Consider the following 57215-nt stretch of genomic DNA (forward strand, 5'->3'; position numbering starts at 1 on the left):
TGGGGATGAGCACCGGCCACTCCACCAGCTTAAAAGCATCCCATTCATTACCTCCGAGAGTATACACAGCATCTTTGCGTCCCGTATTCAGCTGCAGATAGACAGGAAGAAGGATGAGAAGAACGAACGGAATCTCTTTCCATACATATGTGAGAATAATGCCGGTCCCTTCTGAATCTTTCATCAGATCAGGAAAAGCGCCTGATGAGGAGATCAGTCCCAGTTCAACTGAAATGGACGAAATCCAGCCGTTTTGTGATAACAGCAAAAACAGCATGTACCCCCACACAAAATGGGGGAAAAGCATTGGAATCCATGCAGCAAGCTTAAGATATCTATTTTTCAAAAGCGGATAGACAGACCTGATAATCAATAAACCTGCAAAAATAGAAATGACTGCCGACAGCAGGGTGATTTTCAAACTGTAAACTAATGAATCCCTGAAAGGCTCATTAGTAAAAAGATCGTGATACGCTGACAGGCTTTTCGCTCCATCAGGCGCCGTTAAGCTCTCAGCCGCAGCAAGCCACAGTCCTGCAAAAACCATTACTAAGGTAAACAGGACTGAGGGGACGGCAGGCTTCAGCCTATTTCTTTCCTGCCACTTCATTCAGCCAATTCTCCTTTAACCAGTTCACGTATTGTGCATCCACTTCAGGAACAAGCGCTTTTTGGAGGACATCCTGAGGGAGCACTGACTGTCCCCTCTCAATTTCTTTAAGCTGCTTCTTTTGCTCCTCATTAAATGTTTCCGGATCAACTGCCATTCCCTCTCCCCAATATGTGCTGTCATGCTTCGCAAGCTGAGCTTCAGGAGACATGAAGAAGTTGATGGCCGTCATAGCGCCTTCCGGGTTCTGAGTGTTGAAAGGGATACCCAGAAAATGAGTGTTTCCGAGTGATCCGGAATCAAGCACGAACGATTTGGTCGTTTCAGGGAAAATTCCTTTTTCGATTAAACTTTCCGCTCTTGCTTCGTTATAGCCCATTGTCATCCACACTTCCCCGCTGCTGTACAGTCTGTCAAGCTCTGTCAGCGAATTCGGGTAGGCAGATCCTTTTTTCCAGAGAGATGGTTTTAGATCATTCAGATAGGTCCACATATCAGAGCTTGATGAGGCTGCAAGTTCTTCATCAAAACCTTCTTTCAGAAAGCGGTCTGCTCCTCCTCCCGACTCATAGAAAACATGCCTTAAAAAAGCATTTCCCGTGAAGTCATTAGCATCGGGGTAGGTGAATTTTCCGGGATTTTCCTCTGCCCATTGTTTAAGTTCCTCAAGCGATGCCGGGGGATTCTTCACCTTCGCCCCGTCATAGTGAAAAACAAACTGCACCTTGCCCCACGGTGCTTCAAGACCTTCTGTTTTTTCTCCGAAATCATACTGAATATCAAGGGCATCCCCGTTGATATGTTTTTTGAAATTCGGAAGCTTTTCTGTAAATGGCCCGTAAAGAAGTTCACTGTTTTTGGCGTTTTTAAAGTTTTCTCCGTTAATCCAGATAATATCTGTTGAACCTTTGGTTTCTCCGGCCTTTTTCTCGTTCAGGAGCTTTTGAAGAAATTCAGGGGCGTCCATCGGAACCCGTTCAAGGTTCAGTCCATATTGCTCTTTAAGTATTGGCGCAGCCCAGTCGTCAATGTACTGATTAATTCCCTCGTCACCGCCCCACATAAACATTCGGACTGTCGTTCCATCTGCCTCTTTTTCAATCTCTTCCCACGATAGATCCAGTGCCTCCCGATTTTTATTTGGAGCAGACGATTGGGAGCAACCGGCTGCCGCTGTCAACAAAATTAAAAACAGTATAAATGGCTTCATATAATCCTCCTTTTAAGGTAATCCTCTCTTCATGATGCTATTAACCTGACGCGGATTCAAGCAGGAATATGTTTTCCCTGAAAAGTTAACGGATAAGGTTCCGGTTTGGATGAAGGGAAATTTTTTCCTGATACGCTCTTAAGCATAAAAAAACCTGACCAATTATGATCAGGTTTTGTGCTCATACTTGAAATTCTCCAACGAGCTGGGAGAGTTCGTCAGACAGAGCTTTCAGACGGTCGGAGGAGGCTGCCACCTCTCTTATGTTTTCAGAAGACTGGTGCACAGAAGCGGAAACTTCTTCAATCCCTGCCGCTGACTCCTCAGACACAGCAGCAACTTCTTCTGCCGCCCTGTTGACCAGCACCATCCCGCTTGCAATTGTTTTCATGTAATCGTCTACATTGGCTATCTTTTCATCAAGCTTTCGGATCGATTTGGTGATCATCTCAAATGATTCACCTGTTTGCTTAATAGAGGAAGCAGAATCTTTCACACGGAGCTGTCCGCTGTTTAACGTGGCTGCCACATTTTTAGAAACGTTTTTGAAGTCTTCAACAATCCTTGTAATATCGGATACAGAAGCCGATACCCCAACAGCGAGTTTCCTTACTTCATCCGCAACAACGGCAAATCCCTTGCCGTGCTCTCCTACTCTCGCAGCTTCAATTGCAGCATTGAGAGATAAAAGATTTGTCTGTTCGGCAATTTGTTCAATGACCGTAACAAGCGCAGCAATTTCTTTTGTTTTATCATCCAGATTCATGACTTCTGCTGCAGATGTATTCATCACACCCATGATGTCATTCATTCTGGCAGAAGATGAATTCATCTGTACAGATCCCTGTGAAACTAAATGCATCACTTCATGTGATGACTTTCTCATAAAGGCGCCTTCTTCATTCGCTTTTTCGAGCTGCCTTGAGAAGTCATCCATTTGAGATGCGATGTCTGATGAAGCATGGGACTGCGCAGATGAACCTGCAGCAAGCTCCTGCATCGTTGCAGATACATGACTGCTTCCTTCATTGACTTCGACGGAAGCTCTGTTTAATTGGCCGCTTCGCACTTGCAGCTCTTCAGATGCTTTTTTAATTTGGCGTACCATGTTGTTCATCTTTGTTTTCAGCTCATTTTGGGAAGCGGTCAGCTGCCCGATTTCATCCCGCCCACCATATTCAAGGTCTGGAGCAGCAAGATTCCCGGCTGAAATCTCATGTGAGAAGCGGATGACACGGTTAAAATGCCTGATAATCATTCTTTGAACGACGAACGTAATCGCTCCTGATAGAACAATAGAAACAACAAGGGCTCCAAGCAAAGTGAAAGCAATCTGTTCCATGCTGCTGCGGGAATCCTCAGCCGCATCTGTTCTTTCTTTGTTTTTCAAGTCCCGGAGCTCATAAAGGGCTGCAATGGTCTCATCTCTGAGTACATTCGCTCTTTCTCTAGCCTGGCTTAATGTCTGCGCATTGTTCTGTTCGACTGCAGGCATAACCGTTATGTAAAAGAGATCATTCAACATTTTGTCATTTTGAATCATCTTCAAGTATAACGCTGTTTCTTCAGGATCATTGAATTCTTTCTTGCTTTTGTCTCCTGCATCCAGCAATTTCTTTCTCTTATCAAGATAGTTTTCTTTGTTTTCGTCTGTGGGATTAATGATGTAATCAGCAATGGCAATATCCATCGACCGGAAAATCGAACCCATCTCAGTGATTGTGCTTGCACTTGTGCTCAATTTGTCCATTTCTGATATATGTTCGTCCACTCTGCTCAGCTGTGCAAACGTTACCATCATTGAGATCGCAAAGAGAAGAATGCACATCATAACAGAAAAGCTGAACTTCCAGCCGATTTTGATATTTCTCCAGAACATAACCGCTTTTTTCATATGTTTAACCCCTTTATTCTTTATCTACGTTTACTATCGGAGGCAGAAAGGAAATGTTTAATCTTCAAATAAGTCTATTTTCATAGGTCTTATTATTCATATCATTCTAGTATTTTGGTATAATGGATTTATTATGAAAAAAGGGGATTTGTTCATGCATGCGTGTTCGTTTTGTTATCAGTCTTTTCCAATCAGCCCGGCTGGTTTCTTAACTATCAAAAATACAGACTCAGTCTATACGAGCTTCCTGGAATCCTCCGGTTTTACGATCAAAGGTGACGGAAGATTCGAGCTTGCCTATTCAACGAAAGATGAACTCAAAGAGAAAATCCTGCCTTTAGCTTCTTTTTTTGCAGACAAACCATGGGTTGCAGCCATTCATACAGGCATGGCTGAAGAAAAGACATCCTTCCATGATCTCCAGTTAGTCTGTGCCCACATTATGAACGAGGAGACTGTCCATCTTATACAAAACGGAACATTTGTCAGCCATCTCCAGCCTATCATCCATGCACAAAGCGGCAGCCTTTACGGATATGAATCATTGCTCCGTGCAATGAATCAGGAAATCTCTCCATACAGGCTCTTTCAAACAGCCGTCGAAACGAATATGCAGTCAGTCCTTGATAAAAAGGCAAGGGAAGCGGCGATTAAAGCGAAGGCAACTCATATTCCTGCAGGCATTAAAAGCTTTATTAACTTTCTGCCTTCCACCATCTATAATCCGGAGTATTGTCTGAAGCATACCTTTGATATCGTAAAGAAATACGGGGTTTCACCGCAGGATCTAGTCTTTGAAGTCGTTGAAACGGAAAAAATAGAGGATGTTGTTCATTTAAAAAAAGTGCTTAACGTTTACAGGGAGAATGGAATGAAGGTGGCTCTCGATGATTTAGGGGCAGGATACGCCACCCTTGATATGCTTCATGAGCTGCAGCCTGACTATGTGAAAATTGACAGACATTATATTACGAACTGCCACAGCGATACAGAAAAACAGGCTTTCGTTTCAAACGTCATAGCCATCGGCAAGAAGCTCGGCATTCAGGTGCTTGGCGAAGGTGTTGAAACGGAAGAAGAGTTTGCTTTTCTTAGAGAGAAAGGGATTGATTTTATACAGGGCTACCTTATAGGAAAGCCAAGTGCAAAACCGGTAATTCCAATGATATTAGCGGGATGAGAGGACTGAAAAAAGCAGCGGAATCACCTCCCGCTGCTTACCTTTTTGACGCTCTGTATCCTGCCTGAACGGCTTCTTTTTCAGAACAGAACAGCTCCTCTTCATCCGTTACGTCATAATACTGCCCGTCCGGCAGATGATAGATTTTTTCTCTCCTGAGGAAGAAACGTTCCCTTTAATATCGCATGACTCGTTCTTGCTTTCTGCAGGAACTTCCTCTTTTTCTTGGATTTCCCTGAACCCCTCGTCTTCAGCTGCATAGTTTTCAATGCTCCATATTCCGATTTCGCTTTGCTGAGCCTGCTTTTGCAGCTCATAAAACCGGTCTACATGTTTTGTGTTCGGAGCATACACATATCCGACTCTTGCCAGGCCTTTTTCAATCAGCATTTCATTAAACATCTTTCCGTCTACATGGAGATAAACAAGGAGACGGCCGTACTTGTCTCTCTCGCCAACATCGAGTTCAAGCTCAACTTTTTTTCCTGAGAGCGTGTCTTTGGCAAAGCGGCTGGCTTCAGGGCCAAACGGCTGAACCGGTTTGTTCGGATGAACGGTCTCAGGTGTGTCGACCAGCAGGAGACGAAGCGTTTCTTCTCTTCCTTCTGCCGTTACTTTTACCGTGTCTCCGTCAATCACTTTTACAACTTCGGCTTCAATAAACCCTTCAGAACTGCTTTCTTGTGTATCCTGCCGTTTTTCTTCCTGTACTGCAGGTGCAGCGGCGTCTTCTGTTACTTCTTCTTTTTCATCCTGCATAACAGCAGGCTGCCCGGTTTTGGGCTGCTCTGCCGCCTCATCCGAGCAGCCTGCTGAGAGCATGGCTCCGAGCAGGAGTGCAATCCATTTTTTCATTTCGTTCTTCCCCTTTAATAAAATTCAAATCGTTCCTTCAAAAGGCAAAAATAAACCGCACATGCAGTGCGGTTTACGGCTCTTACGAAATAATTTGCAGGTCTTTTGGGAATTTTGTGAGCGTTTCATGGCCGTCTTTTGTAATGCAGACATCATCTTCTATACGGACTCCGCCGATTTCAGGAACATAGATGCCCGGTTCGATCGTATAGACCATCCCCTCTTTAAGCACGCCGTTATTTGTATGGCTAATAGACGGGTACTCATGAACGCTGATGCCAAGCCCATGGCCCAGTCGGTGAGGGAAATATTCGCCGTAGCCGGCATTTGTAATCACATCACGTGCAATCTGGTCGAGATCTCCGATTCTGGTGCCGGGTCTGCTTGCATCAAGCGCCTGCAGCTGGGCGTCAAGAACGGTCTGATAAATGTTTCTCTGCTCGCTGCTGACAGATTTGTAAGCTAGTGTCCTTGTAATATCCGAGCAATACCCATCAAGAACAACCCCCATATCAAACAGTACAAAATCTCCGTCTTTTAAAGGGGCAAGTCCAGGATTTCCATGAGGCTGGCCTGATTTTTGCCCGAAGAGAACCATCGTTGAAAAGGACATTTCGCGGATTCCTTTCCGCTTTAGTTCATATTCGATTTTAGCAAGTACGTCCATTTCAGAAACGCCTTCTTTTAAGGACTGAACACCGACTTCAACACCGTAGTCGGCAAGTTCTGCTGCCTGCTTCAAAATGGCAAGCTCCGTTTCATCCTTTACAAGACGAAGCTCATTCATAATCTCTTCAGCTGATACTAAGGCTGCATCCGGAAGAATCTTCTGAATTTCTTCTGCTCTGGAAAAAGGAAGCAGCTCTTTTTCAACGGCTGCCTGCTTCATGTTCTGACGGCCTCTTTTATGTATGGCCGTTTTCACTTTTTCCCATGGATCTTCATGATCGGCATATCCGATGATTTCACCTTCAAAACCTGCGTCTCTCGCCTGGGAGACTTCCATGCCGGGACAAATGAAAAACGGTTCGGCCTCTTTAAATACAAATAACCCCATTAACCGCTCATGAGGATCAGTGTAAAAATTTGTCAAGTAAAAAACATTTTCTGTTGACGATATAAACGCAGCATCTGTATTCTGCTCGTTAAGCCAATCGCCGAGTTTTTGGAGTCTTTCTTTCTTCATCCGCACTCTCTCCTTCATCTAAACATCTCTTCTCTATCATACGCCAATTTTATCAGAACTTAAAGAAGGCGGTTTGACTTTCGCTTCCGGAGTATGAACTTTTTTTGTCTTTCTTTTAGATAAAGCCCGGTTTAGACGGATCCTGTTGTACCGCTGAATCATGATAAACGGCAAATTGAAGCAGGCAGCATACAGTCCATTGATAAGACCTGCAGCAGGAGTGTTCCAAATAAAAAACAGTACAAAGGCAATCAGCTGCATCCAGTGGGACAGCTCTCCCCTTTTTGTTTCTAGGACGAAGCGTTCCATGTCATTTGCCGCATGCAGGTGTTTTTTTGAAAAACCGCCCGGAAACAAACCTCCAGCTTCAGGCATTCTGTCTTTCCATTTTTTAATCATCAGCCGTTCATAAAGTCTGCCGCTTTTCTCAACGGTTTTTTCATTCCACATCCAGTTAAACCGGCAAACCTGGCAGCTGTCCATTTTGCTTGTCAGCAAAGAAACAGAAAGGTGGATGCCCACCCATGCTGCTATATTCACGAATAGTGACTCTGCACCTGTAAGCAAGCTCACTTAGCATCCTCCTTTACAATAATTTTTCTCCCTTTCCAGGATGCTGATTTGCTGATGAAGGTCCGCCAAAATGACGTGATGAAAACAAGCATGAAAAAACCTGCATGAAAAGGAAAGAACAGAGCGGTGATAATGCCGAAAGAGCCAATTTTTCTTACCGTTATCCAAATATGCAGAACAGCGGCAGCATAAAGAAGAGCATACACCTCCCGCCACTCACCCATAGGGAACTCAGTCAAAAAGGATAAACATCCGGCCACCCAGAGCACAAATGGAAGCAGAACCTTCCAATCCGTTGCCTTCGCTCCGCTTGCAAATGTTTTTGAAAAGCCCGCAATAAGAGATGCGGCCCCGTCTGGATACATTCTCATTGAAAGAGCGCCTTTTCCGCTCAGGCAGCGGACAGGTTCTCCTGTCCGGCTTACACGGACGGCAAATTCCATATTTTCAGCGACCTTGTCTTTAATGGTGCCGTGACCGCCCCATTTAAAATAATCTTGTTTTGTACAGATCATGCACTGTCCAAACGCACCGTATGAAACACCTTTTCTCTGAAGGAAACGAAAAGCACCCATAGCAGAAAAAGCTGCCAAGTGGAAAAAAGCAGAAAGTGATTCGTATGGCTTTTGAATGTTGTGATACGGGTGAACGGACAGAATTCCGGAAGCTCCCTGATCAAGAAATGCAGCGGCCGTTTTTCCCGCGCCGAACTCCTCAAAAAAAGTATCTGCATCAAGGAACATGAGCCACTCTCCTTTAGCTTTCTTTGCCCCCGAAAAGCATGCCCATGATTTTCCGAGCCATCCTTCTGGAGGTTCCTCCGCGTGCATGACTTCTGCTCCGCAAGCAGACGCAATTTCTGCTGTTTTGTCTTCTGAACCATCATCCACAACAAGGATTTCGGCTGGATATTGGCCTTTCAGCGAATGCAGCAGTCTGCCGATATTCTGTTCTTCATTTCTTGCAGGAATAATAATAGAAAGCCTGCTTAGAGAATCTTTATCTCCTTTTTGCTTCTCAAGAGTCTGAATTCTGTATAGAAGGTAAAGGCCGGCAGCTATACCGGCTGTCATCGTAAACATACACATCACACTTTCATAATGGAATGATCCGTCCCGCCTCCATGCGGACAGCTGCCCATTCTCCTGGCAAACTGGTTTAAAACGAGCTTTTCAGGGCAGAATGGATGTCTGTAAAGACTGGTCATTAGTTTAGTCAAATTAGAAGAATTTCATAAGGAGGGTTTTCGATGAATAAGAAAGCAGTCATTATCGGCGGCGGGCTTGGCGGGCTGTCAGCGGCAATCAGGCTCCGTTCAGACGGCTATCATGTCACAGTGGTGGAGAAAGGAGAGCGTGTCGGCGGCAAACTGAACATGCGCGGCGGACTCGGCTATACCTTTGATACAGGCCCGTCTATTTTGACAATGCCCTGGGTGCTTGAAAAATTATTTAAAAGCGCCGGGCGGAATCTATCAGATTACCTGACAATTAAAAGGATTGAGCCGGGCTGGAGAACATTCTATGAAGACGGGACAACGATTGATTTAACAAGCGATTTGCCGGTGATGCTTGAGGAACTGAAAAAAGTTTCCGAAGAAGATGCAAACGAATTCTTTGATTACCTGCAGTATTGCAGTAAAATGTATGAATACAGCATGAAGAGCTTTTACAGCAAAAGCTTATCCGGCCTGAATGACCTCCGCTCTCTTCACAGCGTAAAAGAACTGCTGCTGATGGAACCGCTGAAATCAATGGACGGCGTCACACGCAAGCATTTTAAAAACAAGAAAATCAGACAGCTGTTTAATTTTCTGATTATGTACATAGGCTCTTCGCCTTACCATGCCCCTGCCGTTCTTTCGCAGCTGACTCATGTCCAGCTCGGGCTTGGCGTCTATTACGTCGAAGGCGGCATGTACAACATTGCACTGGCCATGAACAAGCTGCTGCATGAACTCGGTGCTGACATTCTCCTGAATACTAAGGCAGAGCGGATTGTCACTGAAGGCTCAAGAGCAGCCGGCGTCGAACTTTCAGATGGCAGAATCCTTCATGCCGACATTGTCGTATCCAATCTTGAAGCCATTCCTGCCTACAATACGCTTCTTAAAGATAAAGCCGGCAGCAGCCAGAAGGCGTCAGATCTCCAAAAATATGAGCCTACCGTATCAGGCCTTGTCATGCTTCTTGGAGTAGACCGGACGTACGAAAATCTGGCCCATCATAATTTCTTTTTCTCGGAAGATCCGGAAAAAGAATTTCATCAGATTTTTAATGAAGGCAAGCTTGCAGATGACCCGACGGTTTATGTCGGCATCTCGTCAAAATCTGATCCGACTCAGGCTCCAGCCGGAAAAGAAAACTTGTTTGTCCTTACTCATGTGCCTCCTTTGAAGGAAGGAGAAAACTTTGAATTCAGAAAAGAAACGTACCGGGCACAAATCCTTGATAAGCTGGAACGCATGGGGATGACAGGGTTAAGAGAGCACATTGAATTTGAATATACGTTTACGCCGAACGATCTTCAAAGTTTATACGGCGCAAACGGCGGCTCGATTTACGGAGTTGCTACAGACCGGAAGAAAAACGGAGGGTTTAAAATCCCGAGCAAAAGCACGCTGCTTGAAAATCTGTATTTTGTCGGAGGTTCCACCCATCCGGGCGGCGGAGTGCCGATGGTCACCCTTTCCGGACAGCTGACCGCAGACCTGATAGCAGAACACGAAAGCAAAAAGCCTCAAATCAATCAAGACAAAGAAATTTCCTGAAGATGCAAAGAAGGATAAGCACTGAGCTTCATCCTTCTTTTGCCTTTTGCCCTTATTGTATATATGTATAAAAGGATGTGTTTACATGCTTCTTATGTTTGAGATTTTCCTTGCCTGTCTTCTCGCCTGGACCATACTTAATTCTCTTTTCATGCCGTCTTTAAAAAAAGGGTCGACCGGCGCCACACCTTTAGTCTCAATCTTAATTCCCCTCCGGAATGAGGAAAAAAATGCAGGAGATCTCGCCGCATCCCTTAAGGGCCTGTCCTATCCAAACCTTGAAATCATCATGCTCGATGATCAGTCGACTGACCGGACAAAAGAAATGTTGACGGATGCAACCGAAAATGACAGCCGGTTCAGGATTGTGACAGGTTCAGACCTGCCTGATGGATGGGCAGGCAAAGTATTTGCCTGTCACCAGCTGAGCAAAATGGCATCAGGCGACTATTATTTATTTCTTGATGCAGATGTACGCGTTCATAAACATACGATCGAAAGTTCACTCGCCTTAATGAAACAAAAAAAAGCATCCATGCTTTCCGGTTTTCCCCGCTTTCCGGTCAAAACGATTCTCGAAAAATGGCTTGTGCCCATGCAGCATCTCTTAATCTATTTTCAACTTCCGCTTTACCTTGCCAATCACACGTCTATGGCAGCTGCATCCGCTGCACACGGTGCCTTTATCATGTTTGAAAAAAACGCATACCTCAAGTTTGGAGGACATCAGGCGGTTAAAGACGCCATAGTAGATGATGTGGCTCTTGCAAAAATCACGAAACAAAACGGATATCGCGCAGTCCTTGCGAATGTCACGGAATATGTCACCTGTTATATGTATGACAGCAATAAAGCTGTTTGGGAAGGATTCAAAAAAAACATTTTTCCGGGGTTTGGGCGATCGATTGTGATTGTCATACTCTTTTCGCTGTTTTACGGAGCAGTCTACCTGTTTCCTTTTTTTCTAGCACTCTATGGAATTACAGAACTGATTCAGGGGAAAATGAACCTGCATCTTTTTGTCCCCTACCTGCTTATCGTACTCCAAAAAGCATACATCGACTTGCGCAGCAGGCAGAGACTGGCTTTGTCCCCTTCCATTCCGTTTTCGGCAGCAGCCTTCCTGCTGCTCCTTTATGCGTCCATGTTTGCTTCTATTAAAAAAACCGGCTATACCTGGAAAGGAAGAACCTATGATTAATCCTATAAAAAAAGAATTCTTCCGCACTTTTGCACATTCCCAAGGTTTACCTCTCTGAGATCAGGGAATGTAACAAGTAACTTTACCAGGAGGTGCAAGAAACATGTCAAATCATCAAGTAAAAGACGAGTCAATTCAAACTGAAAAGATTGAGAATAAGCTGGATTCTATGAACAATGAAAAAATGGACGCGATCCTGAGAGACTTTGAAGAGTTTAAATCGTACTTAGGGGATAAAGTTGAAGCCGGGAAACGCCTCGGACTGAGTGATGAGATGCTGGCCAAAGGCGCTGAAAAAGTAGCCGGTTACCTTGCCAATAACGTAGAACCTAAAAACAGCGAAGAATATCTTCTCCATCAGCTTTGGAAAGTCGGAAATGATGAAGAAAGACATTACCTTGCACACATGCTTGTGAAACTGGCCAACGAAACGAATTAACATCTCTAAAGCGGAAGCGCCTTGGTCAGATCCGATAGGCAGATAAGAATCTGTCAGAAAAGTCCGGGCTTGACTTTTTTGACAGATTTGTTCTGACAGAGGATCTAGGCGCTTCCGCTTGCCGAGGATAACTTTGTACTATTATCCTCAACCTTTTACTCTTTATAATTTCCTTAATGAGAAACAGAAAACATCCATCCAGGCAGCCTGGATGGATGTTTCTATTTTAATGAAGAAAGATCCTTTTTAACATCCGTCAATAAAGCATTTCCTGCGCGGGATACAATGACTTTTGCATACTTCGCCGAGCGTTCAAGCTCAAGCCCGGTACCTTCTTCCACAAAAAACGATTCAATGCCGAAATGCACACTGTCATAGCCATTGTATTTCCCGGTGAGATAGACGGTGTCATGTTCAGGCTCTCCCATGTCGGCCGCCCTTCCAATGACAGGCTCTCCTTCCTGTCTAAAAACCCCGGTACTGTCCTTCTTCACTTTAACAGTGACAACCGTGCCGCTTTTGATGGTTTCATCTGCTTCAAAACGGCCGGCTTCATATCTAAGCTGTACATAATCTCCCTGCAGCACAGATCTCGGATCCAGCGGTTCGAGCTGAAGAATGACAGACGTTCCTTCTTTTAAAGCAGTCTCATTGGTAATAGACTGATAACCCGTGAATCCCAGCTGCAGAAGAACAACAGCTGCAATCATCGCCCATCTCTTTTTTGAAAAGGCAGATTCCCCTGCTCTATTTTCCCGGTCAAAGTAACGGGCAGCTGCAAACAGCACCACGCCAATAATCAGGAACGTGACCGATTTATGCAGCAGCTTCCAGGCAAAGTCATAATATAAGCCTGTTAAAAACAGAATAAAAAACACCCAGGCTGCATTTCTCTTAAACACTTCCTCCTTTTGCTGATAAATGACCAGTGCTGCAAGATTCAGTCCAAAATACAAAATCTGATAGACAAGTGTTTCCCGCCAGTCCGTACCCCAGAACGCTGCAGGATACAACAGCAGAAAACCATATGTCAGAAATACACTGTCAAGCTTTCGCAGAGGCTTGAACGGAACCAGCAAAAGGGCAAATTGAATGAGTGACATGGCTGCAAGAATCACTCTGAAATGATCAGTCCACTCAAAATGCACGGAAAACAGGTTAAGCAATAAAGCGAGCACGAATGAATAAGAGAGAAATTGAAGGAAACCTTCTCTTTCAATCAGGAGGATGACTGCTCCCGCTATTAGAAAAAGATAAACAGCCGCTGTATCCATGATGGTGATGACCCCAAGAGCTGATAAAAATCCTGTAATGAAAAGCGTATACCTTGCTGCAGGATTTACTGTTTTCAGGACTGCAGCCAAAATCAGAAACACCATACTCACGATTGCCAAAGCATATGAGGACTCAAATATCAGATAAAGCAGGCCGGCCAAGCTTGATGACAGCAAAATGGAAGATGTGAACGTGATAATCACAATCAGAATATTTTTAGACACTTTATACGCTGCCGAATCACTTGATGCCTGTTTAGCTGCTTTAACTGCTGCAAAGATTCCGGCACCTAAAAAGAGAAGAGCCAGAAGAATGGTGAAGAAATAAAAGCTGAGTCCTCCAAGCTGATCTGACAGCCGGATGCTCATCTCTATATATTTTGAAAGAACATAGATGCCCGCCATCGTGAAGCCAATAAACGTCAAGGCCTGATGCCCCGCTTTTTTCATGAATGAAAAATAGCTGAACAGAAGAACGGCAAGGAACAGGCCATTCATCCAGAGGCTGTAGGTTTCAAAAACATAGTAAAACGACATGATGATCAAAAAGAGGTGAACGACAGCAAACGCACAATATTCAAGCACCTTCAGCCCCAGTGACCTCGCAAGAAAAAAGACCACTCCATTTAACAGCACGATTCCAAGATAGATGAGGAGCTGCTCGAATTCCGTCCGGTAAAGAAAGATGCTTGACGGATAGAGATAAAACCAGTACGAAAGCATAAACAGCACGTAGGATAATATAGCAAAAGGCTGATAGCGGGTAATAACAGCAAGCAGCAGGGATGGAATCAGCCATATGACAAACAGGAGATAACTGTCTGCATGTGAATTGTAAATCTGCCCGATCAAAGCAACGGCAGCTCCAAAGGACACCGCTCCGCCAACCAGCAGCCATCTGGTCAATTCCGATCTTTTCATCCATTTTCCAAAAAGAAAGCTCGCCCCATAAAATAAAATCATAATACCTGCTGCAAGGGCGGTCTTTTCAGTTCGTTCAAATCCTCCCCAATTTGACGCAAAGAAAAAGATAATGCCCGAGAGAATAAAAACAATTGATGCTGCATAGCCAAGCGGGATAAGTCTGTTCATCTTTTATGCACCTTCCTTTTACAAGTTCTCAAATATTACGGCAATTTCGTGTTGATAGTGTAATATTACACTATTTACTATATTGTGTAAATATGACATTTGATTACTCATTTCGAGTCAGTTCACATGGTCTATTACTAGTTTATCATCATTTTAAAACCTCATCATAGAATCTGGTGTAAAAAAGGAGATTTCACATTGAAAGCGAATACATTTTAGTGCACACAAGTACAAAAAATGGAGGGAAGAGAATGAAAGCAGTCATTTCGCTGTCGAACAGGCTTATGCAGCGCTACTTGCCCGATCCGTATTTATTCGTCATTATTCTAACTCTTGCCGTTTTCGCCCTTGGCCTTATCTTTACGCCGTCCACTCCTCTTCAAATGGTGGAGTTCTGGGGAGGCGGATTTTGGGGCCTGCTCAGTTTTGCGATGCAGATGGTACTCGTTCTTGTAACAGGGCATGTACTTGCAAGCAGCCCGCTTTTTAAAAAGGGGCTCAGCGCAATGGCTTCCGCTGCAAAAACACCCGGTCAGGCGATCGTTTATGTAACGGCGGTCTCTATGATCGCGAGCTTTATCAACTGGGGTTTCGGACTTGTCATCGGAGCACTTTTTGCAAAGGAACTTGCGAAAAAAGTAACAAATGTTGACTATCGTCTGCTGATAGCGAGCGCATACAGCGGATTTGTTATTTGGCATGGGGGAATATCAGGTTCAGTTCCGCTGACGATTGCAACAGATGGCCATTTTGCACAGGATCTGATTGGGCTGATTCCGACATCCGAAACCATTTTTGCCCCATTCAACCTAATCATTGTTGCAGTGTTGTTTATCGCGCTTCCGCTTGTTAACAGAATGATGATGCCGGTAAAAGAGGAGACCATATCAATTGATCCTGCTCTTTTGAATGAGACAGGCTCTGAAGCTGCTTCGCTTGAGTTTGCGTCTCACACTCCGGCTGAAAAGGCTGAAAACAGCAAAATCATTTCAATGGTCATTGGGATAATGGGCCTGATCTACCTTATTTCTTATTTTATGAAGAATGGATTTCTGCTGAACCTGGATGTAGTAAATTTCATGTTTTTATTTTTAGGCATCTTGTTCCACGGTACTCCGAGGAATTTCCTGAATGCTGTGGCAGAAGCCATTAAAGGCACTTCGGGAATTATCATTCAGTTTCCTTTTTATGCAGGCATAATGGGGATGATGGTCACATCAGGACTCGCTGCGGTCATTTCAGAAGGCTTCGTATCTATTTCAAATCAGCAGACGTTCCCGGTCCTTGCCTTCTGGAGCGCCGGACTTGTCAATATCTTTGTTCCATCAGGCGGCGGACAATGGGCGGTTCAGGCACCTGTTATGATTGAAGCTGCAAAAACACTCGATGTATCGATGCCAAAGACCGCGATGGCCGTTGCCTGGGGTGATGCATGGACGAATATGATTCAGCCATTCTGGGCACTTCCTGCCCTTGCCATAGCAGGTTTAAAAGCAAAAGACATTATGGGCTACTGCGTTTTTGTGCTTCTTATCAGCGGTGTCATCATTTCACTCGGATTTTTCTTTCTATAAGGGTTAGACCTTCCAAATGGCGATACACATTTTTCACAGCATATGATTTTATGTATAATGAATGGTGGAGTCTGTTCTTACCCAGTTAAGGAGATGTTCGCATTGCTGAAATGGATGAAACGCAGAATAGTCCTACTTTTATGCCTTGCCGGTTTTGCTTCGCCATTTATCTTTATTCAATTAACAGATTGGTTTTATTACAGCTCGCTCATTGGCTGGATTCTTGGCTTTATCTGCATTTCATCCGCTTACGTCATTGTAAGCAGACGGCCGGATGAAGAACCGGCCGGAGAACAGTAGTTGGTCGGAACAAAAGCGCAAGCGCCAAGACCCGCTCCGATAGGCAGATAAGAATCCGGCGGAAAAGTCCGGGTTTGACTTTTTTGACGGATTTGTTCTGACAGAGGGTCTAGGCGCTTCCGCTTGCCGATGATAACTTTGTTATGTTATCCACAGTCTTTTATTCTTTATGATTTACTGAACGACAAAAAAACGGACGAAATCATTTCGTCCGTTTTTTCATGCCTTCAGAAGGCGAAGTCCATTTAATATAACCAGGATCGTGCTGCCTTCATGTCCTATGACGCCAAGGGGCAAATCAAGGATTTGAAGGAAGTTTGAACAAATAAGCAGGGCGATGACAGACATGGAGAAGACAATGTTCTGCTTTACGATCAGGTCCATTTTTTTTGAAAGCTCAATCGCTTTTTTCAGCTTTGTCAGGTCATTTTTCATCAGAACAACATCTGCTGTTTCAAGAGCCACATCCGTTCCTTCCCCCATTGCAATGCCGACATTGGCAGCGGCAAGAGCAGGGGCATCATTAATGCCGTCGCCGATCATGGCGGTCTGTCCGTATGTTTTTCCGAGGTTTTTCACTTCGTTCACCTTATCATCAGGCAGACATTCCGCCACATACTGATCCACATTTGCAGCTTCAGCAATTGATTTGGCCGTAGATTCATTATCTCCTGTAAGCATAACCGTATGGATTCCTGCTTCTTTTAGTTCCTTTATAGCCAACACAGCGTCATGTCTTAAGCCATCCTGAAGACAAAGAACAGCTGCAAGAGTCTGCTCTTTTTTTACATAAACGACTGTTTTCCCTTCCTGTGCCTTTTTCAGTCCGAATTCAGTCAGCTGATTTTGCGGTTCATTCTGATCCGGCTTTCCAATACTCCATTTATCACCTTTCCATATAGCGCTCACACCAAAGCCCGATTGCTCCTGAACTTCGGCCATTCCAGTCACCACATGAGGATATTCTTTTTCAACATGCTTGACAATCGCTTTTGCCAGGGGATGATTTGACTGCTTTTCAATAGAAGCTGCGGCAGACAGAACATCTGCCTCATTCAGCTCTTCAAGGATCAGCACATCTGTTACTTGCGGTTCTCCCTTCGTCAAAGTCCCTGTCTTATCAAAAGCGATGACCTTCAGTTTGCTCAGGCGCTCTAAGTGAACGCCTCCTTTGAAGAGAAGTCCGTTTCTGGCTCCATTGGAAATGGCAGACAGTGTTGCCGGTGTAATGGATGCAACAAGTGCACATGGTGACGCAACAACCATCAGGACCATGGCGCGGTAAAAGCTTTCGCTGAAGCTCCAGTCAAGCAGGTAGTGGGGCACAAACATCATGAGGGCAACTGCTGCAAGAACCCCTTTTACATACGTTCCTTCAAATCGTTCAATAAAAAGCTGGGATGGTGACTTTTCAGACTGTGCGGATTGCACAAGCTCAATAATTTTCTTAAAAAGCGTTTCATCGCTGTTTTTTGTAACAGCAACTGTGATGGAACCGCTCAAGTTCACGGTTCCTGCATAGACGGTATCCTCCGTCTTTTTCTCGACAGGAATGGATTCTCCAGTTATCGCTGCCTGATCGATGCTTGTTGTTCCTGAGACCACTTCCCCGTCTGTTGCTATCCGCTCACCGGGTCTGACAACAATTCTGTCTCCCACTTTGAGTTCTGATACATGAACTCTTATTTCTCTGCCGTCTTTGAGCAGTGACGCTTCTTCAGGCTGAAGCTCCATAAGGGCAGATAGCTCTCTTTCACTTTTATTCATTGTAAACGTTTCGAGAGCTCCGCTCAGCGCGAAGATGAAAATTAAAATCGCTCCCTCTACCCAATAACCGATAACGGCTGAACCGATGGCTGCAAAAACCATGAGGAGTTCAACATTAAGCTTGCGGTCTTCAATAGTTTCTTCAATGCCTTCTTTGGCTTTAGCATATCCTCCTATAATGAATGCCGATATGAACAGGGCAGCCGTAAAATGGGTATCTCCCTGCTGTGTCTGCAGAAGCCATCCACAAAGGATCAGCAATCCCGATAGAAGTGCTGCTATAAGTTCGCCGTATTCTTTTATTCTATCAATCATTGATTTCCCGCCATGTGCGAGCGCATTTTCATTTAAGCTCATTGTAAGCCTCCTTAATTGAGAATCATAATCATCATCATTCTCTTGTATAAAACACAAATGCTGCCCTCTGAGCAGCAGTATCCGCCAATAAATAAAGATTTCAACTAGTGTATGTTTTATTATAACAAAATGTCACCGAAACTCAACTAAAAATTATTATAATTTCTTTTTAATAATAATTATCATTTAGGTCGTGTTTCCACCGAAAATCCATTCATACAAATTGTTAGGGTAACCGGCCTTTTTTTTTAAAAAAATCCACTTTGGAAAAGGATTCCATTAAAACATGGAGAAAAAAGGAAGTAAGGAGGTGGGATAATGGTATGATTCAAGGGGAAAATGTCCTTCTCAGAAGGCTGAACCATGATGATATCCCTATATTATGGGAGTTTATATACGGTGAAAAAGATCCGGAGTGGAAGAAATGGGATGCTCCCTATTTCCCTGTCGGCTTTATGACAAGAAGAGATTTTGAAAAGGAGAAAAAAAGAGAAGCAAAAGATTTGTATTCAAATAAAATGTATATTGAAGCAAACGGACGCCTTATTGGAATGGTGACATACTACTGGGAGCACCAGCCTTCTAACTGGCTTGAGGTGGGGATTGTCATTTACGAGCCGTCCAACTGGCACAAGGGAGCAGGCACAGAGGCCTTAAAGCTCTGGATCCGGCATTTATTTGAAAAATACAAGCTCATCAGGATCGGCTTATCCACCTGGTCGGGCAATACAAGGATGATCAGGGTTGCAGAAAAAACAGGCATGCGGGAAGAAGGCAGGATCAGAAAGTGCCGATTTTACAATGGCGTTTATTATGATGCCATTAAGATGGGCATGCTGCGGGAAGAATGGCTGTCTTTTTCATTAAAAAATGTATAATCCCTCTTCATGAGTCCCAAAATAGATAGTGGTTTCTATCTATTTTCTTGGCGAGGTGAACGCTTGATGGCATTAGTTGTTATTTGCAGAAGCTGCAGCGGGTCAGGCAAGGTGAAGATAAATTCCGTTCTTCCCTTATCCCGGACATGCCGTTCATGCAGCGGATCAGGCAAGCTTCAGGAATTCACATACAAAAGCTGAACACTAAAAGTGGCTGGGACAGAAAAAAAAAGGGTGAATTTGATTATAGACTAGTCAAATTCATCCTTTTTTGATTTCATTTGTGTTTATTTATGCAAGATGATTTTATAATTTGATACCAGATCTCAATAGCGTACGATTGGCCTGCTTTGTAGGGTATAATCATCGGCCGTTATAAAAATAGCATAAGATACACGCGTTATCATACGGTATAAACTCGAGCCGGCATTCAAATAACATCTCGTGCTTTTGTACGCTATAATCTCCAGCCAGTCTTCAAATGGCACAAGGTACATGGTCTATCCTAAGCTATAATCTCCAGTTGGTGGTCAAATAGAATAAGATAAACGCTTTTTTGTTTCACAGATTTCAACCTGTTCTATGTTTTGTCCGAGTCTTTTTCCATGCTACTTTAAATTGACTAGCACATTCCATACAAAGAATATCAAACCCGCGACAACTGCAAAGGAGCCGGCAATGGTCAGGAAAAGAAGGCTGCTGTTTCCTGATACAGCAAACACAATGCCAATCATCATACAAGGCAGGCCGATGTTATGCAGCCAAAAATGTGCTTTTGCCAGAAAATGATCCGTTAGTTCAGGAAATAAATAATACAGAATACCCGCAATGGTCAGAGTCGTCCAACCGAGAAGATTCACGTGTGCATGAACCGGCGCAAGCACATAGTCATGGGCCATAGACATGTACAAACCGAGGAAAAGCCCGGCAGCCAGGTACAGCGCTGAAATTTTAATGGTTCTGATTCCCATATTAAAACCTCCCGCCTGGAATTTCTTCTCCCTAACTTTACGCGTCTTTTTCCTCTTTAGAAATTGTCCTATTCATTTTTTACATGAACATGCCCACAAACGCAGCTGTAATGAAGCTTGCGAGGGTCCCGCCGATAATTGCCTTGAATCCGAGCTTTGAAACGAGCGGGCGTTTTGACGGTTCGAGCGAGCCCAGTCCGACAATCAGCTGTCCAATTGAGGAAAGATTGGCAAAGTTGCATAGCGCAATTGACAGGATGGCCGTTGTTTTAGGAGAAAGCTCATCCATCGACTTGCTTAAATCCATGAAGGCAACAAATTCATTGACTGACAGCTTTGTTCCAATAATGGAAGCCGCTTTAAAGGCATCATCAAACGGAACGCCTATCATCAGGGCAAGCGGATAAAATACGTACCCGAAAATTTCGGACAGATCCGTTCCAAGAAGTCCAAGTCCCCCGTTGACAAGGGCAAGAATACTGATAAAAGCAATCAGCAGTCCCCCGATATTAAGTGCGAGCGACACCCCGCTCACTGCACCTTCTGCAATGGCCTCAAACACGTTGGCATGCTTCGTTTTTTCCATCATCACATTGTCATTTGTTTTTGAAACTTCTGTCTCAGGTTCAAGAAGTTTGGCTGTAATCAAAGAAACAAACGGTACGCTGAAAACCGAAATCAGCAAATACTTCATCTCAATGCCCATCAACGAATAACCGACAAGGATGGCTCCGCTGGCCGATGCGGTTCCGCCTACCATGACTGCAAACAGCTCCGAACGGGTCAGATCCTTCAAGTAAGGACGGACAAGAAGCGGTGCTTCGACAAGGCCAAGAAATGAATTGCCTACAGCGCTGAACGTCTCAACCTTTGTTGTCCCAAGCAGTCTGCCGATTGAAAGGCCGATGATTCTTACGACAAAAGGAATAATTCTCATATAATAAAGAGCCGATATAAGTGCAGAAATAAAAATGATGACCGCGAGAACATTAATGGCAAAAACAAACGTAATGTTCGTTTCTTCCCCGTAAAATCCCCCGAATACAAATTGAATTCCCTCAGAGCTGAAATCAATCATTTTCTGAACGCCTAAAGCTGTTTTTTCAAGGATAAAGGCCCCTGCTTCTACTTTAAGGACAAACAGGATAAAAACAGTCTGCAGCAATAGTCCGACGCCGATTGTTTTCCAGTTAATGCTTTTGCGGCTGCTGCTGAGGAGCCAGCCAAGAAACAGAATGCCTGCAAGTGATAGTATTCCATATAAAATGCTCAAGTTGTATGCCCCCATTTTTCGTAATCAACAGCCGTTTTCCTTAGTAAATCATTTTGGCGGTCGGATGTCTGACCTCTATACTGCCGAAAAAAAAGAGACCGCAGTTCATCTCTCTACAAAGAAAGCTTGAACAATGGCCTCTGAAACTGGACGATCCGTTCGTACTTTCCCTATAGTCCGGCACTTTAAGGCTGCCAGGTAGAAACTTATGGACCATATCTCCATGATTATATAAGGAAAACGTATGAAGTTATTTCTGTATTTTACGTTGGACACAGGACTTTTTCAACCCGCTCCGTTATTTGCAGACTAGAAAGTTTATTTTGAATCATCGGTAAACATTGTCTCTTCTTTTTGTCAGCCACACGGTAATACCTATTTTCTGGCAGATTGTTAAATAGTGCATAAACGTCAGGAGCACAATGCCCGTGTTCATGCCGAGTATAATGCCGGTCATGTGAAGCGACTCTCTCGAACCGAGGAAAAACATCATCGCAAACGAAACGATATGCGACCAAAGCGTATGATAAAAAGCATCTTTTACAAGCCCGAGACCTATTAAATAAGCCTGCATGGGGATGACGAAGAAGTGAAACAGAAAATACGGCCAGAGCAGTTTCAAATAAAAGGCTGCCTGATCAGATGAAAAGAAAAGACTTGTCAGAGGCTCAGCAAACAAGTAAATAATGAAAACCGCCGGAACCCCGTAAAGCATAGTAAAGGACATGGACTGCTGCAAAAGATTGCGCAATGTTTTTATATCCTTTTGAGCATAAGCATCCGATACAGTCGGTATAAGCATGATCATGAGAGAGTGAGCGATAAATGCAGGGAAAAAACCAATGGACATCGCAACGCCTGTCAGCATGCCGAAATGCTCTGTTGCGGCGGCTGCCCCGAATCCGGCGGCCACAAGGGCTGTCTGGATCAGAAAAGGCTGGATGGCATTTGTTATCGCATGAAAAATTCTCAGTCCGGTTGTCGGCAGGGAGACAGAAAGCAGTTTTTTCCGGGCTTCTGTTCCTGTAATTGGAGTAAAGCTCCCCCGCCTTAGTGCGTGCATGTGAATCATGAACATGCTTGTCAGGTAGAGAAAAACAATCAGTTCACTGCCTATAAAGGCACACAGAGCAATTAGAAGCGCCTGCTGGCTAAAGTTAAATAGAGAGAAAACGCAAAGCAGTACGGTGAATTGGACGGCTTTTCTCAGGAAATTGGACACCGCAATCTTTCCCATCTGCTGCACACCCATAAAGTATCCGCGGGCAATGGATGAAAATGAGGCAATCGGGATGAGCCCGATAAACAGCCATTTGACTGCGGGATGAAAGCCATCCAGCAGCGGTGTGGCCGTAAAAAGGATATAAGTCCCTGCCAAAACAGTGAATGTGACAGCTGCCGTCATTTTCAGGGCATGCTGCAGCATGCTGTAGTGAAGGACTTTCTTATTTTCTGCTATGTATTTTGAAATTGAAATGGGAAGCTCAAGACTTGCCAGAACAATCACCAAAAAGATAACAGGCAAAATGGACATATACCTTCCCATGCCCTCTTCTCCAAGCTCCCTCGCAAGAATCATATTGACGAAGAATTCGATGCATTCACTGAAAAAGGCTGCGACGATTAATAACAGTGTTCCTTTAAAAAAAGAATTCATGCTGCTCCCCCCTGCTAACAGGATATGAGACAAGGCATGAAATTATTTTAATATTTAGGGCGCTTATTCGATCACGCCTGTTTCTGTGATGGTGACAGACGGCTTAATTTTCACGGAAAGCTCAGGGTAGGTCTCTTTCCAGTCTTTTTGAGTAAATCCTCTAACTTTGCTTTTGATAATATCGTGCAGTCCTAACGGATCGACTTTCTGCTCCTTAAATTGTTCAATAAGCTCCAGCGATTCTTTGGCAACAACCTTCTCGAACGCTTTTTCCATCTCGTTTTTAATTTTTGGCGTAATCATTTTGCCGGTATACTGCTGGACAAAACCGTTAATTTTCACCTCTATCGTAATCTTTGAAGGGTCACCTTTATCAAGCCTTACTTTTCTGTCTGAGGAAATCGTTTTTATGGCTACCTGGTTTTTGTCAGGAAGTTTCAAGGCATAGGATCCCTCTGTAAATTTATCAGCAATCAATTTAAAGAAAAACAGTTTTTCATTAGGAATTTCACCGATCATTTTGTCGTCTTTAAACAGGGCAAGTCCATCAATTTCAACTGAATCAGCCTCGTTTTTCTTTAGAATCGGCAAGTACGGATCTGAGTCGCTTGAATACAGGTCATACAGGAAAATATGAAGATTTGTCTTAGGAACATCCCGGTTTTCAATGTTATGTTTGATCAAATTTGAAATATAAGGGGCCGCTCCTCTGTTTCCAAACTGCGACTTCATGATTTCATTTGCATTCTCCCTGCCCACGGTGAGATACACTCTGGATCCTACGCTTGCGTCCCTTTGAAGCGTATCTACAAGATTTGTAATTCCCTTTTTCGCAACCTCTTCTGAGTAAATGACGACAGAAATTTTTCCGAGTACAAGCGGATCAGATGATTTCCGCTGGAGATGGGTCAGAATATCTTTGCTCACTTCTGTAGAGGACGTATCCTCAATAATCTCGCTTTCGACGGGGGCATCCTGTGTGTAAACAGGAATAATGACTGTGCCCTTCATCATGTCTGAGCTCTCCATGTCATACCCGACAACTGTAATAATATTCACATCATCAAGAATTTCCTTTTCAAGGCAGCCTGTCAAAAACAGCGGAATAAGGACTATCAGCCATTTACGCTTTTTCACTTTTTTTGCCCCCTTTTTTTAGTTTCCTGTATATAAGAGTGCATAAATAAAGCATTGGAATATAGGCTACAAAAACGTAAAACCCGACTTCCCCCAGAAATGAATTCAGCATATTGATCTGCTCACGGCTGTTCATGAAGTTGATCCCGGCATAGCTGACTGCAAGAACGATCAAGATGGTGTATTTTTGCTTGATTTTTATCAGCTGCTTCATTCCCCTGCTTGCGCACCAGAGCGTGAGACAGACATTTGGCAGAATAACGAGATTCCAATTGGCAATGCCAATATACTCAAACCTCTCTACAAAAGGCATTTCAACTATTTTCCATATTGTAAGAGTTGCCCACACATTTTTCTGCAGCTGCTCTTGGCTGAAGTAGATGATGCTGAACAGCATGATGATTAAATAAAGAAGTGTCGTGACAGCTACACCGGCATGGGCCCACTTTTTTGATTTTTCCGGGTTTTTTATAAATGGATAGTACATGAACAGTGCTTCAAATCCAATAACAGTAAGAGACATGTTTTTCGTACTTTTTAAAAGATCCGTTAGTGAATGCTCAAATACGGGCATCAAATTGTTAAAATTTGCAAATTTCAGTGTGAATAGATAAGTCAAAATTAAATAACTCGGAAGAACGACTCCAAAAAATGCGATGCCGGCCACCACCCTGAATCCGCCGTTTAATATGTAATAAGCAAGGACGAGAAAGAGGAAGCTGTAGAGCCAGACATTTAAATCAGGAAACATCCACACCTGGATGACTTCAATAAAGGTTCTCAGTACATTAGTGGCAAGACAGGTAAAGTAAATGATTACCAACGCATTGAGAGCATTTCCAATCCATTTCCCAAAAAGTTTTTTCTGAACATCAAGAATATTGCCTTCTTGATCCTTTAAGATCTGAAAAATGAAGAAGACGGCGATATGGACGGCAAATCCCGATGCGAGGACAGCAATCCATGCGTCGTGCCCGGAATCAAGAGAAACGAAGCGCTGAAACCCGAGTACACCTACACCGAATTGCAGGGCATGTATCAGGTAAAATGCCATATAAGGCGAAACCTGATAGCGTTCGGCAATTTTTTTCAAGTCCGGGACACCTCCTTTGAGCAGTCTACTCGTCTATGTCGTGTTTCTGTTTCGCCTGTTCAGATGAAAATTTGTCGGGTTTTTTTGTTCTGAGAGCAAGCGGTCTTTTGCTTAATGTTGAAAATGGGAACCTGATGATTGCATCCTTCAAATCCCTTGCTCTTGCAGGGAAAATCGGCACCAGGAACGGGCGGCCGAGCGATGTAAGCCTGAGAAGATGGGCCGCCAGAAAACAAAAGCACAATACGATGCCCAAAAGGCCGTATATCTGAGCAAAAAGTAAAAACGGAAACCTGAGAAGCCGGATCGTATTGCCCATTTTATAAACAGGTGTTGTGAAAGAAGCCAGTGCAGCCAGGGCGACGATTATAAGCAGGACATTACTTGTCAGACCCGCTTCAACAGAAGCCGTCCCGATCACGATCCCGCCCACGATGCCGATTGTCTGGCCGACTTTCGTAGGAAGCCTTGCTCCTGCTTCCCTCAGTAGTTCAATTGTCAGCTCGAGAAAGAGAGCTTCCAGTATAGGAGGCAGCGGAATCTCTCTCCTGGAGGTTACAAGAGTGCTGAGCAAATCTTTCGGGATCAGCTCATAATGAAACGTCAGGGTTGCAACATACACCGGTGTCACCAAAATCGAGAAGGCTACCGCAAAAACCCTTATGAGCCTGAAGAAGGATGAAAGAACCCAGTTTAAATAATAGTCTTCAAAGGATGAGAAAAATTCTATAAGTGTCGTCGGTCCGATCAGAACCTGAGGAGATCCGTCGACAACTACAGCTACCTTCCCTTCAGCGAGTACGGCTGCAACCCGGTCAGGCCTTTCAGAATCAAGAACCTGGGGAAACGGCGAATTATGATTATCTGAAATGAACTGCGCCACATATCCGCTGTCGCCAATCTGGTCATAATGAATGTTTTTCAGTCTTTGTATAACCGTGTTGACGTTTTCTTCATCTGCAATGTTATCAATATAAAGAACCGCTGTTTTGGTTTTTGACAAGTCGCCTATTTGAAGTTCTTTGACACGCAGCTGCGGCACCTGTATCCGTTTGCGGATAAGATTTATATTAAACTCAAGTGCCTCGACAAAGGCTTCCTTCGGCCCTACTACGCTGAACTCGACTTCAGGGAGAGAAATATCCCTTGCTTTATTCAGGGTTGATCTGAGAAGAACACAGGGCGTGCCGTATTCTGTCATGGAAATAATGACATACCCTTCAAGCAGTTTTTCTGATATAACATCTGTATCGATCGTTATAATGATTTCTTCTATCGGCAAAATCTCTTTGATCTGCTGCAGACTAGTCCATTTTTCCTTAAGCAGCGGGCCTAATATGCTTTCATGCAAAAGCGTTGGATCTACTACTGTCCTAATATAGGAAATCCAGAATTTCAGCTCTTTTGCATCGTGCTCAAATTGAACAAAATCAGATGACGATTTAAAGCAGGTGATCAGTTCAGCCATCGATTGTTTCGGTTTTCCGTTTTCCTTCATCATCTCGTTCATTTGTCTCACCACGTTTCATGCTCATACTTTCCCTTATATTTCCTCCCCCGACAGGATTTATTCGAATGCGCAAAAAAACTCCTTTCCGATTAGGAAAGGAGTGGCGAAAATTTATTTTGCAAAGACGTGATCACCAATTGTAAGCGTAATTTCTCTTGATCGGATCCAGTCACTTTCGGCCGTGACAGGATTGTAGAAGTAGACAGCTTCATTGTCCATTCCCTGATAAGCGAGCGCCTCCTGGACTGCTTCTTTTGATTCTTCATCAGCCGGCTCGTTAATTGCACCGTTTTCTACAGGAGAGAAAGCATAAATGCCTGATACCTTCTGATAGATAACATCTGTGACAGTATCCGGGAAACGCTCATCTTCTACCCGGTTTAAAACAACAGTTGCAACAGCCACTTTGCCTGCATACGGTTCACCTTTTGCTTCAGCGTGAACAATGCGTGCAAGCAGATCCTTCTCTTTATCTGAGATTGATTGAGGAATCTGAAGCTCTTCTCCAACGTATAATAAATGTCCGCTTTTATGATTTAAAGACTGAATATCTTTAACAGAAACACCGTGTTTTTTTCCAATCAGCCAAAGCGTATCTCCGTGCTGCACTTTATGGCCTTCTGCAGCCTGTGCCTTTTCAAAGCCGAATAGAGAAACAGTCATCGCTGAGATTATAGTAAAGAACGCTAATTTTTTCATATGATGTAAACCTCCAGTTGTATTGCATCCATATTTGCCGGATGAACATTTTACTCTGTGAGCACATATATAAGCCTAACAGGTTTATTCACGCTCTTCATTGACAAAAAACTGGAAATTACACTCCGAATCTAAATACGGCTATTTCGGCAGGATTCCTGATTATTTCTCATCCATTTGTCATAAACCCTTAAAGAAAATGGCGAACATTCTCCATTTGACTCTCATGATTTTTCTCTTAGCAGCATTTTACCGGACGGCCGCCATTTCCTATGATGAAGATACCGCGGAATACAATAGAGAGAGCGCTCCCTTCAGAAACGGATGAACGATGGACGATGTTACATTTGCAGAGCTCGAAAAACGATATCAGCGCATGATTTACCACAATCTAAAGAAGCTTTGCATCACCCGAAATCAAGATGAGTTTTACCAGGCTGGCCTGATTGCCATCTGGAAAGCTTCAAAGACATATGACCCTTCAAAGGGATCGTTTGAAACGTACCTTTATAAAAGCATTAAAGGCCATATGCTGAATGAAATGAATAAACAAAATAAAAACAGGGACATGCCGGATGTGATGGAGCATATCCTGATCTTAGAAGACCCCACTGCCCTGAAGGATATGGAAGACATGATCAGAGCGAACTGCGACATCCTCACCAAACATCAGCAGATCTGGATGATTTCCTATTGCCTGAAAGAAAAAACAATCAGTGAAATTGCCGCAAGTGAACAGACAACTCCCGCCAGTGTCAAATCATGGAGAAGAGGCGCACTTAAGAAGCTCAGATCTTTGAGTGCTGAAGAATGGAAAGAGAGATTTTGGCTGCAGCCATGAACAAAAGCGGAAGCGCCTTGGTAAGATCCGAGAGGCAGATAAGAATCCGGCGGAAAAGTCCGGTTCCCGCCTTTTTTGACGGATTTGTTCTGACAGAGGATCTAGGCGCTTCCGCTTGCCGATGATAACTTTGTATTATCCAAAGCCTTTTATTCTTATAATTTTGCTTAACAACAAAAAAAGCCGTCTGTCGTGACGGCTTTTTCAGCTTCTAGGGGTCTCGAGATATTTGTATACAACACTTCCGCCCTGCTGGGCAATGCCGCGGAAATGCTTGAAATCGTCCCGTTCTACAAGAACTTCGCGAAAAAGGAGAAATGAATCCTTTTGTACATGGTATTCATTCATTTCCCCGCTTTTTAACGAGTCAAGGACTTCATTTGCGAGCTGCTTATCCATAAGAACCTGATTCCTCCTGTTCGTTTATCACTGCAAGTTTACTAAGGAGGAGGGTGCTTGTCCAGCATCTTTACGAATAGACTTTTGACAGAGCTTCATCAATCTCCGTTTCCCCTGAGAGGATTTCAAATGTCTTATTTTTAAGTTCGTCTTTTGTAAGGGCTGCAATGAGGACAGCTGCCACGTCTTCTCTTGGAATGCTTCTTCCTTCTGTTTGGTTAATTTTATCCGCAGCTTCAATTTTGCCTGTGCCGCGTTCATCAGTAAGAGCGCCGGGCCTTACGATTGTATAGGACAAATCTGAACCTCGCAGGTACTCATCCGCTATCGCTTTAGCCATGAAATACTGCTCCATATCTGATGGTCCTGCAGCCGGGTTGTCTGTACCCATCGAACTAAGCATGACAAAATGTTTGATTCCATGTTTTTTAGCTTCATCAATCAGGTTTTTGGCTCCTTCCTGATCGACTGAGATTGTTTTATCAGGTCCTGTTTTTGACCCTGAGCCCGCTGCAAAAATAACCGCATCGGCAAGATGTACGGCGTGGGAAACGTCTCCTTCAAGGTCACCGACGACCGTTTGGGCACCTAGCTTTTCAAGCTCCTGCTCCTGTTTTGGATCGCGCACCATGGCAATCGCCCGATGCTCGCCTTCTTTTGCAATTTGTTCGATTAGAAGTCGTCCTGTTGTTCCATTTGCTCCAGCTATAAGTACATTCATTTCAACCAACACCTTTATAAGTAGTATGCTTGTACTTTTCCCGGGTATAAGGAGGTTTAAACAATGAAACTGTTCAGACAAGAACGTGATGGGGTTTAAGCCAGTCCGTCAGCTGCTCAAACTGAGTTTCGGCATCCCTAATTCCCTGATTGTAAAGTCTTTCGAGCTTGACAGGGTTACGCTCAATTCTGTCCACTTCAAGTTTTTGGGATGGCCGGATGACAAATACGTTCCCCTTTTGCTCTTGTTCTTCAATATAGTCAAGGGTGCTGTTGTATTGCTTGTAGCGTGCCAGCATAGCATCTGCAAGGAGCGGGTACTGTTTAAACGTCCGTCTGACCATCCACTCCATGCTGCTTTTTTTCTTCCGGTAATCTGCATTTCTCGTAAGGATGACAACATTCCTCACATTTCCGTCCTCTTCAGACTTTTTAACCGGAATGGAGTCGGCAATTCCTCCGTCAAGCAGCTTTCTTCCTTTGTACTCAATCATGGGAGCTATAAACGGAAGAGAGCTGGATGCCCGCAGCAGCGTCAGAATATCCATTTCAACGTCATTTTTCTCATAGTAGACAGCTTCTCCTGTGACACAATCAGTCGTTCCCACTTTAAATGTCTGATCACTTTTTAAAAAAGCATCGTAATGAAAAGGAACGAGTTTATTTGGAATTTCATCGAATATAAAATCCATCCCAAACAGCTGCTTATGTCTGATATAATTTCCAAGCGACAAATACTGAGGGTGGCTGACGTATTCGATGTTTACGGTTTTGTTTCTTCCTTTTTGCCTCGAAACGTAAGAAGCCCCCATGCATGCTCCTGCCGAGACTCCAATAACATAAGGAAAATATAATTCTTTTTCCATAAAATATTCAAGGACGCCAGCGGTATAGACGCCGCGCATGCCTCCTCCTTCTAGGACAAGTCCTGATGAGACCAAGATGATCCGCCTCTTTCTCTGCTAATTTTATCCTACTATAACATGTTCCAGACACGTTATTCATCCATTCTGCCTGCCTGTTTTTTCAAAATTCTTGCACAATTTTGTCTGAAAGCCTTTACTTACCTGTAAAAATAATGTTAAATAGTCCTAATGGGGGATCTGTATAGAGAAGGAGAGAGGAAATGAAAATCGCTAAAGTAGGCAATGTGATTGAATTCAGAGACGGTTTACGCGGAATCGTAGAGAAAGTTAATGAAAATTCAGTGATTGTAGACTTGACGTATATGGAGAATTTCCGTGATTTGGATCTTGAAAGACGTACGGTCGTCAATCATAAAAATTATAAAATCGTGAAAGAACAGCTTCACTAAGGAAAAGCGGAAGCGCCTTGCTCAGCTCCGAAGGACAAAAAAGGATCGGCGAAAAAAGCCGGATTTGCTTTTTACGCCGATCCTTTTCTGGCCGAGGAGTTAGGCGCTGGAGCTGGACATCAGGACAAAAATGGTATTCTTTCTTATCTTAGAACAAAAGCGGAAGCGCCAAGGCCCGCTCCGATAGGCAGATAAGAATCCGGCGGAAAAGTCCGGGTTTGACTTTTTTGACGGATTTGTTCTGACAGAGGATCTAGGTGCTGTAGCTGGACGAGGATAAATTTGTGTTATCATTTCCTTAACATAAAAGATCAGCCTGGAAGAGTTTAATCTTTCAGGCTGTTTTTTATGTTGGAGCTCATGAGGAACCGCTTTTTAACCAATACTAGTCTGTAACGACTAAATGAGGTGACCGCCATGGATTTCCGTTTGCTGACAGTGGAAGACACTGAACAATACAGAAGTTTGCGTCTGCAGGCACTGGAGGAGCTCCCCTTTCATTTTGCCTCTGCCTATGAAATTGAAAAGAAAAAATCAATTGAAGAGCTGATGGAGGAAATCATGCCATCCGCCTCTCAGTTCATTGCCGGAGCGTTTACAGGCAGGGAGCTGGCCGGCATAACCGCGTTCAAGCAGGAGCCTCTTCACAAAATGAAACACAGAGGACAGATCCTGAGCATGTACATATCCCCTCCTTCCAGAGGAAACGGCGCGGGAAAAAGCCTGCTTACGTATCTTTTGGACCGGATCAGAGAAAATCCTGCTATCGAAAAAGCAGACCTTGCAGTGGGAGCTGAAAACAAAGGGGCCATCGCCTTGTACCGGTCTCTCGGTTTTGTCCAGTACGGAGAATATGCGAGTGCTTTAAAAGTAGATGGAGAATACGTAGATGAGATTTATATGACACTCGCGTTAAAAACAGAAAAAACCCGCTGAAAGCAGCGGATTTTTTTATGTAGAATGATTATTGATATACCCTAATTTTCACTGTTTTTCTTCCCCAGTTAACAGCACTGCTCTGACTGGCGATGAATACATCGATTTTATTTCCGTCAATCGCGCCTCCGATATCAGCGGCGATTGCTTTTCCGTAGCCTTCAACTTCGACTGTCGAGCCGATAGGTATCACATTAGGGTCAACTGCGATTACTTTAGCCTCCGGATATTTGTTCAGGTCCACGCCCATCTTAGTGACGCCTGAGCAGCCTTCACACGATGCAGTATATGCTGTACTTGTAACTGAGAGTTCCTTTACTGTTCCGGAAACACCGCTTGATCTTTGTTTCAGTTTTGCAAAAGTTTGCATTCCTGCAATTCCATCGCTTGCAAGTCCGTATTTCTGCTGGAAGCTTGCCACTGCATTTTTGGTTCCGTTTCCATACATGCCGTCAACGATACCGGAGTATAATCCCCATTCTTTCAATAACAGCTGAAGATCTGTAACCGGTTTTCCCATATCGCCGTATCGGAGCACCTTTATTTTCTGCAGCGTTTGCGGACCGGCAATTCCGTCCACTTTGATTCTGCTTTTCTCCTGAAAATCTTTTACCGCTTCTCTAGTAATCGGGCCATAGTAGCCTGTTTCCTCAAAGTAAGGATAAACACTCTTAGATAAAAGATGCTCCTGAAGCTCTTTCACATCTGAATGGCTCATTCCTTCTGAAAGGGTTCTGTCACCAAGTGCAGCTTCCCCGCTCAGCGGAAACATAACACTGACGCCAAGTACCGATGCTCCAATTAATCCCATAAGCTTTTTCCTCATTGTGTTCCTCCTCGAAAAGTGATTATACATAACACTATTCGACAAAAACCTGGAATTGCAGGTGCAATGAGGGAAAAACAAAGCATTTGAACTAGAAAAATGGCAATCATTAGTGCCTATTTCGACAAATGTCTCATAAATGTCTGAGGTATCGTTCAGGTGCGTTCAGAAAATCTTTTGTCATTTTCACATGCTCCAAATCATCGTAGGAAACGCTCGAAACCGGGTACTCATCAAGCGAGTACAGAATGGCCCCGGGGAACGCCATTAAGATCGGGGAATGCGTGGCAATAATAAACTGAGACCCCTCCTCCGTCATATCCTTCAGCATACTGATGAAGCTGAGCTGCTTCATAGGAGAAAGCGGCCCTTCAGGCTCATCCAGAAGATAAAAGCCATTCGGCCGGAATCTGGACTGAAAAAAAGATAAAAATCTCTCACCGTGGGACCTGTTATCAAGTCCCCTTCCATATAAGGACTGAATTTCCGCCATCGCTTTTTTGTGAGGTGACGCAGCAAGCTGACGCGCGAGAATGGATTTCCCCCGGTATTCCTCCTCCACTTCTTCAACCCTTTTCTCTGCTTCAGCTCTCATTCTGGACACATTCCGCGCATATGTCAGAAAATCATCTGCTTTCAGATAGAATCCTTTTTTCGTTTTTGCTTTCCAGGTAATCTTAAGGTGGTTAGTGAATGCTCTGATTTCAGCATTCATATCCTGTTCCTCCGCAGAAGCAATCCTGATGAGACCCGCGTGCTGGGCAATCGACTCAAGCAGTGTGGATTTGCCTGTGCCGTTCTCTCCAGCAAGAATGGTGACCGGGGCTTCAAAGGATAATTCAAAAGATTCATTAAAGAGGGGAAGATGGTAAGGATACCCCTCATTTTGATTACCCGCAGTATAATGTACTCTTTTCAAGTGAACCATCTGCAATCCCCTCCCGCTCATGCTTTCTTTCATTATACGATAACGGTTTTCTTATTGTCTAAGAGGGAATGATAACGGTATCATTTTTTATATAAAAGGAGGCGGTCCCCCATGTGCGGAAGATACACGCTTTTTGCTGAATATGCAGAACTTGTAGAACGATTTCAGATTGGAGCAGCGATAGAGGAATATCAATATGCCTTAAGCTACAACATTGCCCCCTCGCAGCATGTGGCAGCCGTTATTAACGACGGTAAGCAAAACAGAATGGGCTACCTGCGGTGGGGCCTTATCCCGCCTTGGGCAAAAGATGAAAAAATCGGCTATAAAACCATCAACGCACGTGCCGAAACACTATCAGAGAAACCAAGCTTCAGAAATGCCTTTATGAAAAAAAGATGCCTCATCCCTGCAGATTCATTTTATGAATGGAAGCGTACAGAAGGAAACAAAATCCCAATGAGGATAAAGCTGAAGTCAGGCGCACCATTCGGGATGGCAGGGCTGTGGGAATCCTGGAAGTCACCGGAGGGCAAAGTCATCCACTCTTGCTCTGTGATCACAATAGAGCCAAACAGGCTCATGAGCACAATCCACGACAGAATGCCCGTGATCCTTAAAGAAGAGGACGAATCTATCTGGCTTAACCCGCTGCATTCTGATCCCGCCTATTTAAGCCAGTTTTTGAAGCCCTTTGATGAAAACCAGATGGAGGCTTTTGAAGTCTCTTCTGAAGTGAATTCAGTTAAAAATAATGGGCCGCATCTGATTCAGGAGATTTGCTGAGGTTGCATAATCCTCTAAGAACAGCAAAAAACCAGCTCCTGAAACAGGAACTGGTTTTAATGGTAAAGACAGAAGCCACAATTGCCGTAAGTCACGTAAGAAAGTTTTAAACCACCACTTCTCAAAGTGGGTGTTTGCAGCAGCCTTCCTGTCTTCCTCTGCAAATGGAGGCATGACATTCCGGGTGCGATGTAAAACTCCCTATTACAGCTTAAAGGTTAAAACTTAATTATCATTACGCACAATGCAGCTTGTAGTAGTATATTACATCATGACAGCCGATAGGTCAACCGGCAAGTTTTTTCGGGGCATTGCGCTTATAAAAAATGCAAGTCTGCCATGTCGCGTGATGCAAATCCGGGTTATAATAGAAGTGTGCACGTAATTCTTCTGCATGGGATGGTGATTCGCATGAAAAACCGTGATAAGCGCCTGAAGCGCAAACGCGACATGATCAAGGATTACATTAAAAGCAGGCTGAAAAATTTAAAGCCTAAGGCAAACAAGTCACCCGTTTCAAACCACCAGACAAATAAGCCATAAATCTGCAAGTACCCCGCCCGCAAAACGGGCGGATTTTTATTTACCCTATAAAAATGCAAAAAAAAAACAGCCTCTTGAAAAAGAGGCTGTTTTTATATGTCAGCTTAACAATTAAGCTTTTTGAACGTTAGTTGCTTGAGGTCCGCGTTGACCTTGCTCTACGTCAAAAGTAACTGCTTGGCCTTCGTCTAGAGTTTTGAAACCTTCGCCTTGAATAGCTGAGAAATGAACGAATACGTCTTCTCCGCCTTCGCGCTCGATGAATCCGAAACCTTTTTCTGCGTTAAACCATTTTACTGTACCTTGTTCCATTGTTGTTGCCTCCTCGTATGCTTCAGCATACTTTGTATTACTATCCTTGCTCTTGTGATAACAAAAGGCGAAAAGTTGTAAACTTTGTCTTTCCTTGCGTACCGAACAAAAATAATTCTTTTAAACCATACCATGTATGAAAATAAAAAGCAAATTTTCTCGGTAATTTTTTTTATCGGTTATCAATGTTCTCCGGATACATATCGTGGTTCATCATGCGGTGCTCCGCCATTTTCTCATACTTTGTCCCTGGTTTCCCATAGTTTGTGTACGGGTCGATGGAAATGCCGCCGCGCGGTGTAAACTTGCCCCAGACTTCAATATAGCGGGGGTCCATAAGTTCAATCAGATCATTCATGATGATATTCATACAGTCTTCATGGAAATCGCCGTGGTTTCTGAAGCTGAACAAATAAAGTTTTAATGATTTGCTCTCTACCATTTTCTGATCAGGAATATAACTGATGTAAATCGTTGCGAAATCAGGCTGACCTGTTTTCGGGCAGAGGCTTGTAAATTCCGGGCAGTTGAATTTAACGAAGTAATCACGGTTCACATGCTTATTATCAAATGACTCAAGGATCTCAGGGCTGTACTCAAACAAATAGTTTGTCCCCTGATTTCCGAGCAAAGTTACATCTGTCAGTTCTGAATCTAATCTTCCAGCCATTTTATACGTCCTTTCTATGTTAAACTCCCCTTTTATTTCCCCATACGAGCGTGTGGAGCTGGGGCAGAATACGGGCGCTGTTAAGCTCTTTTTCTTGCGCTGACCGTTCAATCAGCCATTCATATCTGGACAGCAGATGCCCAATCAGCTTGTCGTCGTTGTTTTCCTGAACAAGATCGTTGCCTACTTGAATATAGAATGGAAGCTCTGGGTACATTATGTGCACTTTTTTAGCGAATTCAAGGTCTGCTTCATCAAAGACGACCACTTTAAGACTCGCATGATTAAGTCTGTTTTCCTTTACCAGATAATCGATGATTTCCTTCAGCTTATCGAAATCCGTGCTCATTCCCGAGCTTGGAGGTTTAGGTGAAATGGTCAAATCATCAATTTCTGAAAACCATGGCTGAAGCCGGCTGCCCTGCGTTTCGATGGCAACCTTTATCTCCTTCTCATGCAGCAGGTCAACCAGCTCTGATAAGTGAACGAGCAAAGCCGGGTTACCGCCGGAAATCGTAACATGGGAAAAGAGGTCTCCTCCCAGTTCATACAGCTCGTTCCAGATCTCTTCTGCTGTGAGCTGCCTGATGTCATCCTTAGCTGAACCGTCCCATGTGAAAGCAGAATCACACCAGCTGCAGGAATAATCGCATCCCGCCGTTCTGACAAACATCGTCTTCTGGCCGATGACCATGCCTTCTCCCTGAATGGTCGGACCGAAGATCTCCAAAACCGGAAACTTCTTCATCCTTTTTTCACCAGCTTGGGCCGATACATGACATAGCTTGTCGGGGTTTCGCGGACAAATACACCGACACATTTCGGTTTGTGGGAAAGACTGTCCAAATGCTGCTGAATCATTTCGCAGATTGTTCGCGCCACCACTTCTGTCGTAGGGAATTTATTTGGATCTTCATCATTAAAAACGTCATGTTCATTTAAAATCGTATGATCAAACCGGTCATGCACAAGCTGTTTGATATGGGCAAAATTTATCAAAAATCCCGAGTCATCAAGCTCATCTCCTGCAACCGTCACATTGATGAAGTACGTGTGGCCATGAAGGCGGCGGCATTTGCCCGCTTCTTCTTTAGGCACATAGTGTGCTGCTGACAGCTGCATATCTTTGTTCAGTTCGAACGTATAGGGATGAAGTGTCTGGGGATACATTTGCTGGATCATGAAGCCTCTCCCCCTTTAGCTGAGATATACTCGTCAAGCCCTTTTTTGCGGAGGCGGCAGGCTGGACATTCTCCGCACCCGTCTGCGATAATACCGTTGTAGCATGTAAGTGTTTTATCCCTTACATATTCAAGGGCTGAAAGCTCATCTGCAAGCTTCCATGTTTCGGCCTTATCAATCCACATAAGCGGAGTATGAATGACAAACTGATCATCCATGGCAAGATTGATTGTTACATTGCATGACTTTACAAATACATCACGGCAATCGGGATATCCGCTGAAATCCGTTTCACATACCCCTGTCACAATATGCTTTGCGCCAATTTGTTTGGCAAGCACTGAAGCGAATGTTAAAAAGAGAAGGTTTCTTCCCGGCACAAAAGTAGACGGGAGCTCTCCTTCCTTATGTTCAATGGCAATATCATCTCTTGTAAGGGCGTTTGGAGCCAGCTGGTTTAACAGAGACATATCAAGAAGATGATGGCGCACATCAAGCTCTTTTGCGATTTGTTCGGCCACATCAATTTCCAGTTTATGACGCTGGTTGTAATTGAAGGTTACGGCCTCGACTTCTTTAAACTGCTTCTTCGCCCAGAACAGGCAAGTCGTGCTGTCCTGTCCTCCGCTGAAGACAACAAGCGCTTTTTCATTTTTCATCATATTCTGCCTCCTCATAATAGAAGAGAGCATTCTTTCACAACCCGGATTCCTAAAAATCGGCATAAGAAAAGACACCCTGAGTGTTCAGAAGTGTCCAGCATGTAAGTCCTCAACTAAAAAACAGCAGATTTGGCTGTTTGATCTTAGTTTTTTATAGAGGGTTGTGCTAGAACCTCTCCCGCACGCACATGCGCGGAATTTATCATTCTTTTTACCGTTCATACTATACCACGAACGGAATGTTACATCAATCTATTTTAATGGAGGAAATGCCGTGCCGCTCAAACCTGCCCTTGTAAAAATAAAATCCAACTTCTGGATAACGCCTGCTGCCTATGCCGTCTTTTTTTTCATCCTTGCCATCCTCAGCATGTGGGCTGACAGATTTCTCGCTTCACATGGATATTTCAGCTATGTTCCTTCTGTTTTTTTAACTGATAAAGAGCTTTCACACACGATTCTGAGCGCAACTTCCACCTCGCTGCTTACAATGACAACCATCACCTTTTCATCTGTCCTTGTCGTTCTGACCACCTTTTTGGCTAATTTTTCGCCAAGAACCATGCACAATTTCAATACCGATTCAAAAATCCAGCGGGTACTTGGCGTCTTCGTCGGAGGATATATCTATTCTCTCGTTCTTCTAAACCAGGTGAGAGAAAATGAGACAAGCAACGACTTCATTGTACCGAGCCTTGCAATCCTTGTAGCTTTCTTGTGCGTGGGCATGTTCGTTTTCCTGATTCACCATATGACTGAGTGGATTAAAGTTGGAAACGTGATTTCAAACATCACGAAAGAAACACTTGCCTCGATCGATGATAAAAAAAGACCTGAAGAAAAAAGAACAGATGATGAGCCTTCATTTGATCACGGATTGGAAATTAAAAGCAAGCATGAAGGGTATATTGAAGACATCGCGGTTGATGAACTTGTTTCATTTGCCGCAAAACACGAAGCAGCCGTAAAGTTCCACAGAGATCAGGGAGCGTATGCAGATGAAGATACCCCTCTCTTGACACTCATTTCTAATAATAAAGAAATCCAACGGGAAGATGTCTTGAAGTTCATCACAATTAGTGCCGATCATGAATCAAAAAACGACATTGAATTCGGTATTCAGAAGCTTGCTGAAATTGCTTTGCGGGGCATCGCACCAGGAAAAAACGACCCGGAAACAGCCATTGCATGCATTGAGCACCTTACTCAGATCCTCATCAAAATCGGGAAACATCATTCCCCTTCCCCCTACCACAGGGACAGCGAAGGGAAGATAAGAGTGATTCTGCCAAAACCGGATTTTCATGACTATCTGTATACAAGCTTTTATCAGATCCGTCACTATGGCAAAGAAGATGTTTCCGTCATGGCCTCCATTTTAAAAGCGCTTTGCCTGATTGCCGAAACAAACCGGAAGGAAATGAAAGAAGATATTTGGTCTTTTTCTCACTACATTTATGAAGGACTGGATACGATAGATTGGCTTAGCTTTGATAAGAAGTTTCTGAACCGTGAGCTTGCAGCTATTGCGGTGGCATGCGGCAAAGATGATTCATCGCTTCAGCTGTAAACCAGAAGAAAAGGAATCCGTTCAATGGATTCCTTTTTGCGTTACTGCTTTTTTTGAGTACCTTCTTGTTCAAGTTCTTTAAAAGATTTTACTTTTCCGTGTTCATTTTGAGATTCCTTCCGGATGTCCCATTGACGCTGTTTTTGTCCTTTTGACTGAGTCATCTCTCGCCACTCCTTTGCTGAATAGATTTCAGATTTTATTTTGCCCTGACAACAAAAAAAGATGCCGAAGCATCTTTACTGGGTGGCAGCGATCCCGTCCTGTATGACAGGCACGCTAGCTTCCTTTTTTTTTCGGATCATTTCCAGATAGCGGATATGGTGATTTTCCATATCTTTCACCCTAAATGAGTAAGAGCCGAGTTCAACGAGCTCGCCTTTTTGGATATCGTATTTCTCAGTCAGCATCCATCCGCCAATAGTATCGACATCTGAATCATCAAGCTCAAGGCCGAAAAGATCGTTTAATTCACTGATCAGGACTTTGCCGTCAATGATGTAATGATCTTCATTGATCTTTTGAACGAGCGGCACTTCATCCGCATCGAACTCATCGCGGATTTCTCCAACGATCTCCTCAAGAATGTCCTCCACTGTGACAAGCCCTGCAGTCCCTCCATACTCATCAATAAGAATCGCCATATGAATATGCTCTCTCTGCATTTTTAAAAGCAGCTCCTGCACAGGTACGGACTGAGTTACCTGAATGACCGGCCGTATATAAGTTCTTAGGGAGAACTGTTCGAGTTTTTTTGACTGAAACAAATCGGTGAAAATTTCTTTAATATTGACCATCCCGATAATATGGTCTTTATCTCCATCAACAACAGGGTATCTTGTATATTTTTCGCTTTTAATTATTTTCAGGTGCGCCTGAAGCGGTTCATCGCTGTCGAGTGAAATAATCTGTGTGCGCGGTACCATAATTTCTTTAGCAATGCGGTCATCAAACTTAAAAATCTTATTTACATATTTATATTCCGACTGATTAATCTCCCCGCTTTCATAGCTTTCCGACAGCAGGATCCTCAGCTCTTCTTCACTGTGAGCGAGTTCATGTTCTGATACCCGCTTTAATCCAAAGGCTTGAGTGAGCATGCGTGCAGAGCCGTTCAGAAGCCAGATCGCCGGAAACATCAGCCTGTAAAATGCAATCAGCGGTTTCGAAAAAGCCAGGGTTACCCTCTCTGCTTTTTGGATCGCAACTGTTTTCGGAGCAAGTTCTCCGACAACTACGTGCAGGAAGGTAATAATGGCAAAAGCAAAAGCAATCGCAAAAAAGTGTGCAGCTGCACTAGGGAGATTCAGCTTTTCAAAAACCGGCTGAAGAAGCTTCCCTACAGCAGGTTCTCCGAGCCACCCAAGTCCAAGTGCGGTAATCGTGATTCCCAGCTGACAGGCTGATAAATACTCATCCAGATTATCCGTCACCCGCTTTGCTGAGAGCGCCTGTTTGCTGCCTTCATCAATAAGCTGATTCAGGCGGGAACTCCGGATTTTGACAATTGCAAACTCAGACGCTACAAAAAAGGCAGTCGCAGCAATTAAAACCGCAATTATGAACAAATTGACTATGTCCAAATAAATTCCCTTTTTCGCAGAAACGAAAAAGGAGTCACCTCCCGGAAAAGTTCAATCTTTAAATAAAAGATGGTGAAACCCTGTCATGAAGGTATTACCCCATCAATCACCTCTCCCGAAAAAATATATAAAATTCTGAATATATCCCATCATAATATGAAGCCTGCCACCAGTCAAACAATCCTTCGCATTGTTTTCTTCATAAATATGACGAAAATCAAGCTATTATGTTTAAATTTTTTCATTATTCTGCTTTTTTAAAATTTGTTTTCATTCCCGGAAGGAGGAGCTTTTCTGACCATCAGCAGGAGGAGAAAGATGAGGCTCATGTAACCGAAAACCGGGTACAAAACCGCAATTAACGAGCTGTAGTCAATCAGGCTGATAAAAAACGCACCGCACAGCAGCATGGCAATAATCAGCATGCCAGGAAGAGGAACGACGCGGATAAGATGGCGCTCGAGCCCGAACAGGTTCCCGATTACAGATGTAAACACTTCCCCATAGATGACAAGAATATAAATGATAAAAAACGAAAACACAGATGCCTTCATGACTTCTGCCATCGGGATATCATAGGAGATGACATCACGCAATGAGGACAGCGCAAAATGACTGCTGAGCAAAATAAACGTGAGGATGGCACCGCCTGCAATCCCGCCCCATTTTGCCGTTCGTTCATCCTCTATTTCCTTTGCAAGCGGGACAAGCACAGCCTCCGCCATCGCAAGATTAAACGCCGCGTATGAAACCGCAGAGATGATCCACTTAAAGGATGAATGACCGGACATGAGACTCTTTGCCGAATGAGCATCAAAAGATGAGGCAGCCACAAGCACACTGAACAAAATCAGCATCGGCACAACAATGATATTCACGCTGAAAAGGCCCTTTGATCCAAATGACATGGCAATAAGCGTCAGTGCTATCGTCAGCATAACCCCAAAGCGGCTTGAAAGATTAAGCTGCTCTTCAAAAATGGCACCCGCCCCTGAAAGCATGACAGATGTAACACCAAACAAAACGACAAGCATAAACAGATTGACGACCGTACCGCAGGATTTACCAAACAGGAAAAAATTAAGGTCCTGATACGAATTGGCACCTATCCGTTTTGAAATAATCATTATTTTGGAGCCAAGATGCATAAAGAAATAACCGCATAAAAGAATGCCAAACATTCCAAAAACCCCATACTGCGTAAAAAATTCAACAATCTCCCGGCCGGTGGCAAATCCTGCCCCCACTACCGTTCCCACATATACAGCTGCTATCTGCACTACCTGAAACCACTGTTTCTTCATTGTTTTGCCTCCGATACGAACCCTGGTCTTTTCATATGTATATGAGACAAGATGCCAGGAAAGAAGGACAGATTGTCACTGTTTGAGTAAAGGAATCGTTCTTTCCTGAAAAGATAAAAAAGGTAAAACAAAATACTTGAAAGTCAAAATAGGTCAAACTATAATAAGAATCAAGATCATCCACTTGAGATGATTTTCTTTCAATCAAAAGTCAAAGATAGTCAAAGTCAAACATAAACATAAATTACTATATGGAGGTTTTCACTATGCTATGTCAAAACTGCCAAGCTAAGAAAGCATCTGTTCATTTAACTATGCAAGTCAACCATGAGCGCCATCAAGTCATGATCTGCTCTGACTGTTATGCCAAGTACAGAAGTTCAGTTCCAAGCGGAGGGTTCGGTCATGTCCCGCCATCACAGCCATTTGGTCCTCATGCTGAACAAACGGCACAAAAACAAGGCGGAAACGGACTCCTTGATCAGCTGGCACGCAACCTGACACATGCTGCAAAAGCCGGCGTCATTGATCCTGTCATCGGCAGAGATGCGGAAGTTGAACGATTAATAGAGATACTGAACAGAAGAAACAAAAACAACCCTGTTCTTATCGGAGAGCCTGGTGTCGGGAAAACGGCTGTAGTAGAGGGCTTTGCTCTTAAAATTGCAGAGGGGGATGTTCCGGCTAAACTGAAGAATAAGGAAGTTTATCTGCTGGATGTTGCGTCACTTGTTGCAAATACCGGGGTCAGAGGACAATTTGAAGAGAGAATGAAGCAGCTGATCTCAGAACTTCAGCAAAAGAAAAACATCATTCTGTTTATAGATGAAATTCATCAGCTTGTAGGCGCAGGCTCAGCAGAAGGCTCCATGGACGCAGGCAACATTTTAAAACCGGCGCTTGCACGCGGAGAGCTCCAGGTTGTCGGAGCCACTACTCTGAAAGAATACCGTCAGATTGAAAAAGATGCAGCACTTGAACGCCGCTTCCAGCCTGTCATGGTCACTGAGCCTTCTCTGGAAAAAGCGATTGAAATCCTGAAAGGCATTCAGGACAAATACGAAAAATATCATGAAGTGTCTTATTCGGAAGATGCGATTAAAGCAACTGTTATGCTTTCACACCGCTACATCCAGGACCGTTATCTGCCAGATAAAGCCATCGATCTTCTTGATGAAGCGGGATCTAAAAAGAACCTGCAGTCAGGCGGCGGTGAAGATATCAGCGGGAAACTGGCTGAGATTGCACGAAAGAAAGCACAGGCTACAAAAGAAGAAAACTATGAGCTTGCTGCTAAGCTGCGTGACGAGGAAATAAAGCTTGAAAGCATGCAGTCAACATCCCATGCAACAGTGGAAGCAGAAGATATTGCAGCCATTATCGAAAAGAAAACAGGCATTCCGGTAGGCAAGTTACAGGAAGATGAGCAGGCTCAAATGAAAAATCTTGAAAGCAAACTTTCCGGTAAAGTCATCGGTCAGGAAGAAGCCGTTAAGAAAGTGGCAAAGGCCATCCGAAGAAGCCGTGCAGGGCTAAAATCAAAACAGCGTCCAATCGGTTCATTCCTGTTCGTCGGCCCTACAGGAGTCGGAAAAACGGAATTGACCAAAACCCTTGCATCCGAGCTGTTCGGTACGCGTGATTCACTGATCCGCCTGGACATGAGTGAATATATGGAAAAACACTCTGTCTCAAAGATTATCGGATCACCTCCGGGCTATGTCGGTCACGAGGAAGCAGGACAGCTATCCGAAAAAGTCCGCCGGAACCCGTACAGCATCATCCTGCTTGATGAAATTGAAAAAGCTCATCCAGATGTGCAGCATATGTTCCTACAAGTCATGGAGGATGGCCGCCTGACAGACAGCCAGGGCAGAACGGTAAGTTTCAAAGACACCGTCATTATCATGACAAGCAATGCCGGTGCCGGACACAAGAAAGTCACAGTCGGCTTCGGAAACAGCGAAGCACTGAACGAAAGCTCATTGCTTGAGTCACTTGGTTCATTCTTTAAGCCTGAATTTCTGAACCGTTTTGACAGCATCATCGAATTTAAGTCTCTCGAAAAAACGGATCTGCTGCAAATCGTAGACATTATGCTTGGTGAGCTTCAGGAAACGCTCACTGAACAGCACATTAAGCTGAACATCACAGATGAAGCAAAAGAAAAAATAGCAGAGCTCGGCTATCATCCTGCCTTTGGAGCACGTCCGCTCCGCAGAGTGATACAAGAGCATGTTGAAGATGCCATTGCCGATGTTCTTCTGGATGGCAGCCAAATCTCCGAACTTACTGTATCGCTTGTTGATGACACACTGACAGTAAAGCAAGGTTAAACTTGGAAAAGAGCTGAATTCATAGGAATTCAGCTCTTTTTTTTGCCTTAATCTTATATGGATAGACCGGGTGAACAAATTCAATTTCTGTCTGGTCCTCTGCTTCAATTGCCAGCGGGTGAATTTCTGCCCCTCTTTGTGTAGGGAACCACGGCCTCCCCTGATTCACAAGAACAAGTGAACCGTGATGATCCCCGTAAAATGAAAACATGCTATCTTCCCCGTTATGGATATCCCTTAAAAAATTCAAATCCTCCCGCATGCTCTTGACACTGGTGCAGGGCAGACCTACTTCAAAGACATCAAACCAGCCAGTCAGTTTTTCAGCCTCTCTCCTGACAATCATTTCGAGGATGTTACCTTCAGAATCGTAAAAGTATGCCTGTTTGCCTTTCCAGTCCATAATTTTCTCGCCTTGTTCATTTGAGAGCAAAGGCAGTCTACCCGCCATCATGTCAAAAAAGAACTCATTCACCCTAAAGCAGAGATGGTAATATGCGGACTCCTCTGACTGTCTGAACGTCAAAAGAGTTTTTCCTGACTGAACAGTAAAGGAGTCCGAGTCTTCGGAGATTATGTTCATACTCAGCGATTCTGTGTAAAATTTTTTGAGCTTCAGAAGGTTTTTTGCGTGCATTTGGATGTGGAGAAATTTCATTTGAACCACCTATTCCCTTATTTGTACTGGATTTTTTCCGGTTGCTGCTGCCGGCTGATCGATCCCTTTTCAAGTATAGGTTTTTTGGTTTCATCTTTGCTCAGTCTTTGTGCTGAAATTCACTTCATGCATTGGACTAAAAAACCGCCAGCATACCGCTGACGGTTTAAAAGATTACAGCTTTGTATCATCTACCTTTTCAAGCCACTCTCTGATCTCTCCTGTAACAGACTGAACGCAGCCATCTTCAAACGGAGAAATCAAATGCGCTGTCTCCACGAGCTCAAGGAAAGATTTGCTTCCGCCCTGCTTGCAGAGATGAAGGTAATCTGCCCATGCCGCGTCTTTATCTTCGTGCATTTTCTTCCAGAATTGAAGAGCGCAGATTTGAGCCAGCGTATAATCAATGTAGTAAAATGGCGAGTTGTAAATATGGCCCTGACGCTGCCAGAAGCCTCCGCCTTCTAAAAATTCGTTGTCCCCGTAATCACGGTGAGGCAAATACTTCCGCTCCATTTCTCTCCAGGCAAGTTTGCGTTCCTGCGGAGAAGCTTCCGGATTTTCATAGATAAAGTGCTGGAACTCATCTACAGCTACTCCGTATGGAAGGAACTGAAGAGCTGCACTCAAGTGGCTGAACTTATACTTCTCCGCATCTTCCTTAAAGAAGGATTCCATCCATGGCCACGTGAAGAACTCCATGCTCATGGAATGAATTTCGCATGCTTCATAGGTTGGGAAATGGTATTCCGACAAATTGAAATGACGGCTCATATAAACCTGGAATGCATGGCCCGCTTCATGCGTAAGCACATCTATATCCCCGCTTGTCCCGTTAAAATTCGCGAAAATATACGGGGATTTGTAATCTTCAATATACGTGCAATATCCGCCTCCGGCTTTGCCTTTTTGGGCAAGCAGATCCATCAGGTTTTTCTCAATCATAAAATCAAAAAACTCATTTGTTTCAGGTGATAATTCCTCATACATTTTCTTTCCATTAGAAATGATCCATTCTGCATCGCCTTTTGGCGCTGCATTTCCTGTTGTGAAGGCAAGTTTTTCATCTGCAAACTCAAGCTTGTCCAAACCAAGCCGTTTTTGCTGCCTTTTGCGGAGATCTGTTGCAATCGGAACAATATATTCCTTGATCTGATCACGGAAGTTTTTCACCATTTCAGCATTATAATCTACACGCTGCATGCGCTGATACCCTAGCTCTGTAAAATTGGAAAAGCCAAGTTTTTTGGCAATCGACGTACGGACTTTAACCAATTTATCGAAAATGTCATCGAACTTTTCGCCGTTCTCCGCGAAAAATCCGAAATAGGCATCAGAAGCGCGCTTTCTCGTCTCCCTCTCCTTTGCTTCGAGAAGCGGTTCAATTTGTGCAAGTGTATACTCTTTGCCGTCAAAATCAATTTTTGCAGAGGCAACAAGTTTTGTATATTCCGTCACCAGTTTATTTTCCTGCTGAAGATCTGCAAGCACTTCAGGGGAGAATGTTTTCAGCTGGGCATCAGCAAGTAGGAACAGCTGTCTGCCGTACTTTTCTTCAAGACTGTTTCTGAATTTAGAACCTGTAAGAGCTTTGTAAAACTCTGTTTCCAAAGCTTTAATATGAGGATCCAGCTCATCCAGATAGTCCTGTTCTTCCTTGTAGAACTCATCATTCGTATCAATCGTATGACGGATGGAACAGAGGTTGAATGCCGTTGAAACATGTCCCCTGATTTCTCCTATTTTCTCAAGTGCTTTCTCCTGCTTCTCCAGTGTTTCCGCCTGTTTGAACAGCTCCAGTGCTTCGCGGAAGGAAGCTTCTACTTCTTCTTTCACAGGACGGCTGTATGTATAATCCTGAAATTTCATATGTATGGTCCCCGCTTTCATCTATTAGTTATTGCCTGCCACGGTTTACTATTCGCGAAAAAAGTGCTGAATCCTTTCTATCTCTTTTTGAAACTTACCTAAAAGTTAAAGAAAAACAGACGATATTACTTATAAGAACTAGTTTCTAAAAAGGATTTGGTGAATTCTATGGATAAAACGTCCCTCATTGGATTATTGTTAGGCATTATCGCAGTCGGCGTCGGCATGTTCATGAAAGGGGTCAGTCCTGCTGTACTCCTCAATCCGGCAGCTCTGCTCATCATCATTGCAGGTACAATTGCAACGGTTGTCACCGCTTTTCCGACAAGCGAGATTAAAAGAGTGCCAAAGCTCTTTGGTGTTATTTTCAAAGAACAGCAATCGCTCAGCATTCAGGAACTGATCCCTATGTTTTCTGAATGGGCTCAAGTAGCACGGCGCGAAGGATTGCTTGCCCTTGAAGCAAAAATTGCAGATGTGGAAGATCCATTTTTGAAAAATGGACTGAGCATGGCTGTAGACGGTCAGAACGCGGAATTTATCCGTGATGTGATGACGGAAGAAATTGATGCAATGGAAGAAAGGCATCTCGCCGGCGCGTCGATTTTTTCCCAGGCAGGCACGTACGCCCCTACTCTCGGGGTACTTGGTGCAGTTGTCGGCCTCATTGCCGCACTGTCCCATATGGATAATACAGATGAACTTGGAAAAGCAATCGGAGCAGCGTTTGTTGCCACCCTAATGGGGATTTTTACAGGCTATGTCCTCTGGCATCCATTCGCAAATAAACTTAAGAGAAAATCAAAGCAGGAAGCAAAAGTCAAGCAAGTCATGATTGAAGGGGTGCTGTCAGTGCTTGAAGGACAGGCTCCAAAAGCGATTGAGCAAAAACTCGCAACCTACCTTCCAGCTCACGAAAGGGACGGGCTGCTCGCTGAGGGAGAGAAGCTCGATGGCTAGAAAGAAAAAAAAGAAGCACGAAGAAAAGCACGTTGATGAGTCCTGGCTGCTGCCCTATGCAGACCTGCTGACCCTGCTCCTTGCCCTTTTCATTGTCCTGTTTGCCATGAGCTCCGTTGATGCGCAGAAATTCCAGATGCTTGCACGCGCATTTAACAGCACATTTACAGGCGGAACAGGTGTCCTTGAATATCCAAGCCCTGTGCCGGACGGGGACATGGAACAGCTGGATGATAAAAAGGAAGAAAAAGCAGATCAGGAAGAAGCCCAGAAAGAAATGGAACAGCAAAAGCTTAAAAAAATTCAGGAAAAAGTAAATGCCTATATTAAAGCGAATAATCTCGAAAGCCAGCTCAAAACCACCCTTACAGATGAAGGCCTGCTGATTACGATTCTGAACGATATCTTTTTTGATTCAGGCGAATCAGCCATCAGAGGCAAAGATGAGAAACTGGCAAAAGAAATTTCAAATCTGCTCGTCATGAATCCTCCGAGAAATATTATCGTGAGCGGCCATACAGACAATGTTCCGATCTCAAATGCCGACTATGATTCTAACTGGCATTTGAGCGTAATGAGAGCCGTTAATTTTATGAAACTCTTGCTTGAAAATGAAAAGCTTGACCCGAGAGCCTTTTCCGCCAAAGGATTTGGTGAATATAACCCCGTTGCCGACAATGCAACAGAAGCCGGCCAGCAAAAAAACCGACGTGTTGAAATTCTCATTCTTCCAATTGAACAAAACCAGTAAGAAGCGCCTGCTTGCAGGCGTTTTTTGTTTCAAGTTTTGGGCAAAAGAAAAAACACTTTCATCCAGAAAGTGTTTCACTCATGACTATCCCGGGCATGATAACCGACTTTTTTCATAAGGTCGATGACAGTCTGCTTTTCCTCTTCCGATAAAATGCCCACAATCTCATTCAATCTTTCCTGATGTGCAGGAAAAATGCGTTCAATCAGCTGTTTTCCGTTTTCGGTGATTTGAGCAAACGTCACACGGCGGTCTTTTTCGCACGCTTTTCTAGTCAGCAGCTGTTTTTGTTCAAGCTTATCGACTACATAGGTGATGCTGCCGCTTGCAAGGAGAATTTTCCCGCCAATTTGCTGAAGGGGCTGTTCGCCTTTGTGATACAGCAGCTCCAGTACGGCAAATTCCGTCGGATTCAGCCCAAAGCTTGTAATCTGTTTATTTACTTGATCGTTAATGGCACGGTGAGCACGTGACAGCACGATAAAAAGCTTTAGTGACTGTTCAATATCTGTTTGTGTATTTTCCACTTTTCATCAATCCTTCGATAACTAAATATCTTGAATTCTAACTATTAATAATACAGACTTTGTTTTCTGCTGTCAAGAAGAGCAATGTGCACTGCGTTTAGAAGGGCAAAATTAAAAGAATAGGTTCATTCATAAACGGCTGCAATATTCATCTCTTCCCTTTTCTTTCCATCATACATAAAAAGTCCTACTTCTTCAAGAGATGGTTTCAAGGCTGGCACAACGCTTTTCCCGATTCTACCTTCCTAGTAGAAAACATGTAAATGGTATATAATTGAAAGTATGCCTAATCGGCAATATCAAACTGGGGCGATTACCTTGCTGAAAGATTCTGCAAAATACAGAAAAGCTGCCGTCTATTTTATAATCGTGCTTATCCCCTCCCTTTTGATCAACACAGGCATTTACTTGTATCAAAAGGATAAAATCATGGATGAACACAGGGAAGAGGCAGCGTTTTTAATTACCATTCATAAAAATCAAATTGATAATCTGATACAGGATACAAAAGCGAGGCTTGAGACGATGTCCCTCGTTCTTGAAGAAGAATCGGATACAGCAAAAATCCAGCGCATTTTGAATGAAGCGCACAGCCAGGAACCCCGCTTCTCGGGCCTTTACTATGTGAAAAAGAATGGAGATATAACAGCCGGCACATCAAAACGGATGAAGTCTGTAAACATATCAAACCGCGCTTTTTTCCAAAGTGCTCTGGCAACAAAACAGTCGAAAGTTTCGGATGCTTATTTTGGTAACATAACAGGTGATTATATCGTTTCAATCGGAACTCCGGTAATGGATGATGAAGGGGAAGTCAAAAGTCTGCTTGTGGCAGCGGTTAAAGTCGATTATCTCCAGAACATTATGAACGTGATCAGTCCAAGACTGACGATAAGTGTCCTAAATGGCAGCGATCACACAATTTTCACTGCCGGCCGCTCAGAGCCAACCGGCAGCATCGAACCTGTACGCGTTTATTTAGATCAGATCCCCTGGAAACTTGAAGGCTTTCCTGAAACCGTCATCACCGCTGATCATACGAAAGACATTGCCGTCTACATGCTGATTGTATTCGGTCTGATGAACATCATTTACATTCTCATTCAGAATTACTTACTGAAGAGGCGCGCCCTTCTGGAGCAAAGCCAGATTGATGCACAGAAAGTCGAGCTTGTAGGAACTCTCGCTGCAAGCACCGCACATGAGATCCGGAATCCTCTGACGGGAATCAAAGGGTTTATTCAGCTGCTTCAGGAAAAATATAAAGACTCAGAGGATCAATATTACTTTTCTGTCATTGACATCGAAATTCAGCGCATCAATGAAATTGTAAGTGAATTTTTAGTCCTTGGAAAACCAACAGCCCATCACCATGCTGTATACGATTTGAATGCGATCATCCTGGAATTATCTCCGCTCCTTGGATCAGAAGCCAATTTGTACAACACAGAACTGGATTTAAAGCTGAATAAAGAACCGCTTCACATTTTCTGTACAAAAGATCACATAAAACAAGTCCTTCTGAATCTTGTAAAAAACGCTCTGGAGGCGATAGATAAGCAGGAAGGAAAGGTGACAATAGAGGTCAGAAAGCTGGATGGCAATGCGGTGATTAATGTAACTGATACAGGAAAAGGCATTCCGCAGGAAGTTCAGTCCAAACTGTTCCACCCTTTCTTTACGATGAAAGATACAGGAACAGGGCTTGGTCTTGTCGTATGCAAACGCATCATCACCCTGTACAAAGGCACGATTTCGATTAAGAGTGAATCAAACAAGGGCACTGAAGTAACAATCATACTCCCTCTGACAGAGCCAAAAGCCTGAGGCATTTTTATAAACCTAAAGAAAGAGTGACAGGCAATCCTGTCACTCTCATTTGTATTTGCCTATGTATCCTGTCAGCTTGTAATGATTTCTTCAATCCTCTGCAGGGTGCTGTAGCCTAAAGCTACATCAGATGCTTTTGCATTTTCAGCGATCTGATCGGGATGAGATGCACCGACAAGGGTGCTGGCGACGTTATGCTGGCGAAGGGTCCATGCAAGGGCAAGCTGGGCAAGTGTGATGTCATTCTCTTTTGCAAGCTGATCGAGCAGCTCTACTTTGCGGTTTACCATATCATTTAAAATTTGCTTCATCCATGAATTGACGTTTTCCCCTGAAGCACGGCTGCCTTTGGGGATCAGCCCCTCTTTATACTTTCCTGTCAGGATGCCCTGAGCAAGCGGTGACCAGACAACCTGTGAAACACCTGCATTTTCGCACATAGGAATGATTTCTTCTTCAATATCCCGGTGAAACATATTATATTGAGGCTGATTGACGACGATCCTGTCAAGAAGATAGCGGTCTGATACACTGAGCGCTTCCTGGATTTGCGCAGCCGTCCACTCGCTGACACCTGCATAAAGAACTTTACCCTGGCGGATCAAGTCGTCTATTGCCCTCAGCGTTTCATCAAGAGGTGTTTCCTGGTCATAGCGGTGGCAATAAAAAATATCAACATACTCAAGGTCCATTCTCTTTAAACTCGCATGAACCTGTTCCATAATATGCTTTCTTGAAAGCCCTCTGTCGTTCGGCCCGTCTCCCATCGGCCAAAACGCTTTTGTCGTAAGTACATAAGAATCGCGCGGAAATGATTTAAGCGCCCTTGACATGACGATTTCTGCTTTTCCGCGTTCATATACGTTGGCACTGTCGAAAAAATTGATGCCCGCTTCATAGGCCTTGTGGATAATTTCGGATGCTGCCCGCTCATCTACTGTTTTCCCAAATGTAAGCCAGCTTCCAAGACTGATTTCACTAACTTTTAATCCCGATCTCCCAAGCCTCCGGTACTGCATCTCCATTCCCCCTGTTGTGCATGATCAATATCGTTATCTTTAACTTATCAGAAATTTCAAATATCGTAAAGAGAGAGAATCGCCGTCCTTGCGACACAATTTGACACCGCCCCCCTCCTGAAATCAATAAACCCACCTTCATTTTTCTCTGCTTCGTCATCAAACAGGTGCAAAGTCTATCTTTTCACTGCCAAAATCAGCTATAATATGGCTAACATAGATCCGTTTAAAAAAGGAGCCGTAACATGACAGAAGTTTTACTCGGCAGCACACTGTCTGCCCTTGCTACAGGACTTGGGGCTCTTCCTATCCTGTTCCTGCAAAATACGATTACACACAGGTGGAGAGATATTCTGCTTGCTTTTACCGCGGGCATCATGATGGCCGCATCCATGATGAGCCTGCTTCCTGAAGCGCTGAGTCAGGGAGGGTTTCTTGAAGTCTTTGCCGGACTCTTTCTAGGAGTATTAGTGCTGACGACGCTTGAAAAAAAAATTCCCCACATAGACCTTGAGCATTCAAGATACGGCATACAATTCGACGAAAAGGCGTTCCTGATTATCGCTGCGATCACGATGCATAATCTGCCGGAAGGTCTTTCTGTAGGTGTAAGCTATGCATCAGAGCAGTCAGAGACAGGAAATCTAATTGCTTTCGCCATTGGTCTGCAGAACGCTCCGGAAGGATTTCTCGTTGCCTTGTTCCTGTTTAATCAGAACATCGGCAAATTTAAAGCCCTGATCATTGCAACGATGACAGGCGCTGTTGAAATCATAACTTCTCTTCTGGGATTTTATTTGACGTCATTCGCAGACAATCTCGTTCCGTACGGCCTGTCCTTTGCAGCCGGTGCCATGCTGTTCATTATTTATAAAGAACTGATTCCTGAAAGTCACGGGGACGGAAATGAACGGAATGCAACCTACTCCTTCATTTTAGGAATATTGTTTATGATTCTGCTCATTGAGACTTTCGGCTAAATAAAGCGTAAAAAAAAACGGCTGAGCTGCGGGCTCTGCCGTTTTTGGTTTTATATAGTAAGTCCTTCCCGATCTGTCCATTTTTTCATAGAATGAATAAACCGCATAAAAGGGGGGGTTGTCCGGTTTTCCTCTTCAAAAACAATCTGCTGGTATTGGTTTAACAGCATGTCCAGTTCCTGGCTGCACTTCACGGCCTCGCTGCTCGTATATCCTCCGGCCCTTGCAGAGTCCATCATTTCTTTCCTTTTTGCATCGATGCTCTCAAGCAGCTGGGTCTTATCTGATACAGTTGACATTTTCTTCCCTCCGCCTCATCCAAAAATATCTGTAATGGGAATAAATATTCAAGTAAATTATTACAGATACTTCTAAACTTGTAAATAGATTAGCAAAATCCGACAGCTTTTTTACAGGACTTTTTGACAATTCTGTTAACACACCTGGATGAACCGGCTCATTTGCTTTTCTTTTCCCATATTCCCCCACTTTTAAACCTTTATTTCCAATTTTTTTAAAAATAAAAAGAACCGGAATTACCGGTTCTGCAGTTATTTTATCAGTACTTTCTCACTTTTGTTTACATCATCCACTGCGGTCACTCTGAAATCTTTTTCTTCGAGTTTTTTGATGATTTTATGAAGCTTTTTTTCTGAGATATCATGGGACAGATTAACGATGATTCGCCTTAAATATGTATCTCCATTATCCAGAGTGAGCAGCCCTTCGATATTTACATCTTTGATGGCAGAGACGAGCTCCTTGATGGCACCCTTGTGTTCCTTAGTGCCGACAGTCAGGATATAGCCCCCTGTTTTCATGCCGAATGAATCTTCAAGAACGTCCATGATGTTTCCATGTGTAATGATTCCGGAAAATTCATCTTTTTCATTCAGGACAGCCAAAAATGGAAGCCTTCTGATTGTCAGAAACGTTTTAAAAAACGAATCCTCCTCGTAAACAAATGCATCCTTATCTGCAATCAAAGATTCAATTGAATCCTCATCCTTGCCCTGCTTTTCTACATAATAATCGAGCAGATCAACTTTATAGATCAAACCTGCGAAAACTGTTCCGTTGTCTTTCAGAACAGGAATGCTGCGGTAGCCTGATTCTTTCAGCAATTCGTAAGCTTCTTTTACAGTGCTCTCCGCCTTGCAGTACCTGACATCCTCTTTTTTAACAAAATTGTAGCGAATTTTCATGCTGACAATCCTCCCCTCTCTATATTGTTGAAAATTTACCATAGAACAAGGTAAGAGTAAAGAAAATTCGTATTATTTCGTCTAATGACCGGAAGAAACCCCCTTTCTGAAAGTGAAGGGGGTTTTAGACCGTTTAAGCCTGCTGCTGTTCTTTTTCGTAGATAGGCACCCATCCTTCAGTCGTTACAAAAATGCGGACTGCTACTACTTTGCGGTCTTCCTGAAGTGTAAAGTAGTGGCGGATGTTCGGAGGAACAGAGATCAGGTCGCCTGGGTCCAGTTCAACATCAAAAAATGAGCCGTCTTTTGCCTGGATAATAAAAATACCGTGGCCGCTGACAATGAAGCGGACTTCGTCATCTGTGTGATGGTGCTCCTGCTGGAAATTTTGAAGAAGCTGTTCAAGGTTCGGCGTGCTTTCAGACAAAGAAATAACGTCCTGCGCCTTGTAGCCGCGGCGTTCCGAGATATCCGCAATTTCATTTGTGAACACCTGAAGAATTTCTTCTTTTTGTTCATTAGAAAGACTGAAGTTTTCTCTCAATGCCTCAGGCAGCTTCTCTATATCCCATTGCTCATAAATAACCTCCTGCGCATTAAGAAAAGCTGAAACTTCCTTTTGATCTGTTAATCTTTCATTCGTTTCTTGAAGTCGAATCGTCGCCATCCTTCATTCCTCCTGTATGTTTAATTTATCGCACGAGCGATTTTGCCTGTTTAAGAGCAAGTAATTTCACTTGATAGGAAAATAAAAATTCGCACGCTTCCAGCACTTTTTTGGCTTCAAAAGCGTCTTTGCCCCAAACCGTAATGCCGTGATTCCGAATGAGAACGGCACCAAAGCTGCCTTTGACATACCGTCCAAAGTCAGCAGCGAGAGCAGGAATATCCGCAGGGTTTTCGATGATTGGAATATGCCATTCCGCATCCTCTTCCCACAGCCCGAAAGCTTTAATAATCTCCTGCCCTTTGAAAGTGATTCCGCCTTCATCGCCATATATTTCAGAAATCACATTATTGTCTACGGTGTGGACATGGAGGCTGCAGCCGGCACTGGTCCGCTTATAGATTTCTACGTGCAGAAGGGTTTCCGCTGAAGGCCTTTGAGCTGTGTCTTCAAGGGGTGTTCCAGCACCGTCCACAAGCAGAAAATCTTCATCTGTTTCAAGTCTCTTGTCTTTTCCGCTTGATGTGACCAGAAATGAGAGCGGGTCGGAATGTACTTTTATCGCAAGATTTCCGCTTGTACCCGGGAACCAGTCCCGTTCCGCCAGTTCCCTTTTCACAGATGCAAGCTCACTCCATCGCTGTTTATATAAGCTCATACTGCCGCCTCCTGCCTTTTCTTAAGCCCTTCAATTACGTCATAAAAGCTTGAGAAAGCCTGATGGCGCAGCTTTAGTGCATCGCATTTCTCAAGAAGATAATCCCGGGCAAATACAAAATCTGCAAGCTTGGCCGCTTCAAGATCTGTCACCGAATCTCCGATCACAATGACCTCCTGATCAGAGGCAACAAGCTTTCTGATGATGCTCGGTTTACAGCATCCGCAGTCATTTGTGCACCTGTCATCACATGAGTTCGGCCAGAGGATTTGAACATATTCCCCGCTGAAATCTGATTCATTGCAGTAGACGCGGTCATATGGAATTAGTCCGTTTAACAGCGGATAGACAAAAAAATCAATTCCTCCGCTCACAATGTACAGCGGTATTTCATTGTCTTTTGCAAATTGAACAAAATTTCTGAATCCGTCCCGGATTTGTGCGGTAAACAGCAAATGCTGAATCATATCCGCCTTGAGATGTGACGGGATCAGCTCAAACATCCTGCCGACTCCTTCACGGACTGAGATGCGCCGGCTTAAAACGTCATCTTTCAGAGAGTTCCACTCAGGAGGTGCAAATTGTTTCATGAGCGCGATAATATTGTCATTGTTTGTAATCGTGCCGTCAAAATCGCAGATAATAACCGGTTTGCTCATCGGTTCACCTCCACCTGACCCCATAGATCCAGCGCAAGCTGAAGGTCTTGTTGGCTTTTAGCTTTTTCAGATAATGAGATGCCTTCAAGCACAGCATCGATTGCAGAGCGGAAAGCTCTTCCGCCCGCCTGCGCACCGTTTGGATGCCCGTGTACGCCTCCGCCGGCATTAATGACACTGTCGATGCCAAAATCCTGAATCAGAACAGGCACAAGACCCGGATGAATTCCTGCTGATGGAACCGGAAACGTTTCTTTTAACCCAGTGCTCTCTTTGCACGCTGCACCGATAGACAGTGCGGCATCCCTTTCAAGTGCCACACTGCCGTATGGCGACGGGAAGAGGGAAAAGTCTGCTCCGCACTGGCGAAGCAATTTTCCAAGCAGCAGAGAATGTGAAATACCATAAAGGGCGGAAGAAGACAAAGCACCGCTTACAGCAGGGTGCGCCATGATCGGAACATGAATCTCCCTGTCTTCTGCAAGCTCCTGCAAAACGTCAAGACCATAAGCGAAAACATTAAAAAGAAGGGCGTCCGCCCCAAGCTCTGAAGCGCGTCTTGCCTTCTCTTTGAGGCTGAATGTCTTTCCGGTTAAGTTAACAGCGTACATCGCTTTATGGCCGGTCTCCTCATACACCCTGCCGAGCACTTCTTTTCCTGCTGTGATTCTTTGTTCAAACGGCGTAAGCGGATTGTCAAACAGAATTTCGTCATCCTTTACAAGATCAACGCCGCCAAGCACCTGATTTCTTAGCTGTTCTTTTAAAAACGATAGATCACGTCCGATGACTCCTTTGAAAATGCTCATGAGAAGAGGCCGGTTATAGACTCCGAGTTTTTCCCTGATGCCGCTTATGCCGAATGCAGGTCCCTGAAAAGAAGAAAGAAGATCTTCTGTAAACTCCAAATCAAGCAGTTTCACTTCCCCGTCAAGGGAAAGCTTTCCGAAAACCGTCGTCAGGACCGCAGGCAGGTCATGAGAATAGTTCACGCCGGGATAGAATATTTTCACAATTCC

Annotated in this window: 56 protein-coding genes, 1 other RNA gene, 1 pseudogene and 2 riboswitches (2 of these 60 cut by a window edge); of the genes and pseudogenes, 18 read left to right on the forward strand and 40 right to left on the reverse strand. The window is 43.9% G+C overall.

Annotated features, from left to right (window positions below; translation table 11 throughout):
* The 3 genes from RKD52_RS14100 to RKD52_RS14110 all read right to left on the reverse strand — a co-directional run.
* On the reverse strand, window positions 1-610 hold the 5' end (the start) of the coding sequence (locus RKD52_RS14100; RefSeq protein ID WP_454100176.1) for an ABC transporter permease subunit. 1046 nt of this gene lie to the left of the window's left edge; the window shows 610 of its 1656 coding nt (coding positions 1-610); its start codon is at window positions 608-610; its stop codon lies beyond the left edge, outside the window.
* On the reverse strand, window positions 588-1820 hold the full coding sequence (locus tag RKD52_RS14105) for an ABC transporter substrate-binding protein (protein ID WP_454100177.1): 1233 nt from the start codon (window positions 1818-1820) through the stop codon (window positions 588-590). Before RKD52_RS14105 ends, RKD52_RS14100 begins: the two co-directional genes overlap by 23 nt.
* A 181-nt stretch (window positions 1821-2001) precedes the next feature.
* Window positions 2002-3714, reverse strand: a complete 1713-nt coding sequence (locus RKD52_RS14110; protein WP_454100178.1) for a methyl-accepting chemotaxis protein — start codon at window positions 3712-3714, stop codon at window positions 2002-2004.
* Window positions 3715-3868: 154 nt separating this feature from the next.
* On the opposite strand from RKD52_RS14110, the gene RKD52_RS14115 reads away from it, so the two are divergent.
* Complete coding sequence (locus RKD52_RS14115; RefSeq protein WP_454100179.1) at window positions 3869-4894, forward strand: EAL domain-containing protein; 1026 nt, start codon at window positions 3869-3871, stop codon at window positions 4892-4894.
* A 37-nt stretch (window positions 4895-4931) separates the two neighbouring features.
* Here RKD52_RS14115 and RKD52_RS14120 read toward each other — a convergent pair.
* The 4 genes and pseudogenes from RKD52_RS14120 to RKD52_RS14135 form a co-directional block, all read right to left on the reverse strand.
* A pseudogene (locus tag RKD52_RS14120) lies at window positions 4932-5554 on the reverse strand (thermonuclease family protein).
* Between the two features lie 277 nt (window positions 5555-5831).
* Window positions 5832-6935, reverse strand: a complete 1104-nt coding sequence (locus tag RKD52_RS14125; protein WP_454100180.1) for a M24 family metallopeptidase — start codon at window positions 6933-6935, stop codon at window positions 5832-5834.
* Between the two features lie 36 nt (window positions 6936-6971).
* The gene (locus tag RKD52_RS14130; RefSeq protein WP_454100181.1) at window positions 6972-7508 is read right to left on the reverse strand and encodes a glycosyl-4,4'-diaponeurosporenoate acyltransferase CrtO family protein; all 537 of its coding nucleotides are present in this window, start codon (window positions 7506-7508) and stop codon (window positions 6972-6974) included.
* Complete coding sequence (locus tag RKD52_RS14135) at window positions 7505-8590, reverse strand: glycosyltransferase (RefSeq protein ID WP_454100182.1); 1086 nt, start codon at window positions 8588-8590, stop codon at window positions 7505-7507. The genes RKD52_RS14130 and RKD52_RS14135 overlap by 4 nt, the downstream gene beginning before the upstream one ends.
* Before the next feature lie 167 nt (window positions 8591-8757).
* Between RKD52_RS14135 and RKD52_RS14140 the strand changes: the two genes are divergently transcribed.
* The 3 genes from RKD52_RS14140 to RKD52_RS14150 all read left to right on the forward strand — a co-directional run bounded on the left by RKD52_RS14140 (window position 8758) and on the right by RKD52_RS14150 (window position 11918).
* Window positions 8758-10278 (forward strand): phytoene desaturase family protein, encoded by a 1521-nt coding sequence (locus RKD52_RS14140; RefSeq protein ID WP_454100183.1) that lies wholly within the window; start codon window positions 8758-8760, stop codon window positions 10276-10278.
* 85 nt (window positions 10279-10363) lie between these two features.
* Entirely contained in the window at window positions 10364-11479 is a 1116-nt protein-coding gene (locus tag RKD52_RS14145; RefSeq protein WP_454100184.1) for a glycosyltransferase, read from the forward strand.
* A gap of 103 nt (window positions 11480-11582) precedes the next feature.
* The gene (locus RKD52_RS14150; protein WP_029281687.1) at window positions 11583-11918 is read left to right on the forward strand and encodes a DUF3243 domain-containing protein; all 336 of its coding nucleotides are present in this window, start codon (window positions 11583-11585) and stop codon (window positions 11916-11918) included.
* A 221-nt stretch (window positions 11919-12139) separates the two neighbouring features.
* Here RKD52_RS14150 and RKD52_RS14155 read toward each other — a convergent pair whose 3' ends face one another.
* A complete protein-coding gene (locus RKD52_RS14155) occupies window positions 12140-14284 on the reverse strand; it encodes a GDYXXLXY domain-containing protein (RefSeq protein ID WP_454100185.1) in 2145 nt (714 codons plus the stop codon).
* 251 nt (window positions 14285-14535) lie between these two features.
* Here RKD52_RS14155 and RKD52_RS14160 point away from each other — a divergent pair, with 251 nt between their 5' ends.
* Window positions 14536-15858, forward strand: a complete 1323-nt coding sequence (locus tag RKD52_RS14160) for a short-chain fatty acid transporter (protein ID WP_454100186.1) — start codon at window positions 14536-14538, stop codon at window positions 15856-15858.
* Between the two features lie 102 nt (window positions 15859-15960).
* Window positions 15961-16158 carry a hypothetical protein gene (locus RKD52_RS14165; protein WP_051827047.1) on the forward strand — a complete coding sequence of 66 codons (198 nt, stop codon included), beginning with the start codon at window positions 15961-15963 and terminating at the stop codon, window positions 16156-16158.
* Between the two features lie 219 nt (window positions 16159-16377).
* On the opposite strand, the gene RKD52_RS14170 is transcribed toward RKD52_RS14165, so the two are convergent.
* Window positions 16378-18282, reverse strand: coding sequence for a heavy metal translocating P-type ATPase (locus tag RKD52_RS14170; protein WP_454100187.1), 1905 nt, complete (start codon window positions 18280-18282; stop codon window positions 16378-16380).
* Between the two features lie 323 nt (window positions 18283-18605).
* On the opposite strand from RKD52_RS14170, the gene RKD52_RS14175 reads away from it, so the two are divergent.
* Complete coding sequence (locus RKD52_RS14175; protein ID WP_369732774.1) at window positions 18606-19160, forward strand: GNAT family N-acetyltransferase; 555 nt, start codon at window positions 18606-18608, stop codon at window positions 19158-19160.
* Window positions 19161-19768: 608 nt separating this feature from the next.
* Here the strand turns inward: RKD52_RS14175 and RKD52_RS14180 are convergent.
* The 7 genes from RKD52_RS14180 to RKD52_RS14210 form a co-directional block, all read right to left on the reverse strand.
* Window positions 19769-20131, reverse strand: coding sequence for a cytochrome-c oxidase (locus RKD52_RS14180; protein WP_454100188.1), 363 nt, complete (start codon window positions 20129-20131; stop codon window positions 19769-19771).
* Window positions 20132-20210: 79 nt separating this feature from the next.
* Window positions 20211-21404, reverse strand: coding sequence for a NupC/NupG family nucleoside CNT transporter (locus tag RKD52_RS14185; RefSeq protein WP_454100189.1), 1194 nt, complete (start codon window positions 21402-21404; stop codon window positions 20211-20213).
* A 153-nt stretch (window positions 21405-21557) separates the two neighbouring features.
* Window positions 21558-21659, reverse strand: a riboswitch (purine riboswitch).
* Window positions 21660-21732: 73 nt separating this feature from the next.
* Complete coding sequence (locus tag RKD52_RS14190) at window positions 21733-23061, reverse strand: polysaccharide biosynthesis protein (RefSeq protein WP_454100190.1); 1329 nt, start codon at window positions 23059-23061, stop codon at window positions 21733-21735.
* Window positions 23062-23124: 63 nt separating this feature from the next.
* Window positions 23125-24198: a Ger(x)C family spore germination protein gene (locus tag RKD52_RS14195; RefSeq protein ID WP_454100191.1), complete on the reverse strand. Its 1074-nt coding sequence runs from the start codon at window positions 24196-24198 to the stop codon at window positions 23125-23127.
* A complete protein-coding gene (locus RKD52_RS14200) occupies window positions 24185-25291 on the reverse strand; it encodes a GerAB/ArcD/ProY family transporter (protein WP_454100192.1) in 1107 nt (368 codons plus the stop codon). The genes RKD52_RS14195 and RKD52_RS14200 overlap by 14 nt, the downstream gene beginning before the upstream one ends.
* A 25-nt stretch (window positions 25292-25316) precedes the next feature.
* Window positions 25317-26792, reverse strand: coding sequence for a spore germination protein (locus RKD52_RS14205; protein WP_454101232.1), 1476 nt, complete (start codon window positions 26790-26792; stop codon window positions 25317-25319).
* A 120-nt stretch (window positions 26793-26912) separates the two neighbouring features.
* Complete coding sequence (locus tag RKD52_RS14210; RefSeq protein WP_369732768.1) at window positions 26913-27500, reverse strand: cell wall hydrolase; 588 nt, start codon at window positions 27498-27500, stop codon at window positions 26913-26915.
* Window positions 27501-27831: 331 nt separating this feature from the next.
* Between RKD52_RS14210 and RKD52_RS14215 the strand changes: the two genes are divergently transcribed.
* Window positions 27832-28341: a sigma-70 family RNA polymerase sigma factor gene (locus RKD52_RS14215; protein WP_454100193.1), complete on the forward strand. Its 510-nt coding sequence runs from the start codon at window positions 27832-27834 to the stop codon at window positions 28339-28341.
* Between the two features lie 204 nt (window positions 28342-28545).
* Here the strand turns inward: RKD52_RS14215 and RKD52_RS14220 are convergent, their stop codons facing one another.
* The 3 genes from RKD52_RS14220 to RKD52_RS14230 form a co-directional block, all read right to left on the reverse strand.
* Window positions 28546-28740: a hypothetical protein gene (locus tag RKD52_RS14220; RefSeq protein WP_454100194.1), complete on the reverse strand. Its 195-nt coding sequence runs from the start codon at window positions 28738-28740 to the stop codon at window positions 28546-28548.
* Window positions 28741-28810: 70 nt separating this feature from the next.
* Window positions 28811-29461 (reverse strand): SDR family oxidoreductase, encoded by a 651-nt coding sequence (locus tag RKD52_RS14225; RefSeq protein WP_454100195.1) that lies wholly within the window; start codon window positions 29459-29461, stop codon window positions 28811-28813.
* Between the two features lie 73 nt (window positions 29462-29534).
* On the reverse strand, window positions 29535-30404 hold the full coding sequence (locus tag RKD52_RS14230) for a patatin-like phospholipase family protein (RefSeq protein WP_454101233.1): 870 nt from the start codon (window positions 30402-30404) through the stop codon (window positions 29535-29537).
* Between the two features lie 182 nt (window positions 30405-30586).
* Here RKD52_RS14230 and RKD52_RS14235 point away from each other — a divergent pair, with 182 nt between their 5' ends.
* Both RKD52_RS14235 and RKD52_RS14240 read left to right on the forward strand, forming a co-directional pair.
* Window positions 30587-30775, forward strand: coding sequence for a YkvS family protein (locus tag RKD52_RS14235; protein WP_029281718.1), 189 nt, complete (start codon window positions 30587-30589; stop codon window positions 30773-30775).
* A 417-nt stretch (window positions 30776-31192) separates the two neighbouring features.
* Window positions 31193-31711, forward strand: a complete 519-nt coding sequence (locus RKD52_RS14240; protein ID WP_454100196.1) for an N-acetyltransferase family protein — start codon at window positions 31193-31195, stop codon at window positions 31709-31711.
* 28 nt (window positions 31712-31739) lie between these two features.
* Here the strand turns inward: RKD52_RS14240 and RKD52_RS14245 are convergent, their stop codons facing one another.
* Both RKD52_RS14245 and RKD52_RS14250 read right to left on the reverse strand, forming a co-directional pair.
* Window positions 31740-32537, reverse strand: coding sequence for a peptidoglycan-binding protein (locus RKD52_RS14245; protein WP_454100197.1), 798 nt, complete (start codon window positions 32535-32537; stop codon window positions 31740-31742).
* A gap of 133 nt (window positions 32538-32670) precedes the next feature.
* Window positions 32671-33465, reverse strand: coding sequence for an AAA family ATPase (locus RKD52_RS14250; RefSeq protein WP_454100198.1), 795 nt, complete (start codon window positions 33463-33465; stop codon window positions 32671-32673).
* A gap of 111 nt (window positions 33466-33576) precedes the next feature.
* On the opposite strand from RKD52_RS14250, the gene RKD52_RS14255 reads away from it, so the two are divergent.
* Window positions 33577-34251: an SOS response-associated peptidase gene (locus RKD52_RS14255; RefSeq protein WP_454100199.1), complete on the forward strand. Its 675-nt coding sequence runs from the start codon at window positions 33577-33579 to the stop codon at window positions 34249-34251.
* Between the two features lie 68 nt (window positions 34252-34319).
* Here the strand turns inward: RKD52_RS14255 and ssrS are convergent.
* A non-coding RNA gene (gene ssrS, locus RKD52_RS14260) (6S RNA) lies at window positions 34320-34507 on the reverse strand.
* Window positions 34508-34662: 155 nt separating this feature from the next.
* Here ssrS and RKD52_RS14265 point away from each other — a divergent pair.
* Entirely contained in the window at window positions 34663-34794 is a 132-nt protein-coding gene (locus RKD52_RS14265; RefSeq protein ID WP_267881634.1) for a hypothetical protein, read from the forward strand.
* 111 nt (window positions 34795-34905) lie between these two features.
* Here the strand turns inward: RKD52_RS14265 and RKD52_RS14270 are convergent, their stop codons facing one another.
* The 5 genes from RKD52_RS14270 to queC all read right to left on the reverse strand — a co-directional run bounded on the left by RKD52_RS14270 (window position 34906) and on the right by queC (window position 37617).
* On the reverse strand, window positions 34906-35106 hold the full coding sequence (locus RKD52_RS14270) for a cold-shock protein (protein WP_029281727.1): 201 nt from the start codon (window positions 35104-35106) through the stop codon (window positions 34906-34908).
* 172 nt (window positions 35107-35278) lie between these two features.
* The gene (gene queF / locus RKD52_RS14275) at window positions 35279-35776 is read right to left on the reverse strand and encodes a preQ(1) synthase (RefSeq protein ID WP_454100200.1); all 498 of its coding nucleotides are present in this window, start codon (window positions 35774-35776) and stop codon (window positions 35279-35281) included.
* Between the two features lie 19 nt (window positions 35777-35795).
* Window positions 35796-36524 (reverse strand): 7-carboxy-7-deazaguanine synthase QueE, encoded by a 729-nt coding sequence (gene queE, locus RKD52_RS14280; RefSeq protein WP_454100201.1) that lies wholly within the window; start codon window positions 36522-36524, stop codon window positions 35796-35798.
* On the reverse strand, window positions 36521-36958 hold the full coding sequence (gene queD / locus RKD52_RS14285; protein ID WP_454100202.1) for a 6-carboxytetrahydropterin synthase QueD: 438 nt from the start codon (window positions 36956-36958) through the stop codon (window positions 36521-36523). The genes queE and queD overlap by 4 nt, the downstream gene beginning before the upstream one ends.
* Window positions 36955-37617, reverse strand: a complete 663-nt coding sequence (queC, locus tag RKD52_RS14290; protein WP_029281734.1) for a 7-cyano-7-deazaguanine synthase QueC — start codon at window positions 37615-37617, stop codon at window positions 36955-36957. The genes queD and queC overlap by 4 nt, the downstream gene beginning before the upstream one ends.
* 140 nt (window positions 37618-37757) lie before the next feature.
* Window positions 37758-37802, reverse strand: a riboswitch (PreQ1 riboswitch).
* A 92-nt stretch (window positions 37803-37894) separates the two neighbouring features.
* Between queC and RKD52_RS14295 the strand changes: the two genes are divergently transcribed.
* Complete coding sequence (locus tag RKD52_RS14295) at window positions 37895-39190, forward strand: DUF2254 domain-containing protein (protein ID WP_454100203.1); 1296 nt, start codon at window positions 37895-37897, stop codon at window positions 39188-39190.
* 41 nt (window positions 39191-39231) lie between these two features.
* Here the strand turns inward: RKD52_RS14295 and RKD52_RS14300 are convergent, their stop codons facing one another.
* The 3 genes from RKD52_RS14300 to RKD52_RS14310 all read right to left on the reverse strand — a co-directional run bounded on the left by RKD52_RS14300 (window position 39232) and on the right by RKD52_RS14310 (window position 42077).
* On the reverse strand, window positions 39232-39354 hold the full coding sequence (locus tag RKD52_RS14300) for a DUF6254 family protein (RefSeq protein ID WP_234703361.1): 123 nt from the start codon (window positions 39352-39354) through the stop codon (window positions 39232-39234).
* 75 nt (window positions 39355-39429) lie between these two features.
* Window positions 39430-40773: a hemolysin family protein gene (locus tag RKD52_RS14305; RefSeq protein ID WP_454100204.1), complete on the reverse strand. Its 1344-nt coding sequence runs from the start codon at window positions 40771-40773 to the stop codon at window positions 39430-39432.
* Window positions 40774-41030: 257 nt separating this feature from the next.
* Window positions 41031-42077 carry a YkvI family membrane protein gene (locus RKD52_RS14310; protein ID WP_454100205.1) on the reverse strand — a complete coding sequence of 349 codons (1047 nt, stop codon included), beginning with the start codon at window positions 42075-42077 and terminating at the stop codon, window positions 41031-41033.
* A 266-nt stretch (window positions 42078-42343) separates the two neighbouring features.
* Here RKD52_RS14310 and RKD52_RS14315 point away from each other — a divergent pair, with 266 nt between their 5' ends.
* On the forward strand, window positions 42344-44413 hold the full coding sequence (locus RKD52_RS14315; protein WP_454100206.1) for an AAA family ATPase: 2070 nt from the start codon (window positions 42344-42346) through the stop codon (window positions 44411-44413).
* A gap of 19 nt (window positions 44414-44432) precedes the next feature.
* Here RKD52_RS14315 and RKD52_RS14320 read toward each other — a convergent pair whose 3' ends face one another.
* Both RKD52_RS14320 and RKD52_RS14325 read right to left on the reverse strand, forming a co-directional pair.
* On the reverse strand, window positions 44433-44816 hold the full coding sequence (locus tag RKD52_RS14320) for a hypothetical protein (RefSeq protein ID WP_454100207.1): 384 nt from the start codon (window positions 44814-44816) through the stop codon (window positions 44433-44435).
* A 429-nt stretch (window positions 44817-45245) separates the two neighbouring features.
* The gene (locus RKD52_RS14325; RefSeq protein ID WP_454100208.1) at window positions 45246-46940 is read right to left on the reverse strand and encodes a M3 family oligoendopeptidase; all 1695 of its coding nucleotides are present in this window, start codon (window positions 46938-46940) and stop codon (window positions 45246-45248) included.
* Between the two features lie 168 nt (window positions 46941-47108).
* Here RKD52_RS14325 and motA point away from each other — a divergent pair, with 168 nt between their 5' ends.
* Window positions 47109-47900: a flagellar motor stator protein MotA gene (gene motA, locus RKD52_RS14330; RefSeq protein WP_454100209.1), complete on the forward strand. Its 792-nt coding sequence runs from the start codon at window positions 47109-47111 to the stop codon at window positions 47898-47900.
* On the forward strand, window positions 47893-48651 hold the full coding sequence (motB, locus tag RKD52_RS14335) for a flagellar motor protein MotB (protein ID WP_454100210.1): 759 nt from the start codon (window positions 47893-47895) through the stop codon (window positions 48649-48651). The genes motA and motB overlap by 8 nt, the downstream gene beginning before the upstream one ends.
* A gap of 74 nt (window positions 48652-48725) precedes the next feature.
* On the opposite strand, the gene RKD52_RS14340 is transcribed toward motB, so the two are convergent.
* Window positions 48726-49178: a MarR family winged helix-turn-helix transcriptional regulator gene (locus RKD52_RS14340; RefSeq protein WP_369732749.1), complete on the reverse strand. Its 453-nt coding sequence runs from the start codon at window positions 49176-49178 to the stop codon at window positions 48726-48728.
* A gap of 318 nt (window positions 49179-49496) precedes the next feature.
* Here RKD52_RS14340 and RKD52_RS14345 point away from each other — a divergent pair, with 318 nt between their 5' ends.
* Window positions 49497-51005, forward strand: coding sequence for an ATP-binding protein (locus tag RKD52_RS14345; protein ID WP_454100211.1), 1509 nt, complete (start codon window positions 49497-49499; stop codon window positions 51003-51005).
* A gap of 74 nt (window positions 51006-51079) precedes the next feature.
* Here the strand turns inward: RKD52_RS14345 and RKD52_RS14350 are convergent, their stop codons facing one another.
* Window positions 51080-52027 carry an aldo/keto reductase family protein gene (locus RKD52_RS14350; RefSeq protein WP_369732747.1) on the reverse strand — a complete coding sequence of 316 codons (948 nt, stop codon included), beginning with the start codon at window positions 52025-52027 and terminating at the stop codon, window positions 51080-51082.
* Between the two features lie 245 nt (window positions 52028-52272).
* Between RKD52_RS14350 and RKD52_RS14355 the strand changes: the two genes are divergently transcribed.
* Window positions 52273-53007, forward strand: coding sequence for a ZIP family metal transporter (locus tag RKD52_RS14355; protein WP_454100212.1), 735 nt, complete (start codon window positions 52273-52275; stop codon window positions 53005-53007).
* 50 nt (window positions 53008-53057) lie between these two features.
* Here RKD52_RS14355 and RKD52_RS14360 read toward each other — a convergent pair whose 3' ends face one another.
* The 6 genes from RKD52_RS14360 to mtnW all read right to left on the reverse strand — a co-directional run.
* Window positions 53058-53306: an aspartyl-phosphate phosphatase Spo0E family protein gene (locus tag RKD52_RS14360; RefSeq protein ID WP_454100213.1), complete on the reverse strand. Its 249-nt coding sequence runs from the start codon at window positions 53304-53306 to the stop codon at window positions 53058-53060.
* A gap of 252 nt (window positions 53307-53558) precedes the next feature.
* Window positions 53559-54212, reverse strand: a complete 654-nt coding sequence (gene cbpA / locus RKD52_RS14365) for a cyclic di-AMP binding protein CbpA (RefSeq protein ID WP_454100214.1) — start codon at window positions 54210-54212, stop codon at window positions 53559-53561.
* A gap of 133 nt (window positions 54213-54345) precedes the next feature.
* Window positions 54346-54879 (reverse strand): 1,2-dihydroxy-3-keto-5-methylthiopentene dioxygenase, encoded by a 534-nt coding sequence (locus RKD52_RS14370; protein WP_454100215.1) that lies wholly within the window; start codon window positions 54877-54879, stop codon window positions 54346-54348.
* A gap of 25 nt (window positions 54880-54904) precedes the next feature.
* Window positions 54905-55537 (reverse strand): methylthioribulose 1-phosphate dehydratase, encoded by a 633-nt coding sequence (locus tag RKD52_RS14375; RefSeq protein ID WP_454100216.1) that lies wholly within the window; start codon window positions 55535-55537, stop codon window positions 54905-54907.
* Window positions 55534-56196, reverse strand: coding sequence for a 2-hydroxy-3-keto-5-methylthiopentenyl-1-phosphate phosphatase (locus RKD52_RS14380; RefSeq protein ID WP_454100217.1), 663 nt, complete (start codon window positions 56194-56196; stop codon window positions 55534-55536). The genes RKD52_RS14375 and RKD52_RS14380 overlap by 4 nt, the downstream gene beginning before the upstream one ends.
* Window positions 56193-57215: the 3' portion of a 2,3-diketo-5-methylthiopentyl-1-phosphate enolase gene (mtnW, locus tag RKD52_RS14385; protein ID WP_454100218.1), read on the reverse strand. Its footprint extends 216 nt past the window's final position; 1023 of the gene's 1239 nt are visible here — the last part of the coding sequence; its start codon lies off the right edge, out of view; it ends in the stop codon at window positions 56193-56195. Before mtnW ends, RKD52_RS14380 begins: the two co-directional genes overlap by 4 nt.

It is taken from the genome of Metabacillus sp. SLBN-84, assembly GCF_053629595.1.

Coding starts and splice junctions, on each gene's coding strand:
- RKD52_RS14105 (WP_454100177.1), bottom strand. CDS start 1,820: ATGAAGCCATTTATACTGTTTTTAATTTTGTTGACAGCGGCAGCCGGT.
- RKD52_RS14145 (WP_454100184.1), top strand. CDS start 10,364: ATGCTTCTTATGTTTGAGATTTTCCTTGCCTGTCTTCTCGCCTGGACC.
- RKD52_RS14240 (WP_454100196.1), top strand. CDS start 31,193: ATGGATTTCCGTTTGCTGACAGTGGAAGACACTGAACAATACAGAAGT.
- RKD52_RS14115 (WP_454100179.1), top strand. CDS start 3,869: ATGCATGCGTGTTCGTTTTGTTATCAGTCTTTTCCAATCAGCCCGGCT.
- RKD52_RS14140 (WP_454100183.1), top strand. CDS start 8,758: ATGAATAAGAAAGCAGTCATTATCGGCGGCGGGCTTGGCGGGCTGTCA.
- RKD52_RS14220 (WP_454100194.1), bottom strand. CDS start 28,740: ATGGATAAGCAGCTCGCAAATGAAGTCCTTGACTCGTTAAAAAGCGGG.
- RKD52_RS14125 (WP_454100180.1), bottom strand. CDS start 6,935: ATGAAGAAAGAAAGACTCCAAAAACTCGGCGATTGGCTTAACGAGCAG.
- motB (WP_454100210.1), top strand. CDS start 47,893: ATGGCTAGAAAGAAAAAAAAGAAGCACGAAGAAAAGCACGTTGATGAG.
- RKD52_RS14310 (WP_454100205.1), bottom strand. CDS start 42,077: ATGAAGAAACAGTGGTTTCAGGTAGTGCAGATAGCAGCTGTATATGTG.
- queD (WP_454100202.1), bottom strand. CDS start 36,958: ATGATCCAGCAAATGTATCCCCAGACACTTCATCCCTATACGTTCGAA.
- motA (WP_454100209.1), top strand. CDS start 47,109: ATGGATAAAACGTCCCTCATTGGATTATTGTTAGGCATTATCGCAGTC.
- RKD52_RS14215 (WP_454100193.1), top strand. CDS start 27,832: ATGGACGATGTTACATTTGCAGAGCTCGAAAAACGATATCAGCGCATG.
- RKD52_RS14350 (WP_369732747.1), bottom strand. CDS start 52,027: ATGCAGTACCGGAGGCTTGGGAGATCGGGATTAAAAGTTAGTGAAATC.
- RKD52_RS14155 (WP_454100185.1), bottom strand. CDS start 14,284: ATGAACAGACTTATCCCGCTTGGCTATGCAGCATCAATTGTTTTTATT.
- RKD52_RS14320 (WP_454100207.1), bottom strand. CDS start 44,816: ATGGACTGGAAAGGCAAACAGGCATACTTTTACGATTCTGAAGGTAAC.
- RKD52_RS14180 (WP_454100188.1), bottom strand. CDS start 20,131: ATGGGAATCAGAACCATTAAAATTTCAGCGCTGTACCTGGCTGCCGGG.
- RKD52_RS14245 (WP_454100197.1), bottom strand. CDS start 32,537: ATGAGGAAAAAGCTTATGGGATTAATTGGAGCATCGGTACTTGGCGTC.
- RKD52_RS14265 (WP_267881634.1), top strand. CDS start 34,663: ATGAAAAACCGTGATAAGCGCCTGAAGCGCAAACGCGACATGATCAAG.
- RKD52_RS14160 (WP_454100186.1), top strand. CDS start 14,536: ATGAAAGCAGTCATTTCGCTGTCGAACAGGCTTATGCAGCGCTACTTG.
- RKD52_RS14270 (WP_029281727.1), bottom strand. CDS start 35,106: ATGGAACAAGGTACAGTAAAATGGTTTAACGCAGAAAAAGGTTTCGGA.
- queC (WP_029281734.1), bottom strand. CDS start 37,617: ATGAAAAATGAAAAAGCGCTTGTTGTCTTCAGCGGAGGACAGGACAGC.
- RKD52_RS14190 (WP_454100190.1), bottom strand. CDS start 23,061: ATGAATTCTTTTTTTAAAGGAACACTGTTATTAATCGTCGCAGCCTTT.
- RKD52_RS14375 (WP_454100216.1), bottom strand. CDS start 55,537: ATGAGCTTATATAAACAGCGATGGAGTGAGCTTGCATCTGTGAAAAGG.
- RKD52_RS14110 (WP_454100178.1), bottom strand. CDS start 3,714: ATGAAAAAAGCGGTTATGTTCTGGAGAAATATCAAAATCGGCTGGAAG.
- RKD52_RS14135 (WP_454100182.1), bottom strand. CDS start 8,590: ATGTTTACGATGACAGCCGGTATAGCTGCCGGCCTTTACCTTCTATAC.
- RKD52_RS14370 (WP_454100215.1), bottom strand. CDS start 54,879: ATGGCGACGATTCGACTTCAAGAAACGAATGAAAGATTAACAGATCAA.
- RKD52_RS14315 (WP_454100206.1), top strand. CDS start 42,344: ATGCTATGTCAAAACTGCCAAGCTAAGAAAGCATCTGTTCATTTAACT.
- RKD52_RS14255 (WP_454100199.1), top strand. CDS start 33,577: ATGTGCGGAAGATACACGCTTTTTGCTGAATATGCAGAACTTGTAGAA.
- queF (WP_454100200.1), bottom strand. CDS start 35,776: ATGGCTGGAAGATTAGATTCAGAACTGACAGATGTAACTTTGCTCGGA.
- RKD52_RS14210 (WP_369732768.1), bottom strand. CDS start 27,500: ATGAAAAAATTAGCGTTCTTTACTATAATCTCAGCGATGACTGTTTCT.
- RKD52_RS14235 (WP_029281718.1), top strand. CDS start 30,587: ATGAAAATCGCTAAAGTAGGCAATGTGATTGAATTCAGAGACGGTTTA.
- RKD52_RS14175 (WP_369732774.1), top strand. CDS start 18,606: ATGATTCAAGGGGAAAATGTCCTTCTCAGAAGGCTGAACCATGATGAT.
- RKD52_RS14225 (WP_454100195.1), bottom strand. CDS start 29,461: ATGAATGTACTTATAGCTGGAGCAAATGGAACAACAGGACGACTTCTA.
- RKD52_RS14250 (WP_454100198.1), bottom strand. CDS start 33,465: ATGGTTCACTTGAAAAGAGTACATTATACTGCGGGTAATCAAAATGAG.
- RKD52_RS14360 (WP_454100213.1), bottom strand. CDS start 53,306: ATGTCAACTGTATCAGATAAGACCCAGCTGCTTGAGAGCATCGATGCA.
- cbpA (WP_454100214.1), bottom strand. CDS start 54,212: ATGAAAATTCGCTACAATTTTGTTAAAAAAGAGGATGTCAGGTACTGC.
- RKD52_RS14325 (WP_454100208.1), bottom strand. CDS start 46,940: ATGAAATTTCAGGATTATACATACAGCCGTCCTGTGAAAGAAGAAGTA.
- RKD52_RS14380 (WP_454100217.1), bottom strand. CDS start 56,196: ATGAGCAAACCGGTTATTATCTGCGATTTTGACGGCACGATTACAAAC.
- RKD52_RS14300 (WP_234703361.1), bottom strand. CDS start 39,354: ATGACTCAGTCAAAAGGACAAAAACAGCGTCAATGGGACATCCGGAAG.
- queE (WP_454100201.1), bottom strand. CDS start 36,524: ATGAAGAAGTTTCCGGTTTTGGAGATCTTCGGTCCGACCATTCAGGGA.
- RKD52_RS14355 (WP_454100212.1), top strand. CDS start 52,273: ATGACAGAAGTTTTACTCGGCAGCACACTGTCTGCCCTTGCTACAGGA.
- RKD52_RS14205 (WP_454101232.1), bottom strand. CDS start 26,792: ATGATGAAGGAAAACGGAAAACCGAAACAATCGATGGCTGAACTGATC.
- RKD52_RS14170 (WP_454100187.1), bottom strand. CDS start 18,282: ATGAGCTTAAATGAAAATGCGCTCGCACATGGCGGGAAATCAATGATT.
- RKD52_RS14150 (WP_029281687.1), top strand. CDS start 11,583: ATGTCAAATCATCAAGTAAAAGACGAGTCAATTCAAACTGAAAAGATT.